Origin of the sequence: Chryseobacterium sp. 22532 (assembly GCF_052044665.1) — a bacterium.
Classification (GTDB): domain Bacteria; phylum Bacteroidota; class Bacteroidia; order Flavobacteriales; family Weeksellaceae; genus Chryseobacterium; species Chryseobacterium lathyri.
In genome coordinates this window covers 115344-173014 of sequence record NZ_JBQENJ010000004.1, presented here as the reverse complement: position 1 = coordinate 173014, position 57671 = coordinate 115344, and the positions used below count along the sequence as shown (strand labels likewise).

The 57671-nt window shown below is 38.6% G+C and carries 43 protein-coding genes (2 of these 43 cut by a window edge); 6 read left to right on the top strand and 37 right to left on the bottom strand.

Annotated features, from left to right (window positions below):
* From araA to ACTJIV_RS12000, 23 genes are all read right to left on the bottom strand, one after another.
* A protein-coding gene (gene araA, locus ACTJIV_RS12110; RefSeq protein ID WP_440627752.1) for an L-arabinose isomerase crosses the window boundary here: on the bottom strand, positions 1 to 7 show its beginning. It extends 1490 nt beyond the left edge of the window; the window shows 7 of its 1497 coding nt (coding positions 1-7); it begins with the start codon at positions 5 to 7; its stop codon lies off the left edge, out of view.
* Positions 8 to 170: 163 nt separating this feature from the next.
* The gene (locus ACTJIV_RS12105; protein ID WP_440627750.1) at positions 171 to 869 is read right to left on the bottom strand and encodes an L-ribulose-5-phosphate 4-epimerase; all 699 of its coding nucleotides are present in this window, start codon (positions 867 to 869) and stop codon (positions 171 to 173) included.
* 216 nt (positions 870 to 1085) lie between these two features.
* The gene (locus tag ACTJIV_RS12100; RefSeq protein ID WP_440627748.1) at positions 1086 to 2783 is read right to left on the bottom strand and encodes a ribulokinase; all 1698 of its coding nucleotides are present in this window, start codon (positions 2781 to 2783) and stop codon (positions 1086 to 1088) included.
* A 248-nt stretch (positions 2784 to 3031) separates the two neighbouring features.
* Entirely contained in the window at positions 3032 to 5005 is a 1974-nt protein-coding gene (locus ACTJIV_RS12095; protein WP_440627746.1) for an alpha-L-arabinofuranosidase C-terminal domain-containing protein, read from the bottom strand.
* A 152-nt stretch (positions 5006 to 5157) separates the two neighbouring features.
* Positions 5158 to 7785, bottom strand: coding sequence for a glycoside hydrolase family 3 C-terminal domain-containing protein (locus tag ACTJIV_RS12090; RefSeq protein ID WP_440627744.1), 2628 nt, complete (start codon positions 7783 to 7785; stop codon positions 5158 to 5160).
* Positions 7786 to 7978: 193 nt separating this feature from the next.
* Positions 7979 to 10717 (bottom strand): T9SS type A sorting domain-containing protein, encoded by a 2739-nt coding sequence (locus ACTJIV_RS12085; protein ID WP_440627742.1) that lies wholly within the window; start codon positions 10715 to 10717, stop codon positions 7979 to 7981.
* A 137-nt stretch (positions 10718 to 10854) separates the two neighbouring features.
* Positions 10855 to 13386 (bottom strand): glycosyl hydrolase 115 family protein, encoded by a 2532-nt coding sequence (locus ACTJIV_RS12080; protein WP_440627740.1) that lies wholly within the window; start codon positions 13384 to 13386, stop codon positions 10855 to 10857.
* Between the two features lie 227 nt (positions 13387 to 13613).
* A complete protein-coding gene (locus ACTJIV_RS12075; protein WP_440627738.1) occupies positions 13614 to 15557 on the bottom strand; it encodes a glycoside hydrolase family 97 catalytic domain-containing protein in 1944 nt (647 codons plus the stop codon).
* A gap of 6 nt (positions 15558 to 15563) precedes the next feature.
* The gene (locus ACTJIV_RS12070) at positions 15564 to 16931 is read right to left on the bottom strand and encodes a glycoside hydrolase family 43 protein (protein WP_440627736.1); all 1368 of its coding nucleotides are present in this window, start codon (positions 16929 to 16931) and stop codon (positions 15564 to 15566) included.
* A gap of 15 nt (positions 16932 to 16946) precedes the next feature.
* The gene (locus ACTJIV_RS12065; RefSeq protein ID WP_440627734.1) at positions 16947 to 17834 is read right to left on the bottom strand and encodes an alpha/beta hydrolase; all 888 of its coding nucleotides are present in this window, start codon (positions 17832 to 17834) and stop codon (positions 16947 to 16949) included.
* An 87-nt stretch (positions 17835 to 17921) separates the two neighbouring features.
* Entirely contained in the window at positions 17922 to 19547 is a 1626-nt protein-coding gene (locus tag ACTJIV_RS12060) for a glycoside hydrolase family 43 protein (RefSeq protein ID WP_440627732.1), read from the bottom strand.
* A gap of 113 nt (positions 19548 to 19660) precedes the next feature.
* Entirely contained in the window at positions 19661 to 21379 is a 1719-nt protein-coding gene (locus ACTJIV_RS12055; RefSeq protein ID WP_440627730.1) for a glycoside hydrolase family 43 protein, read from the bottom strand.
* A 68-nt stretch (positions 21380 to 21447) separates the two neighbouring features.
* Positions 21448 to 22722 (bottom strand): MFS transporter, encoded by a 1275-nt coding sequence (locus ACTJIV_RS12050; protein WP_440627728.1) that lies wholly within the window; start codon positions 22720 to 22722, stop codon positions 21448 to 21450.
* Positions 22723 to 23349, bottom strand: a complete 627-nt coding sequence (locus ACTJIV_RS12045) for a bifunctional 4-hydroxy-2-oxoglutarate aldolase/2-dehydro-3-deoxy-phosphogluconate aldolase (RefSeq protein ID WP_440627726.1) — start codon at positions 23347 to 23349, stop codon at positions 22723 to 22725.
* 5 nt (positions 23350 to 23354) lie between these two features.
* Complete coding sequence (locus ACTJIV_RS12040) at positions 23355 to 24362, bottom strand: sugar kinase (RefSeq protein ID WP_440627724.1); 1008 nt, start codon at positions 24360 to 24362, stop codon at positions 23355 to 23357.
* A 4-nt stretch (positions 24363 to 24366) separates the two neighbouring features.
* Positions 24367 to 25785, bottom strand: a complete 1419-nt coding sequence (uxaC, locus tag ACTJIV_RS12035; RefSeq protein WP_440627722.1) for a glucuronate isomerase — start codon at positions 25783 to 25785, stop codon at positions 24367 to 24369.
* 117 nt (positions 25786 to 25902) lie between these two features.
* Positions 25903 to 26718: an SDR family oxidoreductase gene (locus ACTJIV_RS12030; RefSeq protein WP_440627720.1), complete on the bottom strand. Its 816-nt coding sequence runs from the start codon at positions 26716 to 26718 to the stop codon at positions 25903 to 25905.
* 37 nt (positions 26719 to 26755) lie between these two features.
* Positions 26756 to 27931: a mannonate dehydratase gene (gene uxuA, locus ACTJIV_RS12025; protein ID WP_440627718.1), complete on the bottom strand. Its 1176-nt coding sequence runs from the start codon at positions 27929 to 27931 to the stop codon at positions 26756 to 26758.
* Between the two features lie 80 nt (positions 27932 to 28011).
* Positions 28012 to 29961: a RagB/SusD family nutrient uptake outer membrane protein gene (locus ACTJIV_RS12020; protein ID WP_223559768.1), complete on the bottom strand. Its 1950-nt coding sequence runs from the start codon at positions 29959 to 29961 to the stop codon at positions 28012 to 28014.
* 11 nt (positions 29962 to 29972) lie between these two features.
* A complete protein-coding gene (locus ACTJIV_RS12015) occupies positions 29973 to 32831 on the bottom strand; it encodes a SusC/RagA family TonB-linked outer membrane protein (RefSeq protein WP_336379278.1) in 2859 nt (952 codons plus the stop codon).
* A gap of 79 nt (positions 32832 to 32910) precedes the next feature.
* Complete coding sequence (gene xylA, locus ACTJIV_RS12010; RefSeq protein WP_223559769.1) at positions 32911 to 34239, bottom strand: xylose isomerase; 1329 nt, start codon at positions 34237 to 34239, stop codon at positions 32911 to 32913.
* A 108-nt stretch (positions 34240 to 34347) separates the two neighbouring features.
* Positions 34348 to 35832, bottom strand: coding sequence for a xylulokinase (locus ACTJIV_RS12005; RefSeq protein WP_440627715.1), 1485 nt, complete (start codon positions 35830 to 35832; stop codon positions 34348 to 34350).
* Between the two features lie 17 nt (positions 35833 to 35849).
* A complete protein-coding gene (locus tag ACTJIV_RS12000; protein ID WP_111952731.1) occupies positions 35850 to 36575 on the bottom strand; it encodes an NUDIX hydrolase in 726 nt (241 codons plus the stop codon).
* 608 nt (positions 36576 to 37183) lie between these two features.
* Between ACTJIV_RS12000 and ACTJIV_RS11995 the strand changes: the two genes are divergently transcribed.
* A complete protein-coding gene (locus ACTJIV_RS11995) occupies positions 37184 to 38773 on the top strand; it encodes a sigma-54 interaction domain-containing protein (RefSeq protein WP_440627713.1) in 1590 nt (529 codons plus the stop codon).
* Positions 38774 to 38799: 26 nt separating this feature from the next.
* On the opposite strand, the gene ACTJIV_RS11990 is transcribed toward ACTJIV_RS11995, so the two are convergent.
* From ACTJIV_RS11990 to ACTJIV_RS11925, 14 genes are all read right to left on the bottom strand, one after another.
* Positions 38800 to 39438, bottom strand: a complete 639-nt coding sequence (locus tag ACTJIV_RS11990; protein WP_440627711.1) for a TMEM175 family protein — start codon at positions 39436 to 39438, stop codon at positions 38800 to 38802.
* Between the two features lie 103 nt (positions 39439 to 39541).
* On the bottom strand, positions 39542 to 40894 hold the full coding sequence (locus tag ACTJIV_RS11985) for a sigma-54-dependent transcriptional regulator (protein WP_440627709.1): 1353 nt from the start codon (positions 40892 to 40894) through the stop codon (positions 39542 to 39544).
* Positions 40895 to 40915: 21 nt separating this feature from the next.
* On the bottom strand, positions 40916 to 43186 hold the full coding sequence (locus ACTJIV_RS11980; RefSeq protein WP_440627707.1) for a tetratricopeptide repeat-containing sensor histidine kinase: 2271 nt from the start codon (positions 43184 to 43186) through the stop codon (positions 40916 to 40918).
* Positions 43187 to 43232: 46 nt separating this feature from the next.
* The gene (locus ACTJIV_RS11975; RefSeq protein ID WP_436806758.1) at positions 43233 to 43898 is read right to left on the bottom strand and encodes a YoaK family protein; all 666 of its coding nucleotides are present in this window, start codon (positions 43896 to 43898) and stop codon (positions 43233 to 43235) included.
* A 5-nt stretch (positions 43899 to 43903) separates the two neighbouring features.
* Complete coding sequence (locus tag ACTJIV_RS11970) at positions 43904 to 44377, bottom strand: Dps family protein (RefSeq protein WP_111960325.1); 474 nt, start codon at positions 44375 to 44377, stop codon at positions 43904 to 43906.
* A 1-nt stretch (position 44378) separates the two neighbouring features.
* Positions 44379 to 44804: a DoxX family protein gene (locus ACTJIV_RS11965; RefSeq protein ID WP_440627704.1), complete on the bottom strand. Its 426-nt coding sequence runs from the start codon at positions 44802 to 44804 to the stop codon at positions 44379 to 44381.
* A 12-nt stretch (positions 44805 to 44816) separates the two neighbouring features.
* Entirely contained in the window at positions 44817 to 46706 is a 1890-nt protein-coding gene (locus tag ACTJIV_RS11960) for an amidohydrolase (RefSeq protein ID WP_440627702.1), read from the bottom strand.
* Positions 46707 to 46711: 5 nt separating this feature from the next.
* The gene (locus ACTJIV_RS11955; protein ID WP_440627700.1) at positions 46712 to 47458 is read right to left on the bottom strand and encodes a M17 family peptidase N-terminal domain-containing protein; all 747 of its coding nucleotides are present in this window, start codon (positions 47456 to 47458) and stop codon (positions 46712 to 46714) included.
* 21 nt (positions 47459 to 47479) lie between these two features.
* Complete coding sequence (locus tag ACTJIV_RS11950) at positions 47480 to 48868, bottom strand: alginate export family protein (RefSeq protein ID WP_440627698.1); 1389 nt, start codon at positions 48866 to 48868, stop codon at positions 47480 to 47482.
* 20 nt (positions 48869 to 48888) lie between these two features.
* Positions 48889 to 49521 (bottom strand): hydrolase, encoded by a 633-nt coding sequence (locus tag ACTJIV_RS11945; protein WP_111960315.1) that lies wholly within the window; start codon positions 49519 to 49521, stop codon positions 48889 to 48891.
* Between the two features lie 62 nt (positions 49522 to 49583).
* Positions 49584 to 50507 (bottom strand): alpha/beta fold hydrolase, encoded by a 924-nt coding sequence (locus ACTJIV_RS11940; RefSeq protein WP_440627696.1) that lies wholly within the window; start codon positions 50505 to 50507, stop codon positions 49584 to 49586.
* 178 nt (positions 50508 to 50685) lie between these two features.
* Positions 50686 to 51174, bottom strand: a complete 489-nt coding sequence (locus ACTJIV_RS11935) for a MaoC family dehydratase (RefSeq protein WP_223559781.1) — start codon at positions 51172 to 51174, stop codon at positions 50686 to 50688.
* A 50-nt stretch (positions 51175 to 51224) separates the two neighbouring features.
* Positions 51225 to 52046: an alpha/beta fold hydrolase gene (locus tag ACTJIV_RS11930; protein WP_440627693.1), complete on the bottom strand. Its 822-nt coding sequence runs from the start codon at positions 52044 to 52046 to the stop codon at positions 51225 to 51227.
* A gap of 315 nt (positions 52047 to 52361) precedes the next feature.
* Positions 52362 to 53114 (bottom strand): SDR family NAD(P)-dependent oxidoreductase, encoded by a 753-nt coding sequence (locus ACTJIV_RS11925; protein WP_440627691.1) that lies wholly within the window; start codon positions 53112 to 53114, stop codon positions 52362 to 52364.
* 393 nt (positions 53115 to 53507) lie between these two features.
* On the opposite strand from ACTJIV_RS11925, the gene ACTJIV_RS11920 reads away from it, so the two are divergent.
* From ACTJIV_RS11920 to ACTJIV_RS11900, 5 genes are all read left to right on the top strand, one after another.
* Positions 53508 to 53864: a winged helix-turn-helix transcriptional regulator gene (locus ACTJIV_RS11920; RefSeq protein WP_336379265.1), complete on the top strand. Its 357-nt coding sequence runs from the start codon at positions 53508 to 53510 to the stop codon at positions 53862 to 53864.
* A gap of 198 nt (positions 53865 to 54062) precedes the next feature.
* Positions 54063 to 54818 (top strand): alpha/beta fold hydrolase, encoded by a 756-nt coding sequence (locus ACTJIV_RS11915; RefSeq protein ID WP_440627689.1) that lies wholly within the window; start codon positions 54063 to 54065, stop codon positions 54816 to 54818.
* A 3-nt stretch (positions 54819 to 54821) separates the two neighbouring features.
* The gene (locus tag ACTJIV_RS11910; RefSeq protein ID WP_440627687.1) at positions 54822 to 55733 is read left to right on the top strand and encodes a helix-turn-helix domain-containing protein; all 912 of its coding nucleotides are present in this window, start codon (positions 54822 to 54824) and stop codon (positions 55731 to 55733) included.
* 213 nt (positions 55734 to 55946) lie between these two features.
* Positions 55947 to 56840, top strand: coding sequence for a helix-turn-helix domain-containing protein (locus ACTJIV_RS11905; RefSeq protein ID WP_223559787.1), 894 nt, complete (start codon positions 55947 to 55949; stop codon positions 56838 to 56840).
* 141 nt (positions 56841 to 56981) lie between these two features.
* Positions 56982 to 57671 carry the 5' portion of a glucose 1-dehydrogenase gene (locus ACTJIV_RS11900; RefSeq protein WP_111960299.1) on the top strand. It continues 57 nt past the right edge of the window, so 690 of the gene's 747 nt are visible here — the first part of the coding sequence; the start codon lies at positions 56982 to 56984; its stop codon lies off the right edge, out of view.

Genomic DNA, 57671 nt, shown 5'->3' with positions numbered 1-57671 from the left:
TTAACATATAATATAAATGATAATTGATAAATAATTGTTATATATTTTACCATAGGTTTTACCTACGGCTATTGATATTAAACCCTTCGGGTTCTGTTTAAATAATTTGTTTTATTAAACCTTATAGGTTTGCTTTCCGTTAATAAAAAAATTTTCATGACTAATGTCATTTACTGTCCGTAGTAGGCATTTTTTCCGTGTTTTCGTTCGTAATGTTTTTTGATGAGGGAATCTTTCAGCCGAACTGCATTGGGATTGATCTGCCGGGTGAGATAGGCCATTTCCGCAACTGTTTCCAGAACTTTACTGTTATAAACCGCTTTATCAGCATTTTTCCCCCAGGTAAAAGGTCCGTGATTTCCAACGAGTACCATTTCCACTTCTTCGTAAGACAATTTTTTTTCTCTGAAACAATCGAGAATCTGGATTCCGGTATTGTATTCGTAATTTCCCTCGATCAAATCATCGTGCATTGGCGGTGCACAGGGAATATCTGCCGTTAAATGATCTGCATGTGTGGTTCCGAAAATCGGAATATCCAGCTGTGCCTGAGCCCAGGCTACCGAATAGATCGCGTGAGTATGAGAAATTCCGCCAATGCTTTCCCAGTTTTGGTAGAGGTAAGCATGGGTTTTGGTATCGGATGACGGCCTTAATTTTCCTTCCACCACATTGGCATCGTAATCTAAAATTACAATGTCTTCAGGCTTTAGAATCTCATAAGGAACACCGCTTGGTTTGATCGCAAAAATTCCTTTTTCACGGTCAACGGCACTTACATTTCCGAAGGTATAAACGACTAGCTTCAAAGCATCCAACTGCATATTGGCTTCGTAACACTCTCTCTGAAGTTCTTTATAGATGCTCATTTTATTTTTATTAAATGATTAAATAATTTAAAAATTACAGGTCTTTGTTTCGGGCTAAAGCCCATTCCTATTGATTTCCGTCAGCCTTGTCAAGGTTTTGAACCTTGATAAGGTTGTCCTGTTGAATTACCCCTTATTTATTTTTATTTGAATCGATGAATCTAGTTCCTCGTTTCACGCAGTGCACTCATAATCCGGGTTGAAAATTTTTATCAACTATACACTGCCAGCGATCACCTTCTTTTTTGATTTCATATTGTTTTCAGTAAAGTCGGCGAGAATCTGATACTGGTTCATTAATTCTGCATACTTTTCAACCTGATCTGCCTGAGGAAAATATTCAGCTTCGAAATCGGAGCCCATTTTACGGCTTGCTTCCTGAACAGTCGGATAAATACCTGCCGAAACTGCCGCATAAATCGCTGCTCCCAAAGCCGGAGCCTGATCAGATGCCGCCACGACGATCGGCATATTCAGAACATTTGCCAATGTCTGCATAATAAACGGGGATTTTCTGGCAACGCCACCAATTCCGATTACTTTATTGATTTTAACGCCTTCTTCTTCGAAACGGTCGACAATTTTTTTGGATCCGAAACAAATGGCATTAACCAAAGCCTTGAAAATATGAGGTGCTTTTGTTCCCAAAGAGAGCCCGGAAATTGCTGATTTCAACTGCTGATCCGCATCTGGTGTTCTTCTTCCGTTGATCCAATCCAGGGCAACAGGAATTGTTTCGGAAAGTGGAATTTTTTCAGCTTCCAAAGTAAGATTGCGGATGAGATTATTTTCTATTTCTTCTTTTAAGCGCTGCTTTTGATCTTCATCGATACTATCGGAATCCATAAGCACATTATGAATTGGCCAAGTGAGAATGTCTTTATACCATGCCAAAAGATCTCCGAATGCGGACTGACCGGCTTCCAGACCAATCAGTCCTGGAATAACAGAACCGTTCACCTGTCCGCAAATACCTTTTACGGTTTTATCCCGGATGATTTCGTTGGGTGCAACCATAATATCACAGGTGGACGTGCCCATAATCCTAATGAGGGTGTTCTCTTCAACTTTTGCACCGACGGCTCCTGAATGGGCATCGAAAGTTCCTACAGCAATCACAGTATTGGTTGTCAGTCCCAGCTTAGCCGCCCATTCTTCGTTTAAACTGCCTGCAATCTCATCGGAAGTATAGGTTTTATCATATAATCTGTCCCGAAGCTCAGCTAAAGACGGATCCAGCTGCCCAAGGAAATCCTTAGACGGAAGTCCGTTCCATGACTCGTGCCACATTGCTTTATGACCCGCTGCGCAACGACTTCTTTTGAATGTTGCCAGATCCTGATGATCGGAAAGTAGAAAAGTGATGTAATCACAGTGTTCCATCCAGCTGTAAGCGGAATTTTTCACTTTCTCATCCTGTCTGTTGATATGTAGAATTTTTGCCCAAAACCATTCGGAAGAGTAAATTCCGCCCTCGAATCTGGTGTAATCTTCGCCGCCCCAGTTTCTTGCCAAATGATTAATTTCTTCAGCCTCATGAATAGAGGTATGATCTTTCCATAAAACCATCATTGCATTGGGATTTTCTTCAAATCCGGGTATTAAAGCCAGTGCTATTCCTTCTTTGTTTACAGGAAGTGGTGATGAACCTGTAGTATCAATGCAGATGCTTACAACAGTTTCCGGTGCCACTCCGCTTTCTTTTACTACATTAGAAATGGTTTGTTCCAAACCTTCAATATGGTCTAAAGGATGTTGGCGAAACTGATTTTTTTCCGGCAAACAGAATTTTCCCTGCTTCCATCGTTGATAGTAGCTGACTGATGTAGACAGTTCTGCACCGTTTTCTGTATCAATCAGTACAGCACGAACGGAATCTGTACCATAATCCAGTCCGATAACATATTTCTTCATTTATATAATGAGTTAAGTTTTTAACAATATTTTGATAGACCCCTTCGACAAGCTCTGGGTGAGATTTCTAATGCTAAATGTTTAAGCTTAGGTTTAATTTGATGACTAAAAAGAATCATTTTTAATTAAGCCTTAATAAATCCATTACATTTCTGTTCTTGAGATAAAACAAATATAAGATTCTATTTTAAATAAATGTATAAAATACACTTAATTTTATTTTTTATTTCTATGTTCGTATCTGAGGCTTATTTAATCTTTAAAACAACCAGCGAATAGGCAGGAATTTCCATTGAAAATATCCCTTTTTTTATGACTGAATTATCTTCAACAGGCTGTATATTTTCTGTTTTAAAATTATTCTCGGCAGAAAGTGTAGGAGCTTTTAAGACCGTTTTTGTCAGTTTTTGTCCCAGTTTTATATTTTTAGGATTAATTTCTATTAATGCTGTCTTGCCGTCTGTATTGACAATTTTAATGATCACCTCATTATTTTTACTGTCTTTTACTGCAGTTGCATAGAGTTTATCCTGTCCACTGACCGGGGTCTTATTGTGGTAAATCTTCAGTAAATCAGTCCCTTTATTATTCGAAAATAACTTCTGAACATAATAATTGGGAGTTGCGTATGACTGCAGATTATTGAACCAAATCAAATCCGGAGTCCATTGCCAGCCATCGGCATGTGCAAAAAGTGGCGCATAAGAAGTCATGGTTACCACATCTGCATTTCTTTCCAGCCCTGTCATAAAAGCGGCTTCCGAAAGTGCCGATTCCCAGTTATTTTTATTGTCCGGACTTACTGTTTTTACCGACTGAACTGCATATTCACCTGCAAAAACTTTAGGCCCGTTTCTATCATATTTATCGTATCTCGCAGCATTTTCCTGAAACCATTTTGCTGAATTGTAATAATGCTCATCGACAATCTGTGCATTGAACTTTTTAAGCTCTTTCCAGCCGTATTCGAAAAATTCTCCATCAGGCAATGGTCCGCTTCCGGAAATGATTGTAATATCGGGGTATTTTGAATGAATGGCTTTTTCAAAAATTTTGTACCGTTCGATATAGTCTTCACCCCACTGTTCGTTTCCGACGCCAATATATTTCATATTAAAAGCCTTGGGATGTCCCATTTCTGAACGTATTTTTCCCCATTTCGTATTGACATCACCGTTGGCAAATTCAATTAAATCCAAAGCATCCTGAACAAAAGGGTTTAATTCTTCAAGGTTTACCAGCTCACCTGTGTTAAACTGGCAGGCCATTCCACAGCTAAGAATCGGTAAAGGCTCGGCTCCCAAATCTTCGGAAAGCTGGAAATATTCATAAAAACCTAATCCGAACGATTGGTAATAATCGGGAGTCAGGCGATGCGGGAAACCTGAACTCCATTTGTTGATGAGATATTCTCTGTCTGCTACATTTCCCAATGTTTTTTTCCATTGATACCTTTCAGCAAGTGTTCTGCCTTCCACAATGCAACCTCCCGGAAAACGCAGAAATCCAGGCTGTAAATCGTATAATTTCTGAACTAAATCTTTTCTTAAGCCACCTTTTCTTCCTTTCCAGGTATTTTGCGGGAAGAGGGAAATCATATCCATATTTATAACGCCGTTTCCTGTAAAAGTGATCTGCAGTTTTGCTTTTTCTACCGTTCCTAAAGGAGAAAAAACAGCCGAATATTTGTGCCATCCTTTTCCTTTGATGATTATCGGAACTGTAGAAATTACCACTCCTTTTTCGTCAACCAAGCTTGCATTGATAGCAGAAATATTTCCAGATACATTTTCTAAATCAAAGATGAAATCATATTTAGCATCTTTATGAAGTCCGATTCCCCGGAAGCCTTCATTTTCCAATATGTACTTTTTATCGTTGTGAACGGTAATTCTTGCGTAGTTTTTATTGGTTTTGGAATGATCAGAATAAATGGTCAAAAACCCGGAATCCAGATTATGAGAAAGGGTTTGTGTATTTTGCTGTTTCCAGCCCGTCAAGGGTTCATCGAATTCAAAGCTTCGGTTTTTGATTAATTCGGCATAAATACCGCCATCGGCTGCAAAATTGATATCTTCAAAGAAAATCCCATACATTGTCGGCTGGATTTTAATGTTGGTAGGAGTTCCATCAAGATCTAAAGTAAATTTTGAGTTTTGCGCTGATGAAAATGCAACGCAACTTGAAAGAAGAATGGTAAAAATTTTATTTTTTGTTTTCATTGATACTATTTTTGATTGTCCAGATAAACATTTCAATTACAGTCAGTGTGGCATCTATAATCGTGAACTTTTAAATTGAATGTATTATTCTTCTATTTATTGATAAACCTTAGGTTTTAAAAATTTATAAGGTTTCCTACATTGAGAATAGTTTACTTGACTTTCAACTGAATACTTTTTAAATCTGAGTTTTTTGAAGTTCCTCCGTAGAAAATGGTATAATCTCCTGATTTTGAAACTAGATCATCAGCTTTTTCATCATAAAATTTAAAAGATTCTTCAGAGATGTTTAGCTGGATGTTTTTTGTTTCTTTAGATTTAATCAATTTTTTTTCAAAAGCTCTCAGCGTTTTTACGGGCGCTAAAGGATCATTATTTCTTTTGACATACACCTGCACCACTTCTTCGCCATCTCTTTCTGAAGTATTGGTAACCGGAATTGTTATCGTGATTTTCTCATTAGAATTGATGCTGTTTTTGCTCAATTTAGCATTGCCATAGGCAAATTTTGAATAGCTTAAACCATGACCAAATGCATATAAAGGATCTTCGGTCATATAGCGATAGGTTCTGCCTTTCATATCATAATTCTCAAAACCCTGATGCTTACTCGTTGTCGAAAGTGCATTATCCAATTGCTCAAGATTCCTGTAAAAAGTAATTGGTAATTTTCCGGAAGGGTTGTAATCTCCCGCTAAAACATCGGCAACAGCGGTTCCGCTGGATTGACCGCCGTACCAGGCATTCAGCAGAGCGTCATAATTTTTTTCATCCTGCTCCAAACCAAGCGCACTTCCCGTGCACAGTACGAACACAACAGGTTTTCCTGTTTTTCTTAATTCTGCTAACAGTTCACGCTGAACTTTCGGAAGCTCTATTGAAGTTTTATCACCACCTTTAAAACCTTCTGCATTAACCATCATTTCTTCTCCTTCAAGGCTCGGGGACAATCCGCCGACAAAAACAATTACCTCAGCGTCTTTTACTTTTTCTTTTACTGAATTAAAATTCACCGGATCTTTTCGGTACACTTCGAAATCAATGCTTACATATTTTCCTTTCTGGCTGTGTCGAAACTCTATCTGATACTCCTTCCCTTTCTCCATTTTCACCGGAAATTCAGAAGGATGTCTTGCATCCGGCCCTTTTCTGGTAGCGATCTCTTTACCGTCAATCAAAAGCGTGTACATATCCGATGTTGCGGCAGAAAATATCACTTCACCAGAATAACTGCTTTTAAAAACACCTGATATTTTTGCTGAAGTATTCTCTCTGGCCACTCCCGGCGCAAGTTGAGTCCCCCCAAAACTGCTGTAGGTAATCCTCGTTGTATTGACCGAAGTATTGACCGGTTTTTCTTTGAATTCATTATTATTAAAAAATTCAACCTTCATTCCCTTCTCACCGTTTTTCTGACTTACAAAATTCTGATAGAGAGATGTTCTGGATGATGGATCTGCCACCTCGGTTCCTTTTTCGTAAATGATTTCAGCATTTGGAAATTTTGTTTTAATTCCGTCTAAAATCGTCACCGTTGAAGAAGGTGTTCCGTTGTAATTTCCCAGTTGCATAATTCCGTCGTCGGCATTAGGACCTACAACGGCAATTTTTTTTATATTTTTATTTAAAGGCAGAACATTTTTCTCATTTTTCATCAGTACAATAGATTTTTGAGCCATTTTCAATGCCTGTCCTTTATGTTCTTTAGAATCTACCGTAGAATAAGGAATATTGTTCCAGTGAACAGACGATTTGGGATCAAGCATCCCTAATTCAAACCACCCTTTGAGGATTCTACGCATCGAAATGTCGAGGTCTTTTTCGGTAATTAATCCGCTTGCCAGGGATTTGTTAAGATTATTGTAAGTATCTCCACATTCCAAATCTGTTGAATGTTTTAATGCATCTGCAGCGGTTGTTTTTTCGTCAGGATGTGTTCCGTGGTATTTTTCCTGATAGAAATCGGCCAAAGCCCAACAATCTGAAACCACCATTCCGTCGTATTTCCATTTACCACGAAGAATTTCATTAAGCAACGTATTGTTGGCACAACAAGGCTGGCCGTCAAAAGCATTATAGGCACACATCACTTCTCTCACATTTCCTTCCAAAACCAGTGCTTTAAAAGCCGGAAGATAGGTTTCATAAAGATCTCTCTTGGAAATTTCAGCATTATAGGAATGCCGGTTCCATTCCGGACCGCTGTGAACGGCAAAATGCTTGGCACAGGCGTGGGTTTTAAAATATTTCGGATCATTGCCCTGCAGGCCTTTTACGGCAGCAACTCCCAAAACAGAAGTTAAGTAAGGATCTTCCCCATACGTTTCCTGGCCTCTTCCCCATCTAGGATCTCTGAAAATATTAATGTTGGGAGTCCAAAAAGTAAGACCTTCATAACGTCCGGTTTTATGAGCTTCATCGAAAGATTTATTGTATTTTGCCCTGGCTTCGTCAGAAATCATTTCAAAAGTTTTGAAATGTTCTGAAACATCCCATGTTGCCGCCATACCAATTGCCTGTGGGAAAACAGTAGCCGTTCCTGCTCTGGCAACACCGTGAAGCGCCTCGTTCCACCAACCGTAAGCCGGAATTTCAAGTCTTAGGACAGCCCTGGAATTATCCATCATCATTCCAATCTTTTCGTCAACCGTTAATAATCCTAAAAGATTTTCAATCCTTTGCTCAACCGGAAGACCAGGGTTTTGAAATGGATATTTGAAATTCTGAGCATAACTAAAGGTACAGACTACAACTGACAGGGTTAATAAAATTTTGTTCATATGGTTAATTTTAAAGCAGTCTTCTGTTAAAACATTTTGATTATTACCATTGAATATTGTTTTTCAATGTGATAAAGACAAAGATAAGATTCTATTTTAATAAATGTATATAGCACACTTAATTTAAAGTAAAAAGGTTACCTGAAAAGGCGGTAACCTTTTTAAAGGAATTTTTAATATAATCTCTTTGGGATTATTGTTTTATAAATTTACTTTTAATGCTTTTTCCTGAGTCGGATATTTCAATAAAATAAAGCCCTGCCGGGAGTCTTGAAACATCAATTCTGTTTCTTCCTTTGGTTAGCTTTACTTTATTAGTTATGCTTCCCCTCGAATTATTGATAGAATAGAATGCATCATCCGATTTCCAGTCAATGAAAATTTCTGTTTTGGCAGGATTTGGATAGAGGAAAATCTCTTCTTTTGCTGTGATTACGTCATCAGTCTTAAGTGTAGCAAAACTTAACGGAAGAACGTTGTTGGTATAGGTATTATTTTCAGTAAGATATCCCTGGAAAGGACTGACTGAGGGCTCGTTACCCGCCGTTACCTTATAAAAACCTGTCACTCCGCTTTCTGTTTTCAGCACATATCCTCCTGCAGCTACTTTTACAGACTGATAAACGCCGTTTATCTGGTTGACCGTAATTGCTTTTGGTGTAGATACAGCACCTGATCCTGTGAATGTCTTGCTTCCTGTAGCATTGATCAATACAGGAGTATTTGCAGGAATTATCCCGTTGGAAATCTGTGAACAAACCACATTTCCGGAACCGGGCTGCATCATGTATGCGGTAACTCCGGAAGGAATGGCTGACTGGAAAGGTAAAAGAACGATCCCGTACCCATTAAAAGTTCTTGTGTACGTAGCAGAACTTGCTGTAAAGCCAAAAGGCACCTGAAAATCTTTGCCCAAATCCGAAAGAGTCAGATTCTGACAGGAATTGCCTGAAATTACATTTATATTATTATTGCTGGCGCTTCCGTTAACATAAAAAATACTGTTCCGGTTGGCAGAAGCATTGCTCCAGGTGTCTGTAGAAGTATTTCCTGTAACGTCTCTGAAATCAATGGATGTATAATATTCATTTTCGAGGGCATCCATAAGACTGCTGTCTGTAAGAGAGTAAGCCGCTGCAAATTTTGAAGCTCTTTCATTACCAACATTGAAATAAACATCACCCAAAGTCAGGGTGAGAATTGAGCTGTAATTTCCGCTTCGAAGCCCGATAATCCCTTTGCAGCCATACGGAAGAACCGTTCTGGAAATATCAAATACCAGATTGAAACTTCCGGAACCCGGAGCAGGAAATGCTACACTGCCATAATTATGAGATCTTACCGTTCCGTTGCTATCAACATAATACAATGTCGTATTGGATGAAGTCGGCAAGTTGCTTGTTGTATAATTTAGTACATTAAAAATTAACTTGTTGTAACGGTCATCCAAATTTAAATATCCGCTGTTGGCGTCGGTATTTGAGCTTATCAACGGTGTAGAATTATAGAAGGTAACTGTTTTTCCGCTCAGTTGATAATTAGTACCAAACGATGAATTGGTTGGAACCTGAGTTTCAATTTTATTATAATGAACATCACCGCCCGTCATGAATGATACCGGTCTGTCGCCACTTTTATTAAATACAAAAGTCATTACACTCGAAGGGCTCACCTGAACTGTGGGGCGGAAACTCGCTGTACTGAAAGAGAAAGGTGATGAAGCTATATTCACAGATTGTGAAGTAGTTGTCTGTACTCCTGAAGCTGTAAAGAATGGCAGATCAACTTTAAGATCATATGTGCTGGAAGAAGAATTGATAACAACAAGGGTGATCTGGTTTCCGTCCAGCGAAATATAAGAAGAACCTTCCAAAGTTCCGCTTGAGGTTTCCCATTTGGCATCAATTCTGGTTTTTCCCGTAGTATTTTTGGCATATTGGGATAAAATATATCCTCTTTTGGTCATATCTCCGGCAACGGTTCCGTATGAGCCATCCCCCATCAGCCCATAAAATCTTTTTGAGGCATAATGAATCCACGCATTTACATTTCCAAGCAATGCATTATTTACACTTCTTGCAAAAGTGAAACCATCCGTAGTCCAGGCGAAATCCCGTGGAGCCGAACTACTTGAAGAATTCCAGTTGATCAGATATTCTGTCTGCCATATTTCTTTATTATAATTCTGAAACTGCTTGTACACAGACTGCATCGAACCGTATTGATGTCCTCCGTACACCTCAAAATTCGCCATTACCGCGGGATCTAAGAATGCATTGGCAAAATTATCTGTAAAACCAACACTTTCGGGTGCTATTACCTTGCAATTGATAAGGTGGCCGTAATTTTTAACAAAGGTGGCTATTTGTGTTGGCGTCCAGATACAGCCTTGATACTGCGCCATTTCATCGGGTTCATTTTGTATAGATATGTAATCTAATGTTACCCCATTATTTTGCATATAAGTTACAAAACTGTTGAGATACAAAGCATAATCCTGATAATTTTCAGGTTTCAGATAGCCGATTTGCTGAACACCGTTTGTATCGGTATACACAGCATTGACATGGTTATTGGTTTTCCAGGCTGCCGGCATTGTCCATGGACTGGCAAATAGGGTAAGTCCCATAGATTTTGCCAGCTGAGCCGTTGCAAGAGCCGTGCTCCAATTACTGCTTTGCTCGGGAATATAAAGGCGCATGATATTATACCCTCCTTCACTGCCTGCACCCCAAAGTTTTTGGATCTCTGTGGTAGTCATATGGTTGTATCCAAACTGTGGACTGCAGACAAAGCCGCCGAAGCCTGTTATTTTCTGATAAGCAATATTCTTATCAATTTTTACTTTTGCCTGTAGATTTTGTGCATTCAGCTGTACTGAAATTGCAATACCCGTAATCATTACAAGTATTAATTTGAAGATTTTTTTCATAGTAATAAGTTTTAATTCTGATGTTAAATGTGTCTAATGAATAGATTTATGATGGTCGCTAAGTAGTTATTTCAGCTCTGAAAATTATCTCTTCATAAAATTCACCATCATCAATTTTCAACAATTACCCTCTTCATTTATTTTTCTGAATAATCACTTTGAGGAGCTCCCAGATAACTTGGTTTAAGGCCTCCCGTATCAATTAGTATTTTCTCTAAAACAATTCCCGGCTCCAGAATCCTGAATCTTAACGTATGTTTGCCTGGTTGTGAAATCTGATGCTTTGTCACTGATTTAATGATGTGTTCCGACTGCCATTTTCCCAATTCTCCACGGTAATGTCCATTGAAATTGACAGTCTCAGGTTTTCCTCCATCGAAGGAAATCTCATAACGCAATCCTTTGTTATGGTTGAAATTTAAAGTCGGAGCTAAAAGCAGCTGAACTTCAACTTCACCTTTAGATTTAAAATTAATATCATATTCCAGATAGATATTTTCATCGGATTTCGGGTAAGCATTCTGGGGAAAAGTCGTTATCCCGGATTTTGTTTTCCCGAAATCAGGAATCACTTCCCAATGAATCCTGTCGGAATTATTCATTCTCGCAAAATTTTCCGCTTCAATGGAAACATAGCCGTCTTCTTCTGCAAATATTTTATCTTTCGGAGTGGCTGCTGCTTCGGAGATATAGATTACGTCAGGCATTACATTTACTTTTCCGTCGAACCAGGCTTTGTACCCTATCTTCATCTGATCCATCATATGCGTCCATTTTCCTTTGGCAATTTCATTGTTATATTTATTGTCGAGATAAGCATTTCTTTCAAAACATTCCTTCACTTTATCAGCATAATAATTGGCTTGAATATCATTTTTGGCAGCCAGTTCTTTATTTTTAGCCACTGCATAATACATTTCATATAAATTGCTGCACGCATCGATTGGGTATAGAACCAACTGATAATAGGCATCCTGATATTCTGCCGGAATCTGGTCTTTTAAACGTAAAGCATCGACTGCTAATGATCTGTAGTCATTCAGTACTGTTTCAAATTCATTATAATTTTCGAGGCTGAATGTTTTGCTGTCAAGCGTTTCAGGAGTAACTCTTCGATTATATTTGGCATAGAGATTAATCATTCGGGCAATTTCCTTTGAATGTTTCTCGCCAAATTGCTGTGCAGCCCATTTTTCGGTATATTCCAAAAGATTTTTAGCGTTAAACTGTTTGGGATTCCAGGCCATTTCAAGGAAAAAACTGATCGGAAATTCCATCGGCTTTAAATCGCCCACATTGACTACCCAGACTTTATCGACTTTATGTTCGTACGAAAGATTCATCTGTTCCCATACTCTCTGTATGGGACTGATATTGATCCATTTAGAATTTCTCGGCCCACCTACGTAATCAAAATGATAATACATTCCGTAACCGCCTTTATGCAAGGATTTTGAAAGATCCGGAAGTTTTCTCACATTGCCCCAGTTATCATCGCAAAACAGCAAAATAACATCATCCGGAACCCTCATGCCTTTATCGTAATAATCCTGAACTTCTTTATATAAAGCCCAAACCTGAGGCGTTTTATCCGCTTTCTTACCTGTAACCTCAGCAATAATTTTGCGTTGATCTTTTACGATTTTTTCAAGTAAAGAAATATTGGTTCCCTCTCCCATTGCTTCATCGCCGTCGCCACGCATTCCAACAGTAATGAGTTTTTCCCAGCTTTTACTTCTTACGGTTCCTGCTTTCCAGAATTCCTGCAATACTTTGGCATTTTTGGAATAATCCCAGACATTCGGAAGGTTATTTCTTTTGATATACCGGTGCCAATCGGTCTGCGCCTGCGCCATCGGCTCGTGATGAGAAGTTCCCATTACGACACCCATTTCGTTGGCTAATGGCCCGCTCAAAGCATCGTCGTCATAAAATGCTTTTCCCCACATAGCTGGCCAAAGGTAGTTGCCTTTCAGACGAAGGATCAATTCAAAAACCTTTTCGTAAAATTTTGAATTGATGCCGCCAAAGGTGGCTCTAGCCCAACCGCCAAGAGATGGTTCTTCATCATTCAGGAAAATCCCGCGGTACTCTACAGCAGGTTCTCCATCGGTATATATTCCTTTTTTGAAATATAAATTTTCTTTCGTTTCAACCGGAACATCCGCCCAGTAATACCAGGGTGAAACGCCAATCTGCTGCGAAACTTCATAAATTCCGTAGATGGTTCCTCTTTTGTCACTTCCGGCAATTACAATAGCTTCCGAAACTCCGGGAAATGGATTGCTGATATTCTGGATAATATATTTTTCTGTTTTCCCGATTAATGATTTCCCGTCGATTTTTTTTTGTTTAATTAAATCATCGAGCACAGATTTTGTTCCGACAGTTCCGATAATAATTAAAGGAGAAGTCATTCCGGAAATCTGATTCAGAATGTTGGGCTGTTCGCCTGTAACTTTCTGAAAATCTGTCTGGAGGTTCTTTACGGCTCTCATAATTCCTGCATCCATCTGAGCATCAGCATACAGGGAAATTCTGACTGATTTATCTTTCAGAAGAATAACATCATTGGTTTTTTCTGTCGTGATAAACCGTTCGGTTGCCTGTACATTACCAAAAGCACCAAACAACAGTACAAAGAAAAATAGTATAGGTAATCTGTTCATAATCTTATCTTTATCTGATTGAACCTTATAGGTTTTAAAAACCTATAAGGTTTATTTTGATTATTATTTTCCACAGGTTGTACCTATGGCTATTCATATTGAACCCTCTGGGTTCTTTTGTAGCGAATCGCATGCAGCCCGACCTGAGTGGAGCTCTTTTTGTGGAGCGAAGCGGAACAAAAAAGCGGGAACGGAGGGCGGATAAAGCTGCCCAAATTATTCCTGAATTAATTCTTCAACACAAAACCGCCATTCGGCTGAATTTCAATTTCGTATACTCCTTTTTTATTGATAGAAATCTGTTTTGTAAATGTGGTTCCGGATTTATCATCATTAATAAACTCGACATTTTTGCCTGCCAACATCGGGAGATTGAGTTTAAGTTTTTTAACCATTTTTTCTGCATTCACCCCGGCAACATACCATTTATCCTGATGCCTTCTTGCAATGACAGAATATTTCCCGGGATAGCCGTCGATAAAAACCGTCTCATCCCAAAGTGTCGGAATATCTTTCATAAAATCCAACTGGAATTTTGGAGCATCAGCCAGGTTATTCGGCATTACTGCAAACATCTGAACGGGATTTTGAAATAACACGGCAGTAGCCAGCTGGAAACCGTCTGTTGTATGTCTTTTATTTTTATCCTTGTTTGATTGGGTTAAAAATTTATTGAGAAAAGTGCCGCCAAATTCCATACTTCCCACCGTATTCCTGATAAACGGATGCAAGGTTGCAAAGAACGCTTCCTGCTTACGAACATCTTCTGAGAAATAGAGCATTTCCGAAGCTAAAACGGCTTCACTTCCCGCATAATTCGGGTACATCACTTCCCAGCCTCTTGGTAAAGTGGCGCCATGGAAAATAATCGTTAATCCGAAATCATTGGCATCAGACAAAATATCTTCGTACAGACGCATGGTTTCCTGTTTGTCTCCGCCGAAGAAATCGACTTTCAGACCTTTTACGCCAGTTTCCTTTAGCCATTTCATTTCTTTTTTCCTTTCTACGGCATTGCTCATTTTGTTTCTTGGGCCCATCGGTGCATCGTTGGCAGCTCCGTTGGAATTGTACCAAAGCATAACACCCACATTTTTGGATTTCGCATACTGAACGAGTTGTTTCATCCGCTCTTTCCCTATATTTTTATCCCAAAGTGCATCGATCAAAATAAATTCATATTGTAAAGAAGAGGCAAGATCTATGAATTTCACCTGATCATCATAGTTCATACTTGCATCCTGCCATAATATCCAGCTCCAGGTAGAACGCCCAAACTGATATTCCTGCGAAGGCTCATAAAGCGGTTCTACCACATCAAAAGGAATTGTAGTTTCAACGATTGGTTTCAACGAATCTCCAATGCTAATGGTCCTCCACGGTGTTTTTCCCGGAAGTGAAATCGCTGCTCCGGAACTTCCGAAACCGTTGTTTTCCGCCATATTTGGATACGCTACCTGATAAAGATTTTTTTCTGAGGTGGTGCTGAGATGTGAAGCGCAGTACAAACTGGTCACGCCAGTCTCTGAAAGTAAAACCCAGCCGTCATTTCCGATATGAAAAAGTCCTGGGAAAACATAACCATAGTCGGCTTTTGTTCCTAATTCTGCATCCGCTTTGTATCCGCTTTCGTAGCTTGGCGCTGTTCGGGCGAAACCGGTCATCGGCTTCATCATCGGTGAGAGAAAAGTTGTCGTTTGAGCTGGAAACCGGTATCCGGTAACTTCCGATTCTACTACCGCACTGAAACGATCCTTCATTGACGGAATCTCATAACGGAAAGCAATATTATTATCGCTAACCTGAAACTCAATTTCAAGATCGAACTGATCTGCATTCATAAAGCTGACCATCAAAGTATTGGCTTTATACTCAACTTCAGATTTTTTTATTTTTTTGTTGCTGTATTTTTTAGAAACAACATCTTTTTTGCTGTTGATGAATTTTAAATTCTTAGAAAAATCACATTCATTGGTAATCAACCCCAACGGAGACTTGTCGAGCATTGTTTCTCCCTGAAAACTTACAGAGTATAATGCTTTTCCTTCTTCTGAAAATACATTCAGCTTCAATTTGCCATCCGGACTGGAAATTTCAGCAACTTGTGCTTTAATTTCTGATAAAAGACAGAAAATTATTAATGACAAAAATATAAGTGTTGCTTTTTTCATTTTAAATTATTTTGAAAACATCCAATAATCGAAAAACATAATATCTTTTTCCGCTTTACCATTACACACGAAATAAAGATTGTGAATGCCTGTAATTTTGTTGGATAGATTAGTCGTAACCGTTTCAAATCGATCATCTCCACCGGTAAGAGGAACTTTTATGGTGGCGGCAACCGGTCCGTTTAAACTGTCTAAATGAACATCCATTGTGACACCGCTGTTATGTGTAGTTCCAACACGGGCAGAAAAAGATGATGCGCCATCTTTTCCAAAATCAACATTCTTTACACTGGTGTAAGCGCCATTTTTCTTTGCTTTAATGAAAACTCCTGCTGCTTTGTTCTGATAAGATTTTACGTTCTCTGACCACGCAATCATTTCTGCCTGATTGAATGCGTAAGGATTGACGTTTGCAATGGCATCCGTAATACCGTTGGTCATTTTAAAAGGCGAAATAGAGCCGTCTTTATTAAAATTAAGTTCCTGCACGCTTACCGATCTTGTAAATCCACTTCCGCCCGGCAATGCACCGTTGTGGTAGAAGAAATACGTTTTCCCTCTGAAATCAATAACTCCGGGATGATTGGTAAAGGATTTTCCTTCCGCAGGCATTATGATTCCACCGTATTTCCAAGGACCTTGTGGACTTTTGCTTGTCGAATAGCCGATAAATTCGGGAAGCGGACCGCCCGGCCAGAAAAGATAATATAAATTTTTGCGTTTGTACAGCCACGGACCTTCTTCGTATTTGGTAGGTCTTTCGGGATTTCCTTCTCTTTTACCAAAAGATTCTTCGGTCATTGGAACCTCAACAATATCGCCGGAATAGGAAATCATATTTTCATTTAATTTTACATATTTAAGCTTCGGATTCCCCCAGTACATATGGGCCTGACCATTGTCATCAATAAAAACCGTAGGATCGATATCACCCCATTCGCTCTGAACCAATGGCTTTCCCAACGGATCATGAAACGGACCAAAGGGACTGTCGGCAACAGCAACTCCAATTGCGCCTTTGTTATTGGTTTTGGAAATCATCGGCACATACATAAAAAATTTTCCGTTTCTTTCGATGCACTGTGCTGCCCATGCATCACGTTTTGCCCAATCAAAATCATTGTAAGAAAGGATAACACCGTGGTCTGTCCAGTTGACCATGTCATTAGTAGAAAATACCTTCCAGTTGTTCATGGTAAACCATGTAGAATCATCTTCATCGTGACTGGTGTAAACATATAAACGGTCATTGAACACCATCGGAGCCGGGTCCGCGGTATAGGCAGTCTGAACGATGGGATTTTGGGCAGAGAGCGATAATCCTGTTAAAACTAATCCGATATTCAGAACATACTTTAAAACCTTTTCCTTCATGACTTTGATTTTAGATTAGTTCTTTACTGATTGGGGCACAATGGTAAACTCAGAGAATTTGCTTTTGTCAACAGGCTTAAACAACAACTGCGAAAAAATATATAAATCATTTTTCCAGACTTTGAAATCGTGACCACCCGGTTCTACATAAAAAATGTGAGGAATATTATTTTGCGTCAGATAATCACTTGTTCTTTTACTAAAAGGCATCAGCCTGTCCTGATCGCCACAGGAAATCCAAAGCAATTTTAATTCTTTAGCTTTGGCAGGATCTGGAAGCAGCTGTTGAGGTTCTTTGGTATTCGGAGCGGAAGAAAAACCGCCTACCCAAGCAAATTTGTCTATATTTCCTAATCCAAAATTCAGGGATTGTCCACCACCCATGGACAGTCCGGCTATTGCTCTGTTTTCTCTGTCCTTTTTTACAGGATATTTTTTTTCAATGAAAGGAATAAGATCGTTCAGCAAATCTTTTTCAAAAGTCGCGAAAGCTTCCACTTTATCTTTTGCCATAATATCACCCGTGGCCCTGTCGTCTTTCATCGCCCGCCCATTGGGTAAAACAACGATCATTGGAGTCAACTTTCCCTGTGCATACAGATTGTCAAGAATAATTTGGGGTGTTCCGTTCCTGAACCATTCTTTTTCATCTCCACCAATGCCGTGGAGTAGATACAAAACCGGATATTGAGCCTTTTTTTTAAAACCCGGAGGTGTATATACCAAAACTTTTCTTTGGGATCCTACCGTTTTTGATTCATAGGTTACGGTATCAATTTTCCCGTGGGAAATTTCTTTCTTTTCAATATCAAAACCTTGCGGTGCCTGTTTATCAAAAGTTTGTGCAGAAATAAATATTCCTGACAAGATAAAACCTAAGGCTAATACAACTGATTTATTCATACATTTTTATTTGTATTTTTAACACTTATTAATTGGGATAAAAAAATATTACGATTAGTAATTATTTCACCATTTATATGATCTTATCTAACGTATATATTTTATGTTTAATGAATCCGTTATTCTGAAAAAATCGACATCTACAAAACCTCCTGTACTTTTTGTGGCATAATTAAAAACTGCGAATTTAGAACCCATAAATAATCTTCTGTAATCGAAAATCATTTTATATTCTTTTTCCATAACCGTCCAGTTTTTTTGATCGGTGCTGTAAGAAAAAACCGCCAGATCTTTTCCAAGGTTAAAATCAGCTTCAATACGAAGATAAACTGTGTCTGAAGTGAGAGAAAAACGCTTCTTTTCTTCTTTTCTCACTCCTAAAATGGCTTTTGTTTTGTTATCAAGACTGACATCACTGGTAGAAAATGTTATAAATTTCTGATTGCCTTCTTTTATAACTGAAAGCAAGCCGGAATCGCCGTTAAATGCACTGAAACCTGTAACATCACCATCTTTCATTCCTCTTAAATCTAAAGCAACCACAGCGCTGGATTTCGGGCCTGTCATTCTTTGCGTTAATGTATTCGGAGCAGCGTAAACATTATCCACTACCCGACTCGTTTTCAACCTTATAAATCCTTTCCTTTCGGATAAAGACCAGGCTTCGTTTACAGGATTATGGTTCCACTGCCACTGGATTTTCAATTTTTCACCAGAAAATTCGTCACTTTCTACGATGTTATTTTTAGGCTTAAACGGAGGAAGCGGAACTTCACCATTCAAAGGGATTTTTCCATTATTTCCCAAAACCGGCCAGTTGTTTTCCCATTGTACAGGAATCAAAATCGGGACACGCCCAACTCCACCTCTGTCCTGAAAAATAAGCGAATACCAGTTACCGTTCTTATCATCAATCAAAGCCCCTTGTCCGGCATATGAAAATCCTAAAAAATTATCTTCCAGAATGATTTTTTTCTCATAAGGTCCGGTCACTTTATCTGCTCTGTAAACTTCCTGACGGCGCTTTTCACCTTTAGGCCAGGAAATCATCATCATATAATATTTTCCGTTTCTTTTAATAATCTGATTACCTTCTAAAAGTCCGGTTTCCGTAGAGTCTTTCTGAAAAACAACAGTTCCGTCAGAATTTCCGATGACTTCTTTAAAATCAGGACTTAATTCAAAAACTTTATTGGAAGTAAAAACATATACCTTGTCATCATCAAAAAACAAAGAAGCATCGTGAAAATGTCTGGTTCTTGTAATGAGCTTCCAATTGCCTTTTTCAGGATTATCTGTTACATAGAAATAAGATTTGAAAGGCTCATCATTCGGAGAAAACAAAACGTAATATTTCCCTTTGTGATAGCAGATGGAAGATGCCCATTGTCCGCGGCCGTAAACCGTTCCGTTAAGTAAATCATATTTAGAATTATCATTCAGCGTATTAAAAACATAGCTTGCCATTTCCCAATGTACAAGATCTTTGGAATGCATGACCGGAGCTCCCGGCATCAGGTGCATGGTGGTACTGATAAGATAAAAATCATCACCGTTTCTGGTCACTGATAAATCCGGAGCGTCTGCCCAGATAATGGGATTGGTAAATGCTGTCGTCTGCGGCTTTTGAGCAGGATTTACCTGGGCTGAACAATAATTCAGCCCGATAAACCCCAAAAAAGAAACTATATAAAACGATTTTTTAGTTTTCAAAACTTTAATAATTTTGCTTGGTTATTTAAATTTTTTCTCTCGCCGGTTTTATGGATTTGGCAGATGATTGTGTTATTAAAATCGGCTTAATCCGGAGCTTATCATTTTTAATGTTAATTAGGTACAATATCATTAGACGAAGTGCTGTACAAACCAATCAAACTTCCGGTAAATCCGCCTACAACATCGGTAGAAAGAATATCTCCGGAAACCGGACCTCCAAGGTTTTTGAAGTTTTTGCCATCCAAAGAATAATTAAATTGATGTTCATCTTTTTCACCAACGACTTGTAATCTGACCGTTTTAGAAAGCGAAATCTTTTCGCTGGCCACCAGTTTTGATTCTCCTTTTTCTGTTCTTTCCAAAACAATGTAAAAATCTTTGTCTTTTTTTGTGATTCCGAATACATAGTTAAATCGTTCACTTTGGTAACAGGTAATTCCTGCTAATTCTTTTTCTGATTTCGGCTTGAAATCCAGCGTTACAGAAGTTTCAAAATCTTCGTGCTGTAGTCTGTGAAATAATGCCGAAACCGGAGCGAGAGCTTTGATATTCGTTTCAAAAGGATTTATTTTTACTCCGTTTTTAGAAATATTGATAAAATTCTCACGGGGTCCTCGCATCGCAATCCATCTGTAATCCAGTTTTTTTTCGGTCAGTTTATCATTATACGTGAAATTTCCGTTCGGGAAAAATCCATTTTGTCCGGTCTGATTTTCTACACCTTCCGGCAATTTTAATTTTGGTTTCATTGGTACCAGTCCGTTTTGGAAAACAGGATACGTTCCGCTCCAGTCAACAGGAAGGATGAAAGTTTCGCGGCCACTGTTTACTCTGTTGTTTACATTGGGACGAATAGCTAAAAAGACACCATAATATTGACCCTCAGGAGTTTCTACCAAATCTGCGTGACCTGCCCAATCCACTTTATCTTTTCTATCTTTCGGAAAATACCGCTGTGTCAGAATCGGATTGTTATTCGCAGGAATGTATGGGCCTTTCGGAGAATCTGACATAAAAATAACTTCGCTGTGATTACCGCCTGTTCCGCCTTCTGCGCACATCAGAAAGTATTTTCCATTCTTTTTATATACATGCGGCCCTTCTATCCAGATCGGTTTTTGGGAAAGATCGACGCCTCCATTCACAATAATTTTATCTGAACCCGCTACAACCTGGTCTTTTTCCAGATCGTAATCCCACATTTTGATCACACGGTGTCCGTTGTACTGCTCAGTTCCTTTCGGCGGTGCATCATTGTGGACGATATAAGCTTTGCCATCATCATCAAAGAAAATCGAAGGATCGATACCATCAAAATTCAGCTTTTGCACTTCGCTCCAGCCTTTTGCAGGATCTTTGGTTTTCACAACCATATTTCCGATTCCACTGGCAATCTGAGTGGTGATCATATAAAAAGTATCGTTGTGCTTATTATATTTGATATCCGGAGCATAAATTCCTTGTGAAACACCTGATTTTTCCACTTTCAATTGGGAAGGTCTGTCCAAAACGTGCCCTAACTGTTTCCAGTTGACCAAATCTTTTGAAGTGAAAATAGGAACACCGGGAAACATTGAAAATGAAGAATTGACCAAATAATAATCGTCTCCTTTTCTGGTAATACTCGGGTCGGGATAACACCCCTGAAGAATCGGAGAATAAAATTCATTTTCTTTCAGTGGGTTGTTTGTGTAAATTTTATCATTGCCACGATAGGAAAAGTCTGAGAAAATCTGTGCTGACACGTTGGCAAAAGATAATAAGGCAACAGCAGCCATCAACGTTGTTTTCTTTTTCAAAAATATCGGATTCATTGTTCTCTGTCTCATAGTATATTTTTTAGTTTATTATTTAGTTTTTAATGTGTTACGTTTTTTTCCAAAATGAATTTTGATCTTTATACTGGTTTTCTTCTGTTGATCAACCAGATAATTCCCCAAGCCGCAACGTAAGAAACACCGGCAATAAAAAATATGATGTTGTATCCGCCGTTGATGTTTCCTGCTTTTTTGAAGGTATCCAAGACAATTCCGATGAAAAGCGGAAAAATAATTCCTGCTGCTGAACCGAGCATTCCACCAAAACCGATAACCGAACTTACATAGTTGTTAGGTAATTTATCTCCAACTGTGGTCATCAGATTGGCTCCCCAACCTTGGTGCGCTGCAGTGGCGAAAGCAATGATGATGGTAATCAGCCACATATTGTCTACATATTTTGAGAACATCACCGGAACGACCATCAACGCAAACAAGAGCATTGTCAAACTTCTGGCTCTTCCGATGGCCCAGCCTTTTTTAATTAAAAATGAGGAAAGATAGCCACCCCCGATGCTTCCAATCGTGGTTCCGCTGTAAATGATAATCAACGGAATAGAAGGTTTTGTCATATCCATCTTGAATACGTCTGAAAAATAAGCCGGCAGCCAGAACATAAAGAAATACCAGATTGGATCGGTCAGAATTTTTCCGATGGCAAATGACCAGGTGACTTTGTATTTTAATATTTCAGACAACGGAACTTTGGACTGTTCCTGAGTTTTTCCGTCCTGATCACTTTTAATATACTGTAATTCTTCCTTGCTCAGCTTTTTTGTTTTTTCTGGAATGCTGTAGAATCTCCACCAAAGGACAATCCATAACAAACCTAAAGCCCCGATCCAGACGAAGGTTTCCCGCCATCCGTAATGTCCCAGAATGAACGGCACAAGAAGCGGTGCTAAAATGGCTCCAACCGTTGCTCCGGAGTTGAAAATCCCCGTTGCCAAGGCTCTTTCTTTTTTCGGAAACCATTCTGCAACAGATTTTATCGCTGCCGGAAAATTTCCTGCCTCACTGATTCCGAGTGTACTTCTCGCAATGATAAATCCAACGGTGCTTTTCACAAAACCGTGTCCTATGGAAGCCAGACTCCAGACAATCAACGAAACGGCATACCCTATTTTGGTTCCTACCCTGTCTATAAATCTTCCCATCGCAAGATATCCGATGGCATAAGTGGTCGTGAATGCCATTACAATGTAGCTGTAATCTTTTTCGTCCCAGCTGAACTCTTTTTCAAGAACAGGTTTCAGTAAACCCATTACCTGACGGTCAAGATAATTGATCGTGGTGGCGAGAAAGACCAAAGACAGCATCAACCATCTTATGTTACGGTTTTTAGGAGCCTGCATTTAGTTTTGATTAAGTTGTTGCAATAGGTTCTGAACTTTTTCTGTGAGCTGTTCTGATGTAAAATCTGTTCTGACGAGTGAACTTCCTAAACCGACAGCAACAGCGCCACCTTTCATCCATTCTGTAATGTCATCAAAGTCAGCATTGATGCCTCCGGTCGGCATAAAATTCATTCCCGGAAAAACAGGTTGAATGGATCTGATATAATTTTTGCCTAAAGCATCTGCCGGGAAAATCTTCACTAACCGAAGTCCGCTCTGAAAGGCTATATTGACATCGGAAGGAGTAAAACATCCTGGAATTAAATTGATATTTTTTGTAACAGAATGTTTTACCAGTTCTTCGTTAATAACAGGTGTAATGATGAAATCTGCTTTTGCATCGGCATAATCATCCATTTCCTTTATATTTTTCACGGTTCCGATTCCCAGTAAAAGTTCTGGAAATTCGTTGGCTGAGATCTCTTTTAATTTAGTAAAATTCTCCAATGCCTGAATACCTCGGTTGGTATATTCTATCACACGGATTCCTGCTTTGTACAAAGCTTTTACGGTATTTTTTGAAACCTCAAACGATTCATTGTAAAACAACGGAACTACTTTCTGGTCTTTTATTTTTTGTAGCATTACACTCATAATTTTTCAATATTAATACTGTCATTAATGGTATCGCCCTTTACAAAAAGTTTTTTGAAAGCGACTTTTGTAGCATCTTCTAAAATCTGCTGTAAGGAATTTCCTTTTAAAGTTCCGTGAATCAAAGCAGCCATAAAGGAATCGCCGCTTCCTACTCTTTCCTCAATTGTTGTTGAATGATAATGTTCAGAAATCAAAAGTTTTTCATCAGCAAATAAAGTCGCAAAATAATTAACCTCTTCACCCTTCGTAAACCGGAACGTATTGGCAATCATCTTTACATTTGGATGTATTTTCTGAATTTCTAATGCTGATTTTTCAGCCTGTTTCAGAAGATTTCTGTCTTCAAAATTCCCATTTAATTCATATTCAATCGGAATTTCCAAAAATTGTTGAATGGACCAGATATTTCCCATCAGAACATTGACAAAAGGCATTAATGCAATAATTTTTGCAGACGGATTTCTGTTCTGCCAAAGGGCGGAACGGTAATTCAAATCAAGAGAAACCGTGATGTTTCTTGTCGCTGCCTCTTTCATTAAATCCATACATTTCTGATAGGCATTTTCACTCAATGCCGGCGTAATGGTGCTGATGTGAAGCCACTTTACCTCTGAAAATATTTCATCGAAACTAAATGTTTTAAAATCCGACTGTGTGAAAACCGAAGGAAAACGGTCGTAAACCACCGAAGCGTTCTGCATATCGCCATCCGAAGAGAGGTAAAACGTTCCGATTCTGCCGTTACTTTTCTCAGCAAGCACCTCAATTTCTTTATTTTTGAGCTGTGATTCCAATTGATTTCCCAGAAAATTTTCAGGCAAAGCTGAAAGAAGTTTTACAGGATTGTTCCATTGTGCAAGAGCTGCAGCTACATTATATTCTGCACCGCCCACGAAAATCTTCAGAGATTGGTCATTGAGCCAGTTTCCTTCGGAATCTGGAGCGAAATGCAAAAGCAATTCCCCGAAACATACTATTTTATTGGAAAATGAATCTTGCATTCTCTTAAATTTTAAAATAATTTTTCGTGTTGTGATAACAGATGTCCTGAATGATTTTCCCAACCCATTCTTCGTCATCGGGAAGCAATCCTCTTTCGATCTCGCTGCCGAACATATTGCACAAAAGCCTTCTGAAATAATCGTGTCTTGAGAATGACAGGAGACTTCGGGAATCGGTCAGCATTCCGACAAAAGTGCTGATGAGACCAATGTTGGAAAGTGTGTTCATCTGCTTTTTCATTCCATCTAATTGGTCGAGAAACCACCAGGCTGCACCAAACTGTACTTTGGACTTCATTCCACCTTCATTAAAATTTCCTGCAAGTGTCGCTAAAACTTCATTGAAGGTGGGATTAAGGTTATAAATAATGGTTTTGGTAAGTTGTCCGGCAGAATTCAGTTCGTCCAGAAGCATGCTCAATCTTTGTGCAAAATATTGTTCACCAATTGCGTCATAACCAGCATTAATACCAATCTCACTAAGCATTAAAGAATTATTATTTCTGGTTGCTCCCACGTGAAACTGCTGTACCCAGCCTTTTTCAGCGTACATTTTGCAAAGCTCTTTTAGTAAGTAGCCACACAACGCTTCCGGATTGGAGAATGTTGGATTATTTCCTTTTAAAAATTCTGAAAATTCGTTTTCTAATTCTATATTCCATTTTGTGGTATCGGGAAAATATTCAAACCCGTGATCGGCAACCTTGGCTCCTACTTCTGCAAAATAATTGATTCTGGATTGAAGCGCATTTAATAAATCGGAAACTGATTCGATTGAAATTCCGCAAACATTTTCAAGTTTTTTTATTCCTGAAAGATATTGTTCCGGATTGTTGATATTGATGTAAGAATCCGGTCGGAAAGCAGGTAAAACCTGGGCTTTAAAACGGCTATTCTTTAATGCTTTATGATAAGCCAAATCATCAGCAGGATCATCAGTTGTGCAAAGTGCTTCCACTTTGAAATTCTGAATGATGGATTGTGGCAAAAAATCTGAAGTCTGCAAACTTTCATTCATCTGTTGATAAACAGAATCTGCATTGTTCGGGGAAAGATATTCTTTGATTCCGAATGGATTTTTAAGTTCCAGATGGGTCCAGTGAAATAAAGGATTTCGAAGGGTGTACGGTACCACTTCCGACCATTTTCTGAACTTTTCCAAGTCTGAAGCTTTGCCGGAAATGAATTGCTCATCAATCCCGAAATTTCTCATTGCCCGCCATTTGTAATGATCACCATCCAGCCAAATTGCTGTCGGGGAACGGAAATTCTGATTATTTGAAATCACGTCAGGCTCAAGATGATTATGATAATCAATAATCGGCATTTCTTTCGCAAAGCCGAAATAGAGATTTTCTGCCTTTGCTGATTCCAGCAAAAACGATTCTCCGAAAACTTCTTTATTTTTAAGGGAATGAGTCATTATTCAATTTAAAAGTGATTTGATTTTGTGAAAATCTTTAAAAACAAGACCTTAATTGAAATCTATAAAATCATCTAAGGCCTTGTAACTACTGTATGAAGAAAAATAATATTAATCTTAAACACCACTGAATGCACTGAAACCACCGTCAATAGGCAATAATGCACCCGTGATAAAACTTGCGGCATCTGAACAAAGGAACTGGACAGCTCCGTTGAGTTCATCTGCATTTCCAAAGCGTCCCATTGGCGTTTTGGCGATGACTTTTTTGCTTCGATCAGTTAAAGAACCATCCGGATTCAATAAAATCGCCCGGTTTTGATCTCCTATAAAAAATCCGGGAGCAATTGCGTTGACACGAATTTTATCGCCAAATTTCAACGCTACATCCGAAGCGAGCCATTGGGTAAAATTGGTAATTGCAGATTTTGCTGCTGAATAACCAGCAACTCTTGTGATTGCTGAATAAGCCGCCATTGAGGAGATATTCACAATACTTCCATTTCCCTGATCTGCCATCACTTTTCCGAAAACATAGCTTGGATAAACGGTTCCGTTGATATTCAAATCGGTTACTTCGTTCCAGGCTTCCATTTTCAGGTCGAAAAAAGATTGGTCGGGAGCTAATGTTGCAGAAGGTATATTTCCTCCGGCAATATTGAGCAAAATATCAATTCTACCGTATTTTTCAAGGATTGTCTTTGAAGCAGCTTCAAGACTTTCCACATTCATTACATTGGCTTCTACGGCAAATGCATCACCACCCGATTCTGTCAGTTCTTTAACACGAGCGTCCAGAGTTTCCTGGTTTCTTCCCAATGCTACAACTTTGGCTCCGGCTTCTATGAAACTTTTAGCCAGACTTCCACCCAACACCCCTGAGGCGCCTGTAATTACGGCTACTTTATCTTTTATGCTGAATATTTCGTTCATTTTTACTTTTTATAATAATTTATTGCAAACCTTAGATTTAATTTCTTTGCAATTCTGACTGTACAGTAGCCATTACTCCTTCGATTTGCCCTAACGCAAGCATTCTTCCGAGAAATGAATATCCTGGATTGTAACCTTTATCAATATCTTCTGTCAGTAATCTTCCATGATCTATACGCATGGGCAAGCCGGGATTTTCTTTTTCAAAGATTTTGATTACTTCGATCAATTTTCCTCTTCCACCCAAGTGATGGGCTTCGATGAAATCTCCGTTTTCAAAAACATTAGTGCTTCTTAAATGGACAAATTTTGTGCGGTGGGCATATTTTTGGGCAAGTTTCGGAACATCATTCTGAAGACCCGCACTTAAAGAACCTGTACAGAATGTGAGCCCGTTGTGAGGATTATCGACAGCATTTAAGAGCCAGTCGATATCTTCTTCATTGGTTACGATTCTCGGTAAGCCTAACAATGAAAACGGCGGATCATCGGGATGTACACACATCTGGATATTCCATTTTTCGCAAACGGGCATTATTTTTTCAAGGAAATATTTCATATTCTGACGGAGCTGGTTTTTATCAATCCCATCGTATAATGCCAGTAAACTTTTGAAAATAGCTACAGGATTCTGGTCTTCTTCCTTGATGTTTCCGTTAACAAAACCCTGTGTTTTTACAATGATCGAGTCTATCAGATCATTGTTATCTTCTTCCGTTAAAGTATTTTTTAATTGTTCTACTTTTTGAAGAATCTCTGAATTATAATCGTTTTCTGCACCTTTTCTTTGCAGAATATGAATTTCAAAATAAGCAAATTTAGCTTTATCAAAATATAATGATGACGAGCCGTCTTCCCACTGATAAAACAAATCTGTACGGGCCCAGTCTAGAACCGGCATAAAGTTGTAGCAAACTGTTGTTACTCCAGATTTTCCCAGATTTTCAAGACTCTGGATATAATTTTCTATTAATTGATCTCTATTTTCGCCTCCGTATTTTATGGCCTCACTTACGGCCAGACTTTCTACAACAGACCAGCGAAGTCCGAAACTTTCTATATAATTTTTATAATCATTAATCGCGTCCGACGGCCAAACTTCTCCGTTCGGAATATCGTGAAGTGCAGAAACAATACCTTCTACCCCAATTTGACGGAGCATATCTAATTTTATTTTGTCTTTTTTACCGAACCAACGCCAGGTTTTTTCCATAAATTTTATTTTTTTCATTAAAGCAAAGCAGGTGTAATAGAACACCTACTTTGCTTCTGTTAACATGAATGCATATAATATTAATTGTAACCAGGATTCTGATATTTGTCCTTGATATCTGCAGAGACTTCCATAGCATCCAATTGCCCCCGAGGGATTGGTCTCAGATAATGAAATTTCTGAATATTACGCGTTACAGTCTGCGGGGTATGATCTCCGTAAGCAGTTCCTGCAATTTTATAAGTAGCTGCATATTCTTCCCACTTCTGTGTACGTACCAGATCATACCATCTGTATCCTTCGCCATAATACTCACGGGATCTTTCTGCCAGAATGTAATCTATGGTAATGGTATTCGGTGTAGCAGCAATCATTGCAGCACTGTTATCCTGTACTTTTGCAACATTTCCGCTAACACTCCAAACCCATTTTCCTGCTCTGGCTCTGATTACATTAATAAGATCTCTAGGACTCATAGATCCGGAAGCTCCTTTAACTGCTGCCTCAGCTGCCAGGAAGTAAAATTCTGAAAATTTAGCGGCTACAAACGGACGCGTTAAACTTGGATTTGGATAGCCTAAACCGTTACCGTTATCTGTACGGTAAGTTCCTATTTTCCATATACCAGGATATACCACTCTGCTGATCCCATTTGGTGCCACTACCCAGTCTGCCCTTCCCGGAAGCGTTCCTGCTCCAATATTACTATTTCCTGCATTGGAACTATAAGCCGGCACTGCAGAATCATCATTGAGAAACGTTAAAATAGGGTCACCAGGATGTACGGGAAGACTATTGGCATTATACAGGGTAGTCTGAGTCATCCCTGCTTTGTCCCAGTTACCACGGTAGGTCGTAACGAATGTACCGTCATATCTGGAATCATTGGTTTTATCAGCAAACGTATTTTTAATAACTTCAATGGTAGGAGCCATACGTGTCCAGGGACGCCCTAGATCTTGTGTAGCTGCTCTTTGTACAGAACTGACAGCAGACCAGGATGTACTGGAAGTACTGCTCCTGATATTAGGGTAATTCCAGGTCATCATCCAGGCAGCAAAATTATTTGGAGACCAGCCATCGCCGTAACTTGCCTGAATAACCCCTTCATTATAATAAGCACTTGTCTCTGTATGGTCTGCATACAGCATACATTCCTTGTTACGGTCATTTGATCCTACATTTAAATTATAATAGGTAGGCTGTAAAGCATACGGTCCGGGACTGTTGATCCCATCTAATGCAATATCATAAGCTTTTTGGAAGTACCATTGTGCATTGTGACCATCAGGATCTGTTCTTGTTGCTTCCGGATAGGTTGGAATGTTGTTTGGATTTTGCAGCCACCATGCATACGTTAAATAGGCTTTTGAAAGATATAATCTCGCAACATTTTTGGTAACACCGCCGGTTACTCTTGGGCTTGCAGGAAGATTTTCAATGGCTTTGATCAAATCAGGGAAAATGGCCTTTGTGTAAACCTCTGAAACCGTATTTCTAACTGAAGTGGTGGTTGGCGAAATATTGAAGGCCAGTTCTCCTGAACCTAAATCAAGTGGTGCGCCACCGTACGTCTGAACCAGTAAGAAATAATAAAATGACCTGAAAAATCTTGCTTCTGAAATCAGTGATTCGGATACATTAATTAACGGACCATTTTGTATAACTCCATTTGCAGAATTGATGGCAGGAAAGACAGATCCCCACACCATACTTGTTGGGAAAGTTGAACTGTCAATATTCCCGTTATTGGACATATCCATAGCTTTAAAGTTGCCATCGGCATCTTTTCCCCAGGTTGCCTCATCAGTACCCGTCATGGTAGAATTTAAGAAGTAGCCGTTTCCATACAGCATTCTCAGTTGTCTATACAAAGACGTAACCCCTTGTGTAATTCCTCTTTCTGTAGTAAAATCTTCCGGTGTATAAATACCTCTTGGCTGTTCATCCAATATCTCATTACATCCTGTACTGAATGTTAATGATGCTAAAAACAGAGCAGCGATAAATTTTTTATTTAAATTGATCATGATTTTTTCTTTTAAAAGGTTAGATTTAGCCCCATCATATAGTTTCTTGTAGAAGGATTATTCGTACCAATTACCAGCTGATTGCTTTTGTATGAGTTTACAGCCTGATTTTCATTCCCTCTCGAATTCGGTTCAGGATCCATCCCTGATTCTCTGTAATAAGGAGAACCGAAAACAAATGGATTCTGTACTGTTACATATAGTCTCAGACTGCTTACGCCTAAATCATCCAGGGTATTTTTATTAAAATTGTACCCCAATGTGATGGTTCTTATTTTTACGTATGAGCCATCAAATAAACCTAAAGTTGAACCGTATTTCGGATTATCTCCGCTCATCATTCCACCTGGTTTCGGATAGCGCACGTCTGGATTTTCTTCAGTCCAGTAATCAACATCCACGTTATTTCCTCTTCCCGATAATCTGTTGAGATATCCTGAAGAGCCGTATAGTGTACTGATTAACACTCCCCCTTTCTGAAATGCTCCAACCACACTAAGATCAATATTTTTATATGCTAACCTTGTATTGAAACCTCCCATAAAATCCGGATTGGTATCGATAATCTGTCTGTCAGCAGGCCCGATAGCTCTGGTCGGAGTTCCGTCTGCATTGTATCCACCTGTATATAAAACTTTGATCATTCCCACATTTCCTCCAGGTTCCAATACGCTCAGATAAGGATCTCCATGCTGCCACAAACCTATATACTGGTAATCATATAATGCGTTGATATTATGACCAACAAACCATAAATTCCCCTCGTTTCTGTCAGTTCCGGAAGCTAATGCTGTAATTTTATTTCTGTTGGCATATAAATTACCTCCAACTTCCCAGCTAAATCCATCAGGATTATTGAAAATAGTACCATTAAGAGATATTTCGAAACCTTTATTCTCTGATGCTCCCACGTTCTCGGTCACAGATCCCAAACCGCTGGATGATGGCAACCCTTTACTTAACAATAACTGTTCTGTCTTCGTAACATAATATTCTACGGTACCGCTGATGATTCTGTTGAATAAAGTAAAATCTAATCCATAATTCCAGGTTTTTGAAAACTCCCAGCCCAAATTTGCATTTGAAGCTGTATTTACATAATTCCCGATGACAAATTCATTTCCAAAATTGTAAGGCACCGTACTTAAACTCCCAAAAGTGGTATAAGGCCCGACAGACTGGTTGGAAGTCTGTCCAAAACCGGCTCTTAGCTTAAGCACATTGATATATTTTGAATCTTTAAGAAAGTTTTCATTGGCAATATTCCAACCCACAGAAATTGCAGGATAGGTATGCCACTGGTGCCCTTTCGCTAAAACTGAGGCTCCGTCTGAACGGACAGTAGCCGTAAGCATATAACGGTTATCATATTGATATAAGGCTCTTCCCATAAAAGACATAAGGCCTCTTTTATAATATCCCTGATTATTTGGATCAATGGTTACCTCACCTTGTGCATGGCCTAAATTAAAGTATTGAAAGGCATCGATAGGAACATCTCTCGCTGATATGTAAGAGCTGTTATACTTGGTCTGTTCCGCAGAATATAATGCCGTTGCACTAATTTTGTGTTTACCAAAAGTTCGGTCATAAGACAAGATATTTTCCAAAACCCACTGCGTCGTCAACGAGTTTCCGATTCCAGCTGAAGACTCAGTAGCAGGATTTACATTGAGTATACCGGTTCCTGTATAGGTTCCGCTATTTGAATTTCTATAGGTAAGACCAACATTAAGCCTGTATTTAAGACCTTCAACTCCTGGTATTTTTAATTCTCCATAAAGGTTATTATATGAACTAAAAGCATTTGTACGGTCAGCATAGGCATCGCCTAGATTTTCGAGAATACCTCTGGTCTGGAGAGCCGTCTGATCGATGGCACTATACATGACAGTTTTAGGACTCCCGTCAGCCTTATAGGGACTAACCAATGGCGAATACCCTAACATAGGGGCACCGCTAACGCCGTTAAAGTCGTTGATAGAAAAGTTTGAGTTGGTAGAGAAGCCTATTTTTATGAACTTACTTACTTCCTGATCTAAGGAACCCCTAATAGAAAGTCTTTTATAACTTTGCAAAGGGACAACTCCATTTTGCTGAAAATACGCGACACCAAAGTTGTAATTCCCTTTTTCGCTTCCTCCTGTAACCCCTACATCATGGTTCATCATCAGTCCCACACCGTAATATTTATCCTGCCAGTCTGTATTTATATCATTGAATTCATCTTGCGCGTTGGTGAACATTTTGGCATCTGCACGTAATTTGGCAAACTTAGGCCCATCCATCACCGGATATTTAGAGAAAATAGTCTGAAATCCAGTATATCCGTTATAGGTAAATCTTGCTTTCTGACCTTTTGATCCTCTGTTTGTTGTTATTAAAATGACTCCGTTTGCACCACGTGATCCATAAATCGCTGTGGCAGAAGCATCTTTAAGAATATCCAAGCTTTTAATATCCGACGGGCTGATATCTCCTAAAGAACCTACAAAAGGAATTCCATCCAATACAATCAAGGGGTCATTAGAGCCTGTTAATGAACGTTCTCCTCTGATACGGATCTGTTGTACAGCGCCGGGTTTTGTAGAGGTTCTGCCAATATCAACTCCCGGAAGACGTCCCTGTATCGCATCGGTTATATTGGCTGAAGGAACTTCTTTGAGAGCAGTACCACCCAGGGACGATACTGACCCGGTAACCGCTTCTTTTTTCTGTGTCCCATATCCAATTACAATAACTTCTTCTATCTTATTTTCTTTGGCAACAGTATCTTTTTTACTTTGAGAATAAGCTAAGCTTGACGGTAACAGAGCCATGGCGAAAAATATCGCAGCCCTGTTGGTTTTAGCAAAATGAAATCTGTTCATAATTATTATTTTTAATATTACATTAATAGAAAGGCTATTAATAAATCCTTAGTGTTATAATGAAAGCCTTCTATAATTATTAGATATACATGTTCACGATTGCTTCAAACAATTCCTGTTTTCCGCTTTTGGCCTGAGGTTCACCCACCTCATGAGCAATTCGCTGAAGGTCTTCCAGTGTAAGATTCCCTTCTTCGAAAGCTTTTCCGTTACCGCTATCAAAAGAAGCATAGCGCTCTGTCCGTAATTTTTTATAATCAGAGTTTTCCAGTATATCTGCAGCAACTAATAATCCTTTGGCAAAAACATCCATTCCAGAAATATGGGAGATAAATAAATCTTCAGGATCGGTAGAATTTCTTCTGATTTTCGCATCAAAATTAACTCCGCCATTTCCTAATCCTCCTGCAGGAAGAAGTACCAGCCAAGCCTGAGCCAGGTCACGATAATCCACAGGGAACTGGTCTGTATCCCATCCGTTTTGGTAATCTCCTCTATTGGCATCAATACTTCCTAATAATCCTGCGTCGACTGCTACCTGAAGTTCATGCTCGAAGGTATGTCCCGCCAGGGTAGCATGATTAACTTCAATATTAAGTTTAAAATCTTTGTCTAAACCGTAATGTCTCAGGAAGCCAATCACTGTTTCAGAATCGTAATCGTACTGATGTTTAGTTGGCTCCATTGGTTTTGGCTCAATAAGGAATGTTCCCTTGAAGCCCTGACTACGGGCATAATCACGGGACATTGAAAGGAAGCGGGCCAGATGGTCTTTTTCTCTTTTCATTTCAGTATTCAGCAGACTCATATAACCTTCTCTACCGCCCCAGAACACATAGTTTTCGCCACCGAGAGCAATCGTTGCATCAATAGAATTTTTCACCTGAGTTCCTGCACAGGCTACCACATCAAAATTTGGATTGGTAGAAGCTCCGTTCATGTATCTTTCATGCGTGAAAACATTGGCTGTTCCCCACAGAAGCTTAATCCCAGATTCTTTTTGCTTTTCTTTGGCATATTCCACAACAGCCTGAAGGTTTTTTTCATAGTCTTTCCAGTTATCTGCCGGAGCAACTAAGTCTACATCATGAAAACAGTAATATTGGAATCCAATTTTAGACATGAATTCAAAACCTGCATCCATTTTATGTTTAGCTCTGGAAACCGCATCATTACCAATATCCCAAGGATGGTGGATCGTTGCTCCGCCGAACGGATCACTTCCGTCTGCACACAGAGTATGCCACCATGCCATTGCAAAACGCATCCATTCTTTCATTGGTTTTCCCATCACGATTCTATCTGCATCATAATAACGGAATGCCATAGGGTTTCTACTTTCTTTACCTTCAAATCTGATGTTTTCAATACCTGGAAAAAATGCTTTTGTTTCTGTTAAAATGTTCATATTATTTGATTTTATTTTTAGTTTGTTCTTTATAATTTAATACAGGAATCCCCTGCCTGCTGATTTAATAGGTCCGCAGGTACAATGAATAGCTTCGTTGCAGGATGATTAAATGATTTCGTTAAGATGCTGTTTCCACCTTGAGTATGCTTCTAAATATTGTTCTCTTTTTTCTGTTTCAGGTTCTATAACTGCTATTTTTTCGAGGGATGAAAATGCCTCTGTTGAATCTGCATAAAAACCTATTCCCATTCCGGCAGCTCTGGCAGCCCCTACCGCTCCGTCTGTGTCGTAAAGCTCAATCACTGCATTGCTTACACTGGCAAGCGACTGTCGGAAAATTGAACTTAAAAACATATTGGCATTGCCTGCCCGGATCACCTGGATGTCCATTCCCATATTTCTCATAATATCCATTCCATATTCATATGAAAAGACAATTCCTTCCTGTGCTGCACGCAGAATATCTCCTTTTGTATGGATGTTGAAATTAATCCCGTGCATAGAACAGCTGGTATCTTTGTTTTCCAAGACTCTTTCTGCCCCGTTTCCAAAAGGGATGATACTTAATCCTTTTGATCCAATCGGGGAAAGTGATGCCAGATCATTCATATCACCATAGGAAGACAATGAGGTTGCAAAATTGTGCTTTAGCCAGGAATTTAAAATTCCTGTTCCGTTAATACACAGCAAGACTCCCAATCTGGTTTGCTCAGGACTGTAGTTGACATGGGCAAATGTATTTACCCGTGACAGGGTATCATATTCCAATTTATCCAGCACCCCATATACCACTCCCGAAGTGCCGGCTGTTGAAGCAATTTCTCCGGGATTGAAAACATTCAGAGAGAGCGCATTATTGGGTTGGTCTCCTGCCCTGTATGAAATTGGGGTTCCTTCTTTTAATCCTAATTCCTGAGCTGCCGGTGCAGAAACCGTTGACTGGATACCGAAAGTAGGAATGATTTCAGGGAAAAAGCTTTTAGGGATTCCATAATAATTAATCACGTCTTCAGAAATACAGTTGTTTTTAAAGTCCCAGAATATGCCTTCAGAAAGTCCTTCAATCGTCATTCCTATTTCACCGGAAAGCCTCATGGCAATATAATCTCCCGGCAGCATTATTTTATCAATCTTTTCAAAAATTTCAGGTTCATTTTCCTTTACCCAGGCTAGTTTTGATGCTGTGAAATTTCCGGGAGAATTAAGAAGATGGGATAAGCATTTCTCAGTTCCAATTTCCTGAAAAGCTTTTTCACCATAAGGCACAGCACGGCTGTCACACCAGATAATCGAAGGCCGAAGCAAATTTTGGTCTTTATCGACCAGGATCAGTCCATGCATCTGCCAGGTAATACCAATTCCTTTGATATCTTCAGGATTGATTCCGGATTCATGCATTACAGATTCATGTGCCAGCTTTAAATTCAGCCACCATTCTGCAGGGTTCTGTTCTGCCCAGCCTGGGTTGACTGCCATGATTTTCATTTCCTTTTTTGGAGAAAAGTCTGATGCAATAATTTTTCCACTGGATGCCTCAATGAGACAAACTTTAACAGAAGAACTGCCTATGTCATATCCTAGCAAATACATAATTTGAAAAGGGGGATTTATTTAATTAGTTTAGTGTTGTTTTTTTTATAGATCTTGGCATCGAACCGATAGTATCTTGCTGCCCGGTGCGATACGTTTTGCTCTATCTCTTCTAAAGGAATGATATAATTAAATGATGAAATTTTTTTATGAAAATTCTTGATATCGATCTGTTTTTCACTTAACGCGCTGTACAGCTGGTACAGCTGTCTTATTGTAAATTTTTTCGGCAGCAATTCAAAAATAATAGAAAAATCGGTCTCAATCCATCTTCTTATTTCTGTTAAAGATTCATTAATGATCTTATTATGATCAAAGGGTAATGCCGGGACCTGATCTACAGGATACCAGTCGACTGTTTCATATTTGGTGCTGTTAATTTTATGATCGATTTTACATAGAGAAAGGTAGGCCACCGTAATAATCCTGTCAATATTATGCATATACTCGGTCCCCATCCACTTGATATCAATCTGATTGCTTGCGCGAAATGGATCAGCAAAGCATTTGAACTGCTTGAGAACCATTTTTTTTATTCCTGTTAATTCATGAAGAACCCTATGGGCTGCATCATCCACATCTTCATTACTGAAAATCAGGCTACCCGGCAATTTTCTTTGCCTATCCACTGGTACATCGTCTACATGACGTTGCACAAGTAAGATATTGAGTCTGTTGTCATGGTCAAATCCAAATACCACACAATCAACAGAAACATAGGTATGAATAAAATCCTGGTTCATCTTTTATTAACATTAGCGTAACATCACAAATATAAAAATTCAATTGAGAAAAAAAAATAAAATCTACATTACAGGCTATATATCAATAGATTATATATCATTTTTTTATGATAAGAATGATGTAAAAAATATGATAAGGTTATCATTAATTTTATGATTATTATTTCAGAATACCTTAATATATAGCTATTTAAATGTTAAATTGACACTTAAAAAATTAATATTTATTTTTATCTAATTTATGATAAGAAAATTTTAAATTTTATTGATATTTTTTAAAAAAGTTATAAGAAAAACGTCCATTTTCTGTTTAAACCCATATATTTAAGACGTGTATTTTTTACAATTATTCAACCTAAAAGGTAAAAAGTTATCATATCATAGGATTTTTCTATACACAGCTAGGGAATTTCTAAACTTCTTCACGAGGGTTTAAAAAGGGTTTTCATTATACATCTATAAAAACGTACAGATGATTTACTTTAAAAAGATTTACAGGGATAAACTTTTCATAAAAACCTGTGCTTAAAAAATTATATTAATTAATCTATACTATTCCAAAATAGTACTGTTTTCTCTATCTTTATCTTTTCAATCAATAGATCTTTATGAATAAACAGTCTGATCAAAATGTTGATGTCATGAGGGCCCGGCTTCAGGAAATGCAGAAGGATCATCTGGTGATTTCATCTATTAATACTGCCTTTGCCAAAGTTTTAGATAAAAAACATTTCAGCATTGTATTAAATCAATCCTTTAAAAATGAATTTCTATGTGATGGCATTATGGTCCTTACAGCAAAGGATCATAAGCAACAGATTTTTTACAGTTCTTTAATTACCGGAGCGTATGATGATAGCTCTTCCGATTCACTGGATATTTGTTTTGAGCAATGCATGCAATCACCGGAACCTGTTACTTTTTACCTTAAGGATTTCTCTGAAAGGAAAGCATCAGTACCATATTTTACCCTTGCAAAAAAACTGGGAATGCATATGGCAGTGGGATTTTGCTTACCATCCATAGGAGATCATAAAAACGTGATTTTCCTTTTGTATAAAAATTTCACTGAATTCAATGGCCGGTTAGAAAGGCTATTGGGAGGCATCTCTACACAGCTGTCAATTACCATCAGAAACATTCTGTTCTCGGAAATGCTGGATACTTTTCATATTTCAGCACCTGATTCTCAAAAAGATATAAAGCCTGTCAGAAAAGATGAGGTAAGAAATCAAGAAGGGTTTAACGGAATTATTGGAAATAGCAAGGCCATGCAGCATATTTATGAGCAAATCTCCCAGGTAGCCTCTTCATTATCCAGTGTGATCATCTATGGCGAGACCGGAACGGGAAAAGAGCTGATAGCACAGGCTATCCATGAACTCTCCTCTTCGTCTCATCACTCAATGATCAGGATTAACTGTGCATCCATTCCTGCCAATCTTATAGAAAGTGAACTTTTCGGTCATGAGAAAGGCAGTTTTACGGGTGCTACGGAACAGCGTAAGGGAAAATTTGAACAAGCGAATAACAGTACTATTTTCCTGGATGAAATTGGGGAGCTCCCTTTAGCTCTTCAGGGAAGATTACTGAGAGTTTTACAGGAGAAAGAAATTGAAAGAATCGGCGGGAATAACACCATTAAAGTCAATGTCAGGATTATTGCTGCCACCAACCGGATTCTGGAAAAAGAGGTTGCTGAAGGGAGATTCAGGAGTGATCTGTTCTATCGTCTTAATGTTTTCCCCATTCATTTGCCTGCATTGCGGGACAGAAAAGAAGATATCCCGCTACTGGCCGATTATTTTCTGAAAAAAATCAATCTGAAAACAGGCAAAAAAATCAATGGATTTTCTCAAAAAGTAATCCATGCAATGAGTGAAAATGCATGGCCGGGAAATATCCGTGAGCTCGAAAACATGATCGAAAGAAGTATTCTTACGGCAAAAGACAGTACCATCAGAAAAATGGATTTACCGGAGATTTTCGGACAAAAAACAGCTGATCAGGATTTTCAGATTAAAACATTACACCAGGTGGAAAAAGAGCATATCCTAAAGACCGTTGAAAAATGTAAGGGACGAATTTTTGGGCCACAGGGAGCGGCTTTATTATTAGGATTACCGGCTACCACATTGATTTCAAAAATGCAAAAATTAGGAATACAGAAAGGGCATTATTTTAATAAGAGCAATTAAACTTAAAATTACTGTGAAACCGCTAATCATTCTGATTCCTTCATACTCATTTCAATTTTCCCTGAAGATAAAGCCCAGAAGATCCACAAGCCTAAAATCATTATTAAGGAAACCGCAGGAATCCAAAACGAGAACATCAATGCAATGAGATAGATGGGAAAACCATAAAGGTAATTATTGCGGATTTTTTTAATCGCAGCATCCGTAATTCCCGGACGCAAAAGCTTCTTATTGCGGCTGGCTACAAACCAAAGCAAATTATAGGCAAAATTGATCAGAACAAAAGTTCCCGTATATATAGCTACAACCATAGAAGATGCCTCCCCATTGAAATATCTGGCCAGCAAAGCGGTAGGATAAGAAACTGCAGAAACTAAAAAGAGAATCAGTCCGTTGGCAAACATAATAGCCGAATTACGGCTGTAGATCTGTTTGAAAATCTTATGATGATTCACCCACATTATAAAAATGCTGAAAAAAGAAAGGATAAAGGCTAAAAATACAGGCCATTGACTCTTCATAAAGGTGAAAAGATCATTTCCGTTTTTTATTGCATGTTCTTCCGGTAAGTGAAGATCCAAAACCAGCAGTGTTACGGCAATCGCAAAAACAGCATCACTGAACCCTTCTATTCTGACGGTTTCTTTTTCTATATTGTTGCCCATTTTTTAAACTTAATTAGGTTGAAAATTGCATGAAAAATGCTTCACTTATCCATAAGTGACTTCAACAAGATTAAATGTGTAAATTATTTTTCTTTATTCAGGTTTATTTATACCCTTTATCAATTCCCAGCTTCTTCATTTTGGAATAAAGTGTTTGAGGCTGCATTTTCAATAATTCAGCCGCTCCTCCTATTCCAGAAACTTTCCCGCCGGAATTTTGCAGGGCATTCAGAATATGATCTCTTTCCATTTCCTCCATCGATTTTAATTGGCCCTGAGGTTGATCAAAAGGCTTTTCTATGATATTGGGAAGGTCAAAATTTTCAATTTCCGCTGTTTTTGCCAGGAGAACACTTCTTTCTATAAGATGTTCCAATTCCCTTATATTTCCCGGCCAGTTGTAGTTATGAAGCTGATCTAAAGCTTGTGCACTTATCGAAGTAATATTTCGTCTTGAAGCTGATGCATATTTGGTCAGGAAAAAATGAGCTAACAATTCAATATCTTCTTTTCGTTCTCTTAATGGCGGCAGTTCGATGGGGAAAACATTTAACCGGTAATATAAATCCAGCCTGAATCTTCCTTCCGCCACTTCTTTTTCTAAAGACCTGTTGGTTGCTGCAACAATTCTGACATTGACCTTAATGGTTTTATTCCCACCCAATCTTTCGATTTCTTTTTCCTGAAGCACACGCAGAAGTTTTACCTGTGAGTCTAAGGGTAATTCACCGATTTCATCCAGGAAAATAGTTCCTCCGTCTGCCTGTTCAAACTTCCCGATTCTCATGGCATTGGCTCCTGTAAAGCTTCCTTTTTCATGACCGAAAAGTTCAGATTTAATGAGAGAATGAGGCAATGCTGCACAGTTCACCACCACAATAGGCTGATCTTTTCGTTCTGAAAGTTCGTGTACAGAATGGGCTACTTTTTCTTTTCCGGTTCCGCTTTCTCCCACCACAAGTACGGAAGTATGGGTAGGTGCAACCACTCTTATTTTTTCAATAACGTCCTGAAGGGAATTGCTTTTTCCGATAATTCCTTCAATGATACCATGATCACTGGTTTTCACAAACCCTCCTCCTTCCTCAATGCCGAAACGGTATTTGGCAATATCAAGCATGACGATCAGATCCCGCTCACGGAAAGGTTTAACCATAAATCCATAAGGCTGGGTTTCTTTTACCGCTTCCAGCGTTGACTGATTGGTGTTGGCCGAAATATATAGAAATGGCAGGTTGATTTCACGCAATTCCCAGGCAAGATCTATTCCTGTAAGATCGCCTTTGAGCATAATATCAAGAAGGACCCAATTGGGTTTATTTTCTGCAATTAATCTCCTGGCCTGAACTACCGAAGAGGCAATTCCGGTGATCTGGTAACCTGCCTTTATCAGCATAATCTTAAGATCATTGGCCACGATGAATTCGTCTTCTACAATTAAAATTTTTTCTTTCATTCTGATTTAAATTTCAACGTCTTATTTTGAAATATCAATTTCTGTTTTTTTCCTAAATGTGATGATGATCTTTAAACCATTTTTATTTTCCAGGAGAAAAGTTCCGTCGAGCTGGTCAGTTAATCCTCTCATGAGATTCATGCCTAGAGATTCGCTTTCATCAATGTTAAAGTCTTCCGGAAGCCCTACTCCATTATCGGAAACAATCAATTCGAAATAGTCTTTTCCGATACTTTTAAAAGTGACGATAACCTCTCCTTTCCGGTTTTCAGGAAATGCATATTTAACGGTATTATTGATCGCTTCGTTGACAATGAGTCCCATGGGTACAGCCTGCGAAACGTCCAGAAAAACCTTGTCAATATCCATCGTAAAGCTGACCTTCTTTTCTGATGAATAGCATTCTCTGATGTAACTGATCAATTCATAAATATACCACGACATATCTATCATTGACAGATTATCTGACTGATACAGTTTCTGATGAATCAAAGACATGGCGTGCATCCTGTGCTGGCTGTTCTGAATGGCCATTAAAGCATCTTCATTCTCCAGGTACGCTGACTGTGTATTTAAAAGGCTGATTACGATCTGCAGGTTGTTCTTTACCCTGTGATGAATTTCCTTCAGCAGCCATTCTTTTTCGGACAGCAGTTTTTTCAGCTGCTCATTCTGTTCATCGATCTGCTTACGTTTCAGCTCAAGCGTTTTATTGGCATTACTTTTCAGTCTTGACCGGTTGTAAAGTAAGGCTGCAAAAATAATCAGCACCAGAATGCTTCCTATAAAAATGTACTTTACAAAAGTATCATTGGTAATCTGAATTTCCTGAACTTTTCCTTTCTGGGTAAGCAATTGGATGTTTTTATCTTTCTGATCTGTTTCAAACTGGATTTTCAGGCTGTTGATCTGCTTGCTTTTTTCGCCGTTAAAAACAGAATCTGAGAGCTTTTTATACAGCTGGTAATGTTCAATTGCGTCAAGATATTTTCCCCGGGCAGAATCTGCTTTAAACCAAATCAAATGATTTTCAGAACGCAGCATATCATTCCCGTTTTTTTTGGCTATTGAATCAAAAAGCTTTGCCTCACGATACATTGCATTATAATTCCTGGTCTGGTAATGATAAAAAACAAAGCTTCTCAACAGTGAAATCTGCTTGTTATTCTTCTCTCCGTTTTCACCATAATAATCCACCAGTATCTTATAATACATTTCAGCATTACTGAATTTTTTAAGAATGGTATACGTACTGAAGAGAATATAATTTTCAGTCATTTCAAATTCCTGGTCTGTAATCGGGTACCGGGCTTTATATTCTTTTATCATGGCAATCGCTTCCTCAAATTTCTTTTGTCTGATCAACATGGTAGAAATATTGTTAGCCACTGTGCGTACGTATGAATTATCATTGTTCTTTTTGGCAATGGTTAATGCTTTTTTCCAATATTTTAGGGCATCGTCATTTTGGCGCAGATAATAGTAAACCATTCCTACATGGTTGCATATGGAACTCATCTGCAAAGAATTATCATCAAGGCTCTCGGCTGTTTTTTCAGCTAAAAGTCCGTAACGTAAAGCCTCCTCGTAATCTGCTTTCTGAACTTCAGCCTGAGAAAGGAAATTATAAACACCCTGCAATTCTTTAAATTTAACCGATTGATAAACGGATAAAGCTTCTTTAAGCAATGGTATCGACTTATCCGGATTCTCCATTATGTTATACAGCTCACCCAGATCTTTTAAAACAGATCCCTGCTTCAGCTTTGCTCCTGAATTTTTATAAAGCATAAGAGCTTTCTCTTTAAGCTTTATTTTGATATCGATATTTTTGGGATCATTATCATACATAAAAGAAAGCTCCTCATATCCTTCTCCTGTCTGTTCGGTCATTTTATGGGTTTCAAAATAATTGACAGCCTGTTTCATTTTTGAAAAGGCAACTGTTTTATTCCCTCTTTCTTTATCAATCTTTGCCTCCAGAAACATTGATTTTCCTTTGTTCAGCTTATCTCCGGTTTTTACACTCAGCAGGTTTGCTTCCCTGTTAAGGATGGCCGCACTGTCGAGATCTTTTTTCACTTCTCCCTGTTTGGTTATATAAAAATCGCTCAATCTCAGCAATAAAGTTGTTTTCTGCGTATCATTTTTTGAAGAAGAGATCTGCTTTCTCAGCAGCACAGGATTTTCCCTGGTTTGAGCTCTTAATGAGATACTTAAAAACAGCAAAACCAATGAAAAATAAAATATCTTTAGTGGATTTCTATTAATAAAATAAAGGATAAAATTCATTTTTTAAAGATAATTCATTCTTCAATTATTTACCAGTCTTTACAGACTAAATTTTACGGTGATAAAGATAGCAGATGATCATTGCCAACCCCGGTAAAGCCAGTGTTACAAGACCGAACTGTTTCCCTGCAAAAGCCCCTAAAAAACATCCGGTCAAAAAACCTAAAATAGTAACCAGTTGTTTTTTTAAACTGGCCAGGGCATCCACATCGTTAAAACCGTTTTTCATTAAATTTCCAACATCCAAAGATGCCTGGGTGACATTTCCGGTCATCATCGTAGTGGGCCCGTGCGTTTCTTTAGCATATAATTTTCCGAAAGCATTCTGCAGTCCCATCGCAAAAACAGCGACCATAGCAACGGCATACATCATCCATTCTGTAAAAATACCGGCATAGCTCAGTATGGCTACGGTAATTCCACTTAATAATAGCAAAAGTCCTTCGCAAAACAGAATGGTATAGTGATTCGTCACCCTATAAGCAATCCGCCCTCCTGTGATGACCGCCAGGATAAATACGGGAAAAGTAAGCAGCTTTACCCATGCGTGAACATCGGAACCTTTCACCAACTGATAGGCAAATACAATAAAGTTTCCCGTAACGTGCGCTGAAAAAACAGCATCCGCCGATACAAAAGTTACGGTATCACAATATCCCGCGATCATGGTTAAAAGTAAGGTGACAAAGCCTATATTATTCTTTATTTCCATCCTTTTTATTTTAAATGTGAACGCAGCATCCAAGCCATTTTTTCGTGAGTTTCCAATAATCCGGTGATATAATCGCTGGTTCCTGCATCATGAAATTCAACAGCAAAGTTTTCTATATGTTCACGAAGATGAATCAAAATACTTTCATGATCAGAAAGGAGTTCTTTCATATAGGTGAGGCTGTCATTCGATTCCAAGTGATGCTCAGACAAATGAGTCAGGGCAAGATATTCTCTTAACGTAGCCGGTGCATAATGTCCCAATGTTCTGATTCTTTCGGCAAGATTATCGATAATCTCATCCAGCTGCCCATATTGAGCCTCAAAAAACAGATGTTTGTTGTAGAAATCTGCTCCTTCCACATTCCAGTGGGCTTTTTTTGTTTTGGTATAGAGTACAAATTCATCTGCTAATGTCTGAACCAATACCTCAGCGACTTTCGCTAAGTTTTCATTTTTTATTCCTATTGAAGTTTTCATTTTAAAGTAGATTTAATAAATAATAATCGAGTGAATATTTTCCTGCACCCAGAGCAAGAATTAACAGTAAAGACAAGGTGTACATATAAGGTACATCGCGCACTTCGGGAGAATCTTTTCTGTGAACGATGAAATAGCCGATCGCCGTTACGCCAATTGTGGGTAATATGGCGAGTCTGGTTCCCAGACCTAAAATGATTAAAAAAGGAACAACCAAATCGGCATACGAAGCCACCAAAGCATTCATTTTTTCCGGAAGTCCGAGAGGATTCGGAATGATTTCCTTCTGCCCGTTTTCCAGCCTGAACTTTTTCAGTCCGTGAACCCTGAATAACTGGATGGCAAAGAGTACCCGGAAGATCAGAAAAGCAAAATCATTATAAGATGATCCTAAATCGGACACAAGGATCTGTTTCAAAATTTCCATAATTTTCAATGTTTAAAAGGCAAAACAGGAGCATCCCAACGCACCCCAGAATGAATGGTAATTATTAACAGGGACAGAACTCATTCTTGCTGCATCGTGGCTGTGATGATGTATATCGCAACTTCCGGCACAGCTGTGCACCTGTGAAGTCAGAGGGGCTTTTAAGTTTGCTTTTGCATTTTTTTCAATATCTTTCTGTACATGTCCGCCCACAGGATAATAACCATTGTACAAATTGACCGGTGACCAGTCCGGAAGAACAGGGATGGACGGTGGTGCGAATGAAGAAAAGTCTCCTTTTGCATAGACAATTTTACCGTTCACAATAGTCATTTCCGATTCTATACTTTTGATTTCTTCATCTTCTATCGTGAAGTAATCCTTATCAAGCACTGCCAGATCAGCAAACATTCCTACCTGGATATCTCCTTTTTTCTGCTGTTCCTGAGAAAACCATGCGCTTCCCCTGGTATACAACTCCAGGGCAACTGCTCTGTCCAGCCTTGTTTCGTGATACAGCTGAAGCCCGCCAACCGTTTTTCCCACAGTAAGCCAATACATAGACATCCAGGGATTGTAACTACTGACTCTTGTTGCGTCTGAACCACCACCAACAGGCACTTCCATTTCAAGCATTTTCTTTATGGGAGGAGTATTTTCTGCCGCTGCTGAACCGTAACGGTCTGTAAAGTATTCTCCCTGGTAAGCCATTCTGCTTTGGATGGCAATTCCGCCGCCGAGCATTTTTACTCTTTCAATATTTCTTTCATCAATGGTTTCAGCGTGATCAAAAATCCACGGAAGCCCGTTGAATGGCATATCTTGGTTTACCTTTTCAAAAACATTTAAAAATCTTGTGATGCTTTCATTATAAGTGGCATGAAGTCTGAAAGGCCACCGGTTTTCCACTAATAATCGGACTACTTTTTCGAGGTCAGCTTCCATATTTTCGGGAAGGTCCGGTCTTGGCTGTAAAAAATCCTCGAAATCTGCGGCAGAGAAAACCAGCATTTCTCCAGCTCCGTTATGACGGTACATATCATCACCCTGATAAAGCTTTACGGTGTCAATCCATTCGCTGAAATCTTCAAACTCATTCTTTGGCTTTTGAGTAAATAAATTATAGGCAATCCTTACCGTTAACTGCTTATTTTCATTCAGTTCATTGACCACCTGATAATCATCCGGGAAATTTTGAAAACCACCACCTGCATCTATGACACTTGTGATCCCAAACCGGTTCAGCTCTTTCATAAAATGTCTGGTAGAATTTACCTGATGTTCGTAGGATAATTTTGGACCTTTTGCCAATGTTGAATATAAAATCATTGCATTGGGTGTTGCAATAATAAGCCCTGTCGGTTCTCCATTTGAATCTCTTTCAATATGACCGCCCGGAGGTGCCGGAGTATTTTTGGTATACCCAACTGCTTTTAGTGCTGCTCTGTTCATTAATGCCCTGTCATATAAATGCAGGATAAAAACAGGGGTTTCCGGGGCAATCGCATTGATTTCTTCTAACGTAGGCATTCTTCTTTCCGCAAACTGAAATTCTGACCATCCGCCCACAACACGTACCCATTGGGGTGAAGGCGTGCGGTCAACCTGCTCCTTAAGCATGCGGAGAGCGTCGGCTAACGAAGGAACACCATCCCATCTTAATTCAAGATTATAATTCAATCCTCCCCGGATCAGGTGAATATGGGAATCATTAATTCCAGGAACAACTCTTTTCTTTTTAAGATCGATAATCTCTGTGGCTGCATCTGCAAACTGGTCTACCAACCCGTCATTTCCCAGAGCAATAATTTCACCTTCCTTCATGGCAACAGCTGAAATATCCGTTATTTCTTTACTGAAGCTGTGAATCTTTCCGTTATATAAAATAAGGTCTGCTTTCATAGGAATTATTGGGCATTCAGTTTTGAAACAGCTTCTTTAATTCCTTCTCCTGCAACACTGAAAAATGACGGACCTGCAAGCAATATCAGTTTCTGTAACTCCATTTTTTCAGATAAATGCTGGGTATTTAAATACGACTGTGTACGGTAGGCATCAAATGCTCCTAAAACCACATTTCCTGCAACCAAAGCTGTGGGAGAATCTATTCCGGCATCTTTAATATCGCTGGCAAAAGAAACCGTTTTTACGTTCAGCCTCAAAGCTTCTCTCATTGCAACGCTTCCTACTTTTTTCATTAATCCGGCATCGAAAGAATTTCTGTCGCCCAATCCTATCAGTAACAGTTTCTTAGAGGCTAAACTTTCTTTCGGTGGCGTTATGAGTAATGTTTCCAAAGCATAGCCTTTGAACTGACCTTTTTTTCTGACTTCTGTAATGATTCCTTTTAATGCTTCATCCAGGTGAACCATTCCGTTCAGTTCGGCAGGAAGTGCAGGGGGATTGAAAATATCACCTTCCGTATACTCGAAAACGCAGGCAATCTGAAGGTCTGCCACAGCTGCAGATGGTCCCTGTACAAGACCAACAACAGAAACCCCGTCTACTTTCCCCCACGTGGTGGTGGTTCCTACCGCTGCTTTTGTTTCAGTTAATGTCTGCGCTGAAACAAACTGGATTCCTGAACTTGTAAGAATCAATGCGGCAAAAACCGCTTTGGACCAATTAAAATATTTTGATATTGAATTTTGCATAATAAATGATTTTAGTAATGATTAAAATTTGAATCCTAACCGGATATTGTAGAAAACGCCACTTTTAGCATTAGGAATAATATCTTCAATAAAAGCTCCTTTTCTGAAGTACTGAATTCCGCTCACTAAAGAGAAATAACGATTAAAACTGTAGGTAAAATTGGTTAAATAGGCTGTTCCGATATATCTTTTATCAGAACTGCTGCCTGGCCGATTGAGCACCCCACTTGGTCTGTACACCCCATCCTGAAGAGCATACCGCCAGTTGAAAACAACATCCATCTGCATTTTGAGTTTAGAAGTTAAGTCCAGGGTTATATAAGGATGAATATCTATAAGATTCACCGGTCCGATCTGTGGGCTGAAGCCGAAATATCCGCCTTTTGGATAGAGAGGATTAAATGTCTGAAGCTTTCCATCATCTTTCGAGTGATCTCCGGAAATGTAATCGTTCCTCAGGTTGATGCTGGGTCTGAATCTTACATTTTCAAACAGATAGCCAATATCCACGGAACCTGTCCAGGCACTGATATGCTGATCTCCAAAACTTCCAAACTGATACGCTGCTTCAAGATTATAGATCAATCCACCGCCATATTTCCAAAATCTACCTCCGATCGTGTGGCGTTTTTCTTTTGCCGCCCCAGCTTCAAAAACGGATTCGTCTCTTCGCATCCCGATATAATACAGATCAAGGTTTCCGGCTTGCGGAAAAATTATTTTAGAATAAGCGCCCCACAGATTGAGCTGTTTTGAAATCTTATTATCAAAAATTCCTGCATTGATACTATCTGCCATCATGGCAAAAGCATCTACAAAAACATTCTTATGGGAATACATTATTTTAGCTCCGGTAAAAGAAAGTCTTGCATTGGGACCTTCTCTTACAGAGATTAATCTTCCCGAACCGTAATCAAGTTCCTGACGGCCCAGCCTGAAAGTCAGTTTCTGAGCTGTTTTATTGATCAGGTTAACATCAATAAAAAGGTTTTGAATGCTTAACTGATCTTCATCAATACCTCTTGATCCGTTTTTTCTTCCGTTCTGTAAAGCACTTCTGATCTGTGAAAAGACCCTGATATTTTCTCCCAAATGCATATCTGCGTGAAGATCATACCGCTGCAGAAAAAAGTTGTTGTGTCCTATATCCAGTCTTCCCCAATCTTCATTGTTGAAATCTACATATTCATAGCGTGCCTCGCCTCCAAAAGACAGATAGTTATCTTTCTTTTCATTAAGGGGAAGAAATTTTACCCTGTTATAAAAAGTATCTGAAGAATCTTTTAAATATTCATAATTCTCATCGTAACGCAGGAGCTTGAAACTCTGGGCAGATAAGTTTTCTGAAAATAAAAAAAGCAGAAAGATGACCGTTTTTAAAGACCATATGTAATGTGCAGATCTCAACATTGAAAATTTTTATATAAATATTAATGGTTCAGCATATGATGAGCATAATGAATTCCCAATCCATAAGAACCCCCATATTTTTTCATTAAATCAGTCACAGGAATATAGGTTTCCTGACGTGCCCAATCTCTCTGAAGCTCTAAAATATACTGGATGGAGGTCATTGGTTTTACTCCTGCATGAATCATTCTCTGAATTGCTCTTTCGTGGGCTTCATCACTTACATCACCACAGGCATCAGTAATAACATACACATCATAGTTTTCTTCAAGAGCAGACAAAGCAGGCCCTACGATGCATACACCGGTCCATAATCCTGCGAAAACCAACTTCTGTTTCTGAGTGGCTACAATTGCTTTATAAGCTGCTTCATCTTCCCATGTATTCATTGTTGTTCTGTCAATGTATCCTGAAGTTGCCATAGGATATGCTTCTTCGATTTCAGGAAATACCGGACCTGAAAAGCTTTCTTCGGCTACCGTTGTTACAATTGTCGGTACATTAAATATTTTGGACGCTCCGCAGACTACAGCGACATTATTACGCAGTTCATTCATTGAGATGCTTTTCGTAGCGAATGCCATTTGACCTTCAAAATCGATCAATACAAGCGTATGATTATCCGGAGAAAGTAATTTGGTTGATGGTTTCATAAAATTTATTTGTTTGTTATTATATATTTATTCGGGTTAAGCGGAATAAGTTTTGACCGTACTTATTGTTTCAAAAACTTAATGAATTCTGCATTAAACTTATCTTTTTCTTCCAGGAATGAAGCATGTCCGCTTTTGTCAAAAGGAACCAATTGAGATCCTGAAATAGCTTTATGCATTTGTTCCGCCAATGCAAAAGACACGATTTTGTCTTCTTTCGCGTGGAGAATTAAAGTGGGGATTTTAATTTTTGGAAGATCGCCGCGCAGATCTTCATCTCTTAAAGCAATTAGTGCCTGTTCCATTGCATATGGGGACGACTGCATTTCGATACTGCCCAGCCAGGCTCCAATTCCGGGAGAAACAGAAGTCGGGGAATACACAAATTTTTCACCGATGGCTGCCAATAATGCAGGTCTGTCTGTATTGTTTAATTCAACCCACTTCGAGATGTCTTCTTTAGTAAAAAACGGATAAGGATAATCAGCCTTTTTAGTATGGCAGGGAGCTGCCGCTGAAAACAAGGCCAATTTGCTTACATGGGCACTTTTATATTTTGCCACATAATGCAGGGCAATCGCACCACCCATGGAATGTCCGCCCAGGGTAGCATCCTTGATGTCTAATTGATCAAGAACGGCTTTGATATCGGCTGCAAATTGATCATAATTGTATTTTCCATAAGGTTTATCGGACTGTCCGAAACCTCTCAGGGTAATTCCGATTACCCGGTAACCTTCTTTTACCAGAGCATGGTATTGATACTCCCATGAAGCGTCACTCAAAGGATAGCCGTGGATCAAAATAACCGGTTTTCCTTTGCCCAGATCGGTAACATGCAGTTTTACATTGGGCTCAACTTCGATATATTCAGCTCTTGCTGTAGCTGTTTTTTCAGTGCTTTTTTCCGATTTATCTTTCGTGTTGCACGAAACTAATAATGTGGTTAATACAATAACCGCACTGATCATTGGTTTAATTTTCATGATATAAAGTATTTAGAGATGTATTTAAAAAATCACATCTGACGAATAAGTATTGTGATGATTGATAGAGATTTCTTCAAATCCGCTACTCCACGTTCAAGAGATGATACCCTTGTGAAAAATGAGGCAGAGGATTTGAAAAAAACATCAGCTATTAACTGTTGTAATAGGTTGTAATTTATCGCTTCAATAAGTATTTATGCTGACCTTCCAGTACAAGTTCTGATTTCTGGTTGTATACCGTTACTTTGGTCGTCACAATCCCTTTATCTCCCTGCGGACTCAAATCCGTAATCGTGAGCGAAGAATATAAGGTATCTCCGGAATGAACCTCCTTCAGGAAATTACATGAAAGTTCCAAAAAGCTGATGAAAACCTTCCCGAAATAATGCGGCAGCAAGGTTGCCCCCGGCGCAGTAAAGGCCAAAACCTGTAAACCATGAACTACTGGTGCCTCATGCCCCTGTCTTTTGGCATATTCTGCATCATAATGTATAGGATGGTTATCACATGATACGGTTTGAAAAGCTGAAGCATGAGCATCTGTCAATGTTCTGCTTGGAGCTCTGAATACCTCGCCTACTGCCAGTTCATCGAAACTGCGAGCCGGTACAATTGAAAAATCTTCAGGATTAAATGCTGGTTGTTTTGTATTTGAATTTTCCATAAAAACTTTCTGAATTAGAATAAATTACTATTTCACACCCAATAAAAAGCTTACTTTTTTATAAATGCCAGTATATCATTATTAATGGTTTCTGCTTCCGTAGTTGGCATTCCATGGGGAAATCCCAGATAAGTAATCAATGTGCCGTTTTTCAGTAATTTGGCAGATTTTACACCCGCATTCTGATAAGGCACAATCTGGTCATCTTCTCCGTGTAACACTAAAACAGGAATTTCAACAGACTTTAAATCTTCCGTAAAATCGGTTTCTGAAAATGCTTTTACACATTCATAATGGGCAAGGATACTTCCCATCATCCCCTGTCTCCACCAATTTCTCTGCACCCCTTCTTTTATCACAGCACCTTCTCTGTTGTATCCGTAAAAAGGAATCGTCAAATCGATATAAAACTGCTGTCTGTTGGTAAGAGTTTGGTTTCTGATGTCGTCGAAAACTTCCATGGGAACCCCATCAGGATTATTTTCACTTTTTACCATCACAGGTGGAACAGCACTGATTAAAACCGCTTTGGCAACTCTGTCTTTACCATATTTGTTTACGTAACGGATCACCTCACCTCCCCCGGTTGAGTGTCCTACGTGGATCGCATCTTTTAAATCCAGATATTCTGTCAGTTCAGCAACATCGGCAGCATAAGTTTCCATCTCGTGTCCGGTAGTAGTCTGACCTGAACGTCCGTGCCCTCTTCTGTCGAAGGCGATTACCCGATATCCTTTTTGCAGGAAAAACATGATCTGGGCATCCCAGTCATCAGATGACAAAGGCCATCCATGATGAAACACAACAGGCTGTCCTGTTCCAAAATCTTTGTAAAAAATTTCTGTTCCGTCTTTTAATTTTAGTGTACTCATTGTTGTAGATTATTTGATTGATAATTAAATTCATAAAAATTAATTACAAGAAGCGCACTAGAAATATAAAACCCTGTAATTCAAATATTTAAAAACATGCCAAATAAAAATAAACTACGATATATCGTAGTTTTATGAGACTGTTATTTAAATATCAGAAAAAATCAGGATCAGTAAATACGTAATTTAATATCCATAAAGCCAATGTGCATAAATATTTTTCACTGGAAATAAAAATCATTACGGAACTAAATTTAAAAATTTAGTTCCGTAATGATTTCCTTGGCTATAGCGCTTAAAGCTATCTTTTTTGAATTATTTAGCCAGATAGGTCATCCCTCCATCAACAAGAAGTTCAGCCCCAAGCATGAATGAAGAATCATCAGAGGCCAGGAATACTGCGGTTTTACCAATGTCAGATGGCTGGCCTATTCTGCCTGTTGGCATTACACTTGCAAAGTGTGTTTTTACACCTTCGATTTGTTCTGCAGGAACAAACTTTTCAAATGCAGGTGTATCTGTTGTACCCGGTGTTATTACATTTGCTCTGATCTTTCTTTCTAAAAGATCGTTTGAAAATCCTTTTGCAAAAAAGATTACGGCTGCTTTTGCAGCACCATAAAGCGTAAAATTCGCATATGCCCGATGTGCAGCATTTGACCCGATCAAAATAATAGAACTACCATCATTCATATAAGGCAATGCTTTTTGAACAGTAAAGTAAACACTTTTCAGGTTCAGATCAATTGTTTTGTCAAAGTCGGTTTCACTTAAATTTGCCACAGTTCCTACGGTTCCAGCACCCGCATTGACTACAACCACATCTATTTTACCAAATTTTTCTGCAGTTGCTGCAAACACTCTTTCCAGGTCGGCAATATTAGTTACGTCGGCATTGATGCCTATAAAATTATCGCCAAGCTTAGCCACAGCATTATTTAAAGTGTCATGATTTCTGCCTACAATAGCACCAACAGCTCCTTCATTTTTAAATGCTTCTGCAATACCAAACCCGATACCGCTATTGCCACCTGTAATCACGGCAACCTTATTTTTTAATTTATCCATTATTTCTTTTATTTAATGTTTGAGCAACAAAGGTAGATCAATCAAGTTATTTTTAGTAACTTTGTACTTAAAAATAACAGTAACACAGAGGTAACACAGTAACATTGTAACGTATCAGATTAAAGATTTTCAACAGGAAAACAAGAAAAAAGGTTCGGTCTAAGTTTAATGGGATACGAAGGAAGGTATAGTTTTCTCCGCACCTGAAAAAACTGAGAACAGAATATTGAAAAAGACATCCGGACAGTATTAATACCTCAATGAAAGGGGATAAAAAAATCTGTATTGCATTAAACAACAGGAATTTCGACTTTTCATTTAAACAAAAGTAAATTTCAGCTTTGTACAGATAAATAATAAATAACATTAACATACAGTATAACTAATTAATAAATGAAGTGTGCAATAACAGAATTCCAGCAGGAACAAAAGAAAAGAATGAGATCCGTTCAGGATGCCATGGATGCGTTGAGCGGAAAATGGAAGATCGCTATTATCTCGTCGATCTGCTGTTACGGTAAAAGAAGATTTTCAGACATTCTGAATGATGTTGAAGGTGTTTCCAACAGAATGCTGAGCAAAGAATTGAAAGAACTGGAACTCAACCAGCTGGTCAAAAGAACAGTTTTACCTACACAACCTATAACAGTTGAATATGAATTGACAGAACACGGCAATACGCTGCAAAGGATTATCAGCGAACTTTCAGATTGGGGAATTGTACATCGGAATAAAATTATCGGAAAATAATGTTCGTTACTTGTTATTTTCCAAGTAGCGTATCAAAATATAGATAAAGGAGCCATAATGTGAACACAAAATTTGTACTCAGCCAAATCTGTTGACACTTATGATCAACAGGCATTTTGACTAAAACAAAGTGCAATCAGGCTAAATTGCTTCCTACATTACTGCATAAATTTGCTTTAAGAATTAAACAATAAAAAGATGAGAACAGCAATTTTTATACTGACAAGCATGATGTTTTCCATGATGGTATTTGGCCAGCAACATCAGCCCCGGACTTTTTTATTTGTTCCGGGTGCCTGGGATGGCGGTTGGGATTATGCTAAGGTAGATTCTATCTTAGGCAAAAAAGGAGATATTGTCTATCGTCCCACTTTAACAGGTCTGGGAGAGAGAGTTCATCTATCGAATGCAAACATAAATCTTACAACTTACGTTACAGATATCGTAAATGTGATCAGGTTCGAAAACCTGCATAACGTTATCCTTGTTGGCCACAGTTATGGAGGAATGGTTATCTCCGGGGTAGCAGAACAGGTCCCCGACCGTATCAGCAACCTGATTTATCTGGATGCTATGGTTCCTAACGATGGCGAAAGCGCCAAAGATGTCTGTGGGGATCTATGGGATAAAGTGATGGTTCCGTTTATAAAGGATACTGTTATGCTTTATCCATTCGGTCCAGCAAAAAATATTTATCCCACCGATGTCCCCCAGCCATTAAAAACTTTTACTGAACCTTTGAAGATAAGGAATCCATTGGTGAAAAATATCCCGGCTGTTTATATCTCAATGACAAAAAATGGCAAACCTGCGAATGAAAAAATGGGGTACAGCAGAGCAAAAGCAAGGAACTGGAAAATTTATAACCTGGAAGGTGGTCATTACGCTATGCGTGAACAGCCCGAAAACCTCGTGAAAAAACTTGAAGAGGTTCTACAGGATCAAAATCGTTAAATTATGGAAAACAATCTGCCCCTCAGGATCGAAACGGTCAGTAAATATCATAAGGTGATGGGACTTCCCAATCCTGAGCATCCCCTGATCAGTGTTATAGATTATAGTGCCATTATAATGCCTTGTATGGCGAATGTCAGTCTGATCTTTGATTTTTATACTGTGTTACTTGACCGGGATTTCAGAGGCAGGATGAAATACGGACAGCAGCAAAGTGATTTTGAGCAGGGTGTTCTGTTTATGATGTCTCCAAACCAAGTGTTTGAAATTGATGTAGAAGAAATAACAAACCGTTCAGGGCTATTATTGCTTATCCATCCTGATCTATTGTGGAACACATCTTTATCAAAAAGGATAAGGGAATATGAATTTTTTGATTATTCTATTAATGAAGCATTATTTCTTTCAGACAAAGAAGAGGAGTCTATTGTTAGGATATTTCAGGATATTGCAATCGAATATCAGCACAAAATCGATAAGTTCAGCCAGACAGTCATTATTGCTCAATTAGAGCTGCTTCTAACCTATACGGATAGGTTTTATCAGCGTCAGTTTATCACACGTCAGAAGAGCAATCATCAAATTTTAAGCCGTCTGGAAGATCTGCTTTCGAGCTATTTTAACAGTGATAACTTAGTGATAGAGGGTATTCCAACTGTACAGTACGTTGCTGGGGAACTTAATATTTCACCGAAATATTTAAGCAGTTTGCTGCGCGTGCTGACGGGACGAAATACTCAGCAGCATATCCATGACAAATTGATTGAAAAAGCCAAAGAAAAACTATCTACTACAAATTTGACGGTAAGTGAAATTGCGTATGAACTGGGTTTTGAACATTTGCAGTCATTCAGTAAATTATTTAAGGCCAAGACAAAAGTTTCGCCTCTGAATTTCAGGCAGTCGTTTAGCTAAATACCTGCCCTCTTTCAGGTTATTTGGATCGCATTCCACCGTTAGAGGATCGGGCCATCTTATAATTTTGCTTTTAAGACTCTTAAAAACATATCTTTCTTCAACAAATAAATAATTTGACAAAAGTTTAAAGATATGTGCAAAAATTGCATTCAAAATGATCATCTTCATTGACCAATTAATTTAATAACTATTTATACAATTATTTTTCCAATGGACTCATACTCGATTAAAAATATCATCACATTTCGTGAACTAAAATGGAATTATACCGAGGACTTTTTATTTCTGACCGATATACCTGAGTCTTTTGAACCATTTATCCTGACACCTGATTATTTCTCATATGGAATCATTAATAAAGGGCAACTTGTTGTGGAACTTGATGGAGAATTACTTCATATAGATAATAAGAAGCGTTCTTTTTTCATATATCGCCCTCATCAGAATCTCAAGATCGTTGAAATTTCTCCTGGTACACAAGGTGCTTTTGTCCTGTTTAATAAAAAATTTATCCAAACCCTTGATAATCATTTTTTATCCATAACAGAAAAAACTTTTCTTGAACGCCGTTTCGGGACATATTATAGTTTAAAGTCTAAAGATTTCAATCGCTTACAAGATCTCTTTTCAAAGATCTTTGATCTCCTTTCCTTTATAAATTCGGAACTGTGGGAGCAAACGGCTAAGAACTTGATGTTAGTTCTTATCAGTGAGACCGATCTGGTCATAAGTAAATATAGACCTTCATCCAAACAATTCACTTTTAATAGAAGTCATCATCTTGTAGAAAGCTTTATGCGGTTGGTCAGTGAAAACTATCTGCATGAACAAAATCTTGACTATTATGCATTTCAGCTTAATATCACTGTAAATTATCTGCATAAGATCGTGCAAAACTCTCTGAACATTACTCCCAGCAAAATAATACAAAATGCAATATTAGACCAGTCTATCCTATTACTTAAGAATTCTGATAATAACATTGGCGAAATTGCAGAAAAATTATCATTCAAAGATATTTACTCATTCAGTAAGTTCTTTAAAAAAAATATGAATGTTTCTCCAAAAAAGTATCGAAATCAACTGGCAGCAGAATTACAATAGTAGAGAATTAGGTAAATAATGTAAAGATTTGGACATTTCAAATCCTGTTGATTTTTATGTTGATATGAAAGCATGATCGAATTTTAGAACGGACCATGGTGTTATGCATATCAATATTTTTATTAATCAAATGAAATCAATATGAAAAGATTAAATGGCAAAGTGGCCATCATTACAGGTGGCTCACAGGGCATGGGAGAATCCCATGTAAGAACCTTCGTAGCTGAAGGTGCGAAAGTGATCTTTACTGACCTTAATGAAGAGAAAGGCCAAAAGATCGCAAATGAATTAGGAGAGAATGCTGTTTTTGTAAAACAAGATGTTACCAGTGTAGAGGACTGGAAAAAAGTAATATCAGAGGCGGAAAGTAGATTTGGACCGGTCAATGTCCTGGTAAACAATGCAGGAATACTTGGACCCATAAAAACGATAACCGAAATTTCTGAGGAAGAATATCAGAAAGTTGTTGACATCAATCAAAATGGTGTCTTTTACGGAATGAAATATACAATCCCATCAATGCAGAAAGCTGGTATAGGTTCCATTATCAATATTTCATCAATAGCAGGGATCATTGCAATTCCAGGCTATCCCAGCTTAGCATATATGGGAAGTAAGTTTGCTGTACGTGGAATGACCAAAGCTGCTGCAGTTGAGTATGGGAAGGAAAATATCCGCGCCAACTCAGTACATCCTGGCTACATAAAGACACCAATGATGGTAGAAGCTACAGACGAAGATGGCAGTGGCGCTGCCGATGCTATTCCATTGGGAAGGATGGCGGATGCAAAAGAGGTAAGCGACCTTGTTATATTCCTCGCTTCCGACGAA

Bases quoted from the DNA above. Each gene is read 5' to 3' on its own strand.
- ACTJIV_RS11905 (WP_223559787.1), top strand. From the start codon at position 55,947: ATGGACTCATACTCGATTAAAAATATCATCACATTTCGTGAACTAAAA.
- ACTJIV_RS12100 (WP_440627748.1), bottom strand. From the start codon at position 2,783: ATGAAGAAATATGTTATCGGACTGGATTATGGTACAGATTCCGTTCGT.
- ACTJIV_RS12040 (WP_440627724.1), bottom strand. From the start codon at position 24,362: ATGCAAGATTCATTTTCCAATAAAATAGTATGTTTCGGGGAATTGCTT.
- ACTJIV_RS12095 (WP_440627746.1), bottom strand. From the start codon at position 5,005: ATGAAAACAAAAAATAAAATTTTTACCATTCTTCTTTCAAGTTGCGTT.
- ACTJIV_RS11965 (WP_440627704.1), bottom strand. From the start codon at position 44,804: ATGGAAATTTTGAAACAGATCCTTGTGTCCGATTTAGGATCATCTTAT.
- ACTJIV_RS11915 (WP_440627689.1), top strand. From the start codon at position 54,063: ATGAGAACAGCAATTTTTATACTGACAAGCATGATGTTTTCCATGATG.
- ACTJIV_RS11985 (WP_440627709.1), bottom strand. From the start codon at position 40,894: ATGAAAGAAAAAATTTTAATTGTAGAAGACGAATTCATCGTGGCCAAT.
- uxuA (WP_440627718.1), bottom strand. From the start codon at position 27,931: ATGGAAAAAACCTGGCGTTGGTTCGGTAAAAAAGACAAAATAAAATTA.
- ACTJIV_RS12090 (WP_440627744.1), bottom strand. From the start codon at position 7,785: ATGAACAAAATTTTATTAACCCTGTCAGTTGTAGTCTGTACCTTTAGT.
- uxaC (WP_440627722.1), bottom strand. From the start codon at position 25,785: ATGACTCATTCCCTTAAAAATAAAGAAGTTTTCGGAGAATCGTTTTTG.
- ACTJIV_RS11920 (WP_336379265.1), top strand. From the start codon at position 53,508: ATGAAGTGTGCAATAACAGAATTCCAGCAGGAACAAAAGAAAAGAATG.
- ACTJIV_RS12105 (WP_440627750.1), bottom strand. From the start codon at position 869: ATGAGCATCTATAAAGAACTTCAGAGAGAGTGTTACGAAGCCAATATG.
- ACTJIV_RS12050 (WP_440627728.1), bottom strand. From the start codon at position 22,722: ATGCAGGCTCCTAAAAACCGTAACATAAGATGGTTGATGCTGTCTTTG.
- ACTJIV_RS12005 (WP_440627715.1), bottom strand. From the start codon at position 35,832: ATGTATTTGCTAGGATATGACATAGGCAGTTCTTCTGTTAAAGTTTGT.
- ACTJIV_RS11995 (WP_440627713.1), top strand. From the start codon at position 37,184: ATGAATAAACAGTCTGATCAAAATGTTGATGTCATGAGGGCCCGGCTT.
- ACTJIV_RS11910 (WP_440627687.1), top strand. From the start codon at position 54,822: ATGGAAAACAATCTGCCCCTCAGGATCGAAACGGTCAGTAAATATCAT.
- ACTJIV_RS11990 (WP_440627711.1), bottom strand. From the start codon at position 39,438: ATGGGCAACAATATAGAAAAAGAAACCGTCAGAATAGAAGGGTTCAGT.
- ACTJIV_RS11980 (WP_440627707.1), bottom strand. From the start codon at position 43,186: ATGAATTTTATCCTTTATTTTATTAATAGAAATCCACTAAAGATATTT.
- ACTJIV_RS12030 (WP_440627720.1), bottom strand. From the start codon at position 26,718: ATGAACGAAATATTCAGCATAAAAGATAAAGTAGCCGTAATTACAGGC.
- ACTJIV_RS11930 (WP_440627693.1), bottom strand. From the start codon at position 52,046: ATGAGTACACTAAAATTAAAAGACGGAACAGAAATTTTTTACAAAGAT.
- xylA (WP_223559769.1), bottom strand. From the start codon at position 34,239: ATGAACATTTTAACAGAAACAAAAGCATTTTTTCCAGGTATTGAAAAC.
- ACTJIV_RS11940 (WP_440627696.1), bottom strand. From the start codon at position 50,507: ATGAAAATTAAACCAATGATCAGTGCGGTTATTGTATTAACCACATTA.
- ACTJIV_RS12085 (WP_440627742.1), bottom strand. From the start codon at position 10,717: ATGAAAAAAATCTTCAAATTAATACTTGTAATGATTACGGGTATTGCA.
- ACTJIV_RS11950 (WP_440627698.1), bottom strand. From the start codon at position 48,868: ATGTTGAGATCTGCACATTACATATGGTCTTTAAAAACGGTCATCTTT.
- ACTJIV_RS11945 (WP_111960315.1), bottom strand. From the start codon at position 49,521: ATGAAACCATCAACCAAATTACTTTCTCCGGATAATCATACGCTTGTA.
- ACTJIV_RS12065 (WP_440627734.1), bottom strand. From the start codon at position 17,834: ATGAATAAATCAGTTGTATTAGCCTTAGGTTTTATCTTGTCAGGAATA.
- ACTJIV_RS11935 (WP_223559781.1), bottom strand. From the start codon at position 51,174: ATGGAAAATTCAAATACAAAACAACCAGCATTTAATCCTGAAGATTTT.
- ACTJIV_RS12015 (WP_336379278.1), bottom strand. From the start codon at position 32,831: ATGAACAGATTTCATTTTGCTAAAACCAACAGGGCTGCGATATTTTTC.
- ACTJIV_RS12070 (WP_440627736.1), bottom strand. From the start codon at position 16,931: ATGAAGGAAAAGGTTTTAAAGTATGTTCTGAATATCGGATTAGTTTTA.
- ACTJIV_RS11955 (WP_440627700.1), bottom strand. From the start codon at position 47,458: ATGCAAAATTCAATATCAAAATATTTTAATTGGTCCAAAGCGGTTTTT.
- ACTJIV_RS11970 (WP_111960325.1), bottom strand. From the start codon at position 44,377: ATGAAAACTTCAATAGGAATAAAAAATGAAAACTTAGCGAAAGTCGCT.
- ACTJIV_RS12020 (WP_223559768.1), bottom strand. From the start codon at position 29,961: ATGATCAATTTAAATAAAAAATTTATCGCTGCTCTGTTTTTAGCATCA.
- ACTJIV_RS12080 (WP_440627740.1), bottom strand. From the start codon at position 13,386: ATGAACAGATTACCTATACTATTTTTCTTTGTACTGTTGTTTGGTGCT.
- ACTJIV_RS11925 (WP_440627691.1), bottom strand. From the start codon at position 53,114: ATGGATAAATTAAAAAATAAGGTTGCCGTGATTACAGGTGGCAATAGC.
- ACTJIV_RS11975 (WP_436806758.1), bottom strand. From the start codon at position 43,898: ATGGAAATAAAGAATAATATAGGCTTTGTCACCTTACTTTTAACCATG.
- ACTJIV_RS11960 (WP_440627702.1), bottom strand. From the start codon at position 46,706: ATGAAAGCAGACCTTATTTTATATAACGGAAAGATTCACAGCTTCAGT.
- ACTJIV_RS12075 (WP_440627738.1), bottom strand. From the start codon at position 15,557: ATGAAAAAAGCAACACTTATATTTTTGTCATTAATAATTTTCTGTCTT.
- ACTJIV_RS12055 (WP_440627730.1), bottom strand. From the start codon at position 21,379: ATGAGACAGAGAACAATGAATCCGATATTTTTGAAAAAGAAAACAACG.
- ACTJIV_RS12045 (WP_440627726.1), bottom strand. From the start codon at position 23,349: ATGCTACAAAAAATAAAAGACCAGAAAGTAGTTCCGTTGTTTTACAAT.
- ACTJIV_RS12000 (WP_111952731.1), bottom strand. From the start codon at position 36,575: ATGAACCAGGATTTTATTCATACCTATGTTTCTGTTGATTGTGTGGTA.